The following is a 57,671-nucleotide window of genomic DNA, read 5'->3' on the forward strand; positions in this document are numbered from 1 at the left end:
GAAATCAGAAATCAGAAATCAGAAATCAGAAATCAGAAATCAGAAATCAGAAATCAGAAATCAGAAATCAGAAATCAGAAATCAGAAATCAGAAAATGGTATTTGGTATTCAGATTTCGGGGTATTTAGACTTTAGCGCTCTCCGGAACCTTTAAACCCGGAACTTCGGAGAGATTTGAAACATCTGAGTTTAAAAACTGCTCCAACCTGAAACCTGAAACTTCAAACCTGAAACTTTTCCTCATTCCCCAATTCCCACTCCCGATAGCCATCGGGATTCAAATTCCCAAATTTTCACATTCCCAAATTTTCAAATTTTCAACTGTGCTTTCATAGTCTGAAACACTTCTTCTTTCAGTGCCGCAGCATTCCTTCCGTTTACTTCAACTGGTTTTAAAAAATGGATCTCCAGGGTCCGGGGCAAAAAGAAAAAGGGTTTATTGAGCGGAACAGCCTGTTTGGTACCGATGATCACCGCAGGAATAATGGCATGCCCGGTATCTTCCGCCAGCTTAAAGGCGCCGTTGTAAAAGGGTTTCAGTAATTCCCTTGTACGGTTGCGGGTACCCTCGGGATAAATACACATGTGCATTCCCTGCTTCAACACCGATTTCATTTTATCGATACTTCGTTTCCGGCTGATCTCATTTTTCCGGTCTACCAGCACCGATCCCTTTGTGTAATACCAGCCAAAAACCGGGATCTTTGCAAAGCTGGTTTTGGCGATCGTCTTATTAGGACCTGGAATAAAAGCAGAAGAAAGCGGGATATCCAGCAACGAATTATGATTGCAGGTAACAATATATCCTTCTCCTTTTTTAAAATGTTCTGTGCCGCGTATGCGTATCGGACAACCAATAAGGAAAAACCATATATGCATCCATATTTTTGATACCCTGATAAAATATGCCGTAGAAGCCGGTTCCCGAAACAGGTAGGAAATCAATGCAAAAGGCAGCACGAGGATAAAGGTAACGATAAAGGTAACCAATGCCCAGGCTGCACAAATCCTGCCCGCTATCTCTTTTACAATACGCATGATCCGGTAGTTATGAAGGTTCAAAAATAGCGGTTTTATCATTGCCGTCCCGGCATCTTTCGAGCTACCCGATTGGTCCGCCGGCAAAACGACACCAGGCCCGCCAGGATCAACCGGACAAACCTGGAGCCTCTAAACTTTGGGTGTCTTTGAAAGCTTCAACGGCCCGTGCAGGAAACTATTTCCGTTCTTTATCCTGATTACAGATATTTTGAATAATTGAAATAAGGTCCTGCGAAATATTATTGAAACTATTGAATTCATAGGCCTGCCCTCCCGTATTATGGGCAATCAGCTGCAGCTTATAATTGGCCGGGTACGTGGGGTTTCCTTTAAACGTGGTCAGCAGGATGCATTGAATGCCCATGCTGTTGGCAGTAGCCGCAAGCGCATTGAGGTAGGTATCATCCGCTGCAGTGGCGTTATCATCATCACCACTGGCTGGTGCATCGGTAATGATTACGGCCAGTTTGGTAATATTGCCACTGCGCCAGGTACCGGCAAACTGGTTGCTGAGTATTTCATTCAGTAACAGGTCGCCCGGCTCGGGTCCTCCAATTCCCGCGCCCAGCTTCATCGCTGCGGGATTGTTCAGTTTGGCCAGTTGGGTACTGAATGAAGTTTTGTTAGCGGTAGCAAACTTTTCCATCATGGTCAGGTACTGGTTGGTGGTGGGCCCGGTGCTGATCACCAGTTTCTGATTGGCCGGCAATCCTACATAATCCGGTGCATTGCTATACTGAGGTAAGGGAAGCTCGGTACCGGGCTTTGTATACTCATCAAATATGGAAAGTGAAAGCCGGTAATCACCACCAGATTCGGTTACGATGGCGTTGGCTATATTATTCACCTCCTTTTTAACCGAATCGATCGCGGCACCCATGCTCCCTGTATAATCAACCAGGAAAGCCACATCCATTCCCGCGTTACAGCCCTGGGCTACCGTTTCGGGTGATGAATAATTGCAGATTTCTTTTTTGCTGCAGGAAAACGATCCCAGCAGCACCAATGAATAAGTACAAACGGTCCACAGTGCTTTTATTATATGTTTCTTCATTATTGACAATTTTTATTGGATTAAGGATTGATTTGAAGAGCAACGGACCGTTTCCCGATCCGTTGTCCTGCTGTCCGGGATCATCTTCCGGGGCAGATAACCTTCATTTCTGTGCGCCGGTTAAACTGGTGCTCCACTTCGGAACAGGTTACGCCATCGGCACAACGGTTCAGCAACCGGGTTTCTCCATAACCTTTTGCAACGATCCGGCTGGCCGTAATGCCTTTTGACACCAGATAAACCTTGGCGGCATCGGCCCTGTTTTGCGAAAGTCTTTGATTGTAGGCATGAGAGGCTCTGGAATCGGTATGCGAAGAAAGTTCCACACGTACCCCGGGATTATCATTCATAAACTGCACCAGGCGGTTCAACTCCGGTTTGGCATCTTCGCGGATAAAATATTTATCCAGGTCGTAGTGTATATTCTCCAGCCGGATGGCTTTATCGCAATCAGTTTCTTCCATGCACATTTCCAGCTTTACAAACAATGTGGTATTCCGGTTATAGTCAGCCGCAGTTATATTCACCATCTGTGAAAAATACTTTTCCTTCTTACCAAATACGGTCATCTCCGCTTTTTGTTTCAGATGAAAAATAAACGCGCCTTCATTATCTGTCTGCGTATTCTTTTCCACGGCACTGGCACGGTCTCTTAACACTACGGTAGCGCCTGGCAATGCGGTAGCCGTATTACATACCACGGCATTCCCTTTGAGAATAAAGTTCTGATCGGTGTATAAGAGCTCTTTCTGCAGGGTGCCGTTGGCAATAAATTCATTCTTTGCTGCCTGCGCCGGTGCCAGATCCACATTGTACAGTTTTCCATTGATCACATAACTGCCCGGTGTCATATTGGGAAACACGATCACTCCGAAAGCATTGGTAACGCCCGAACGGATCACATTACCGGAGGCATCTTTTACCGCCACATCGGTATGCGGCAATACTTCTTTTGTATACTGATCTCTTGCAGTAACAGCCAGCGCATACACCTGGCAGGTATTGCAGGGTTCTACAGGGGCCGGCGCCACGGAAGCAGGTATTTTTGTTTTTTTACGGGTAGGCAGCCGGAGGCTGATACCGGCATAGGCTCCGATAGACGAAATATCACAGTTGCAGGGCTTATTAATTGTTTTCAGATCCTTCTCTGTAAAAGCGCGCATGCCGTCCCCGTTCGGCTCAAAAGCCCGGTATGCTGCCGAATAACCGGCCGGACCAACAGCATCTTTTGTATCCAGGTGGCGCAGGTAGTAGGCACCAACGTGCATTCCGATAAAATCATTAAAAAAGTATTGTGCCCGCAGCGATCCTTTAAAACTAAGAGCATTGTTGATATTGTATCCTCCATGATAGTTGAGCACCTGTTCTGTTGATCCGTTCTTACCGGTGAGCGCAAGGCTGCCTCCTTTAATGGATGCAAAACCTGCCCTTCCGTTTAGGTCCACAGAAAATCTTCCCTCCCGGTTTGTATAGTGGACACCCGGGCCAATACCATAAAAAACACGGGTAATATCCTGTTGCTGCAGTGTAAAATCTTTGATGAGGAAGTTATTTACCGGGTCAAAAACAGAATCAGTGGGGTACTGGTTTTGCGGCCGGTTCTTAATATAATCCACATCTGCTCCAAAGCTGAACCACTTCCAGTAATACCCCGCGGTAGCGCCCGTGCTCAAACCGCCCTGGTAGCGGATATAGGGAGTATTGTTCTTATAATCGGGAAACAGGTCATATCCGCCGTTTAAACCAAACCGGAAACCCTTTCCGGATATGGGTTCTTTTACTCCCTGCAGGGTTTGCGCAAAAACGCCCATGGAAAGCAGCAACAATACCACTGAAAAAATAAGGCAGCAAATATGCTGAAGACCGGTTAGCCGGTAGCCGCCGGCCAGGGTTAAAGTTTTCGTTTGCATAGTATAAAATTTTAAATGATGGTTGTTATTTTATACTATATCCACAAAGGTGTTTTTTTGTTACCCCTGTAATAAAGAGTAATTGAGGTTCGTTATTAACCGCTAAGATCGCCAGGATTTCTCGCAACGGTCGCAAATCGTTTCGGGCAATGACCCGGCCAGCTGTGTGAGACTTCCAGTCTCACACCTTTATTCTATCGCCTTCGGCGGTTACGTATTTTCCAGGTCTGTTAAAAACTGTTCAAGCAACCTCATATCCTTTACACCCGGTGCCGTTTCAAACCTGCTGTTTACATCGAGCGCATAAACTTTATTGTTCTTCAGGAAAGCGCGCAACACAGCTAAATCATCCGAACTAATGCCCCCACTTAAAAAGTACGGGCGTTCTGGTTGCGTTTTCTGCAAACCCGACCAGTCAAACTTTTTGCCGGTACCTCCATAATCTGTTGCCCTGGTGTCAAACAGGAAGGCATCAGCAACGGACGTATAAGGCGCTGTGGTTTCGAAAAGATCTTCATTACCGGTTACCCGAAACACTTTTACAATTTCAGCTGCACCCTTCAGCCTGCTGCAATATTCCGGCATTTCATCACCATGCAGCTGCACCATGTCCAGTCCGTAAGCTGCTATTATACGCTGTACTTCTTCAACCGGCGCATTCACAAATACTCCCGCTTTTTTAATATTCTTTAATGCTTTCAGCTTCGCCGGATCGATCTTTTCTCCCACATACCTCGGTGAAGGCGGGTAGAAAATAAACCCCGCATAATTTACACCCATTGCCGCCAGTGCTTCTACCTGCGGCAGCTGCGTCATTCCGCATACTTTAACCAGGGGCCGGCTCATGCCTCTTTTTTTAAGCGGTTCACAAAATCTTCAAATGCAGCTGGCGGGTTTTCCTGACGCATAAAATATTCGCCGATCAGAAAACCCCGGAATCCGTGGCGGCGGAACAGCAGGATGTCTTCAATTTTATCGATTCCGCTTTCTGCGATCTTTATCCGATCACCGGGAATCCTTTCCGCCATTCTCAGGCTGCGCTCCAGGTCTACAGAAAACGTTTTCAGATCCCGGTTGTTGATCCCCACGATCTTCGTAGCATCACATACATGCTCCAGCTCCGCTTCGGCATGCAGTTCCAGGATCGTTTCCAGCCCCAGGGAGGCGGCAAATAATGCCAGCCGCTCCACTTCTTCAGGGGTAAGGCAGGCGGCTATCAAAAGAATGATATCAGCCCCCATAGATTTTGCCTCCACGATCTGGTACTCATCAATAATAAAATCCTTGCGCAGAATCGGGATCTCGTTTTTTCGTGCTGTGATCAGATCTGCGGATGCACCACCAAAAAAATGTTCATCCGTCAGTACCGACAAAGCAGCAGCCCCATATTTTGTGTAGGCCTCTGTAATGGCCGTTACATCCGCATCCTTATTTATAAATCCTTTGGAAGGGGACCGGCGTTTGAATTCGGCAATGATGCCCGTTCCGGCCGGTTGCAATAAGGATGCAGCAAGCGAGCGCACCGGTAGCCGGAATGCCGGAGTCGCCTCCAGCTGTTTAACAGAAGTGGTCGCTTTTTTTTCAGCGACCGTCGTTCTCTTGTGCGCAATGATCGTATCAAGAATGTTCATACTATTGTTTGAGGTTTAACGTTGGATTTCGTTTTTATACTCGATGATTCATTGACTATTCACCATTCACTACTCACCATTCTTCACTGCAATGCAATCAACCGCTGCAAACACTGGTATGCCCTGCCCGACCGCAGGCTTTCTTTTGCCGCTTCAAAAGCATCGGCATAATTGGGATAAACACCCGTTACCTGCAGGGCCACTGCCGCATTGGCCAGCACTACCGCCTCCTGCTGCGGCGTACCATTTGCCTGTATGATATCCGAAAAGATCTTTGCTGCAGCCTCTATTGTATCCCCGCCTTTAATGGATTCAGGCATCACCTCCATACCGCCCAGCTCCGTAGCCGACCATACCTGTTCGCCCGCTGCTGTGATCACCTTGGAATCGCCGGTCAATGAGATCTCATCATAGCCATCGAGGCCGTGCACGATCGCAAAATTCTTTGACTGTTGCTGCATCAGGTAGTTATACAGCCGGGCCATTTCCAGGTTATACACTCCAATGATGCTGAAGGCCGGAAATGCCGGGTTTACCAGGGGGCCCAGCATGTTAAAGAAAGTACGTATGCCCAGATTTTTGCGAATGGGCCCCACATTTTTTAACGCAGGGTGAAACAGCGGGGCATGCAGAAAACAGATATTGGCTTCTTCCAGTTCGCGCCGCAGTGCCGCATTATCATTCTTAAACCGGTATCCCATCGACTCTACCACGTTGGATGATCCGCTGATGGTAGACGCCCCATAGTTGCCATGTTTGGTTACCTTATTACCCGTACCGGCCACAATAAAACAAGAGAGTGTAGAAATATTAAAAGTGTTTTTGCCATCGCCCCCGGTGCCAACGATGTCGATGGTATCCACACCCTCAAATTCCATAGGTAAGCAAAGTTCCAGCAGGGCATCCTGAAAGCCTTGCAGCTCCTGCAGGGTGATGCTGCGCATCAGGTATACCGTCATAAAGGAGGTTACCTCATGCTCATTGTATACACCTTTTCCGATGTTTACCAATACCTCTTTTGCCGCGGCGCGGTCCAGGGTCTTGTGTTCAAATAACAGGGATAATATCTTTTTCATTTTTTTTCTTTAACAAAGCGTCCATACATTCCCACATTTTCAAATCTTCAAATTTTCAAATTAATCCTCCAGCCAGTTCCGTATGATCGTTTCGCCCATGGGCGTGAGCACACTTTCCGGGTGAAATTGCACACCCTGCACATCGTAGTTCTTATGCCGGAGGCCCATGATCATGTCCTGATCGTCTACAGCTGTAATCTCCAGCGCATCCGGAAAATTTTCGCGGGACACTACCCAGGAGTGATAACGGCCGATCTCGAACTGATCCGGCAGACCGTCAAAAAGGTTGCCGCTGCGCCGGATGATATTGCAGTTGGTTGCCACTCCATGGTACACCTTGGGAAGATTATACAGCGTACCGCCAAACACTTCTCCAATAGCCTGCTGGCCCAAACAAACGCCCAGTATGGATTTGGTGGCAGCATACTCCTGTATCAGCGGCAGCAATAACCCGGATTCCACCGGGATGCCGGGTCCGGGCGACAGGATGATCTTATCATATTGCTGCACTTCCTCCAGCGGCAACTGGTCGTTCCGGAACACATCCACTTTCTGGTGCAGGATTTTTTCCACCATGTGCACCAGGTTATAGGTGAAGGAATCATAATTATCGAACACGAGTAACTTCATATCAGAATTTCTTATTTTAGTTTGTTTGCCTTTCCACCACCAACTTCTCACCAACAACTTCTCACCAACCGCTTCTCCCTAACAACCTCTCACCACCACGCCGCCAGAACCACAACAGTACAAGAGTGCGATGCAAGACCGCCGGGATCTGTTCTGCAGCCGGGCTCATAATGATCTATAAAATCTTTTCGGCCTCGGTAATGGCCTTTTTCAAAGCGCCCAGTTTATTGATCACTTCCTGCAGCTCCCCCTCAGGGTTACTGGCCGCCACAATACCGCCACCTGCCTGTCGCGTTAAGGTATTGTTCCGGCTTAAAAAACTGCGGATCATGATGGCCTGGTTACAGCTGCCGTCAAAGCCCATAAAACCAATGGCACCACCATAAAAACTGCGCGCCGTGGGCTCCAGCTGACTGATGAGTTCCATTGCTTTTATTTTGGGCGCACCGCTTAAGGTACCTGCCGGAAACGTTTTTCCAAAGAGATCGAACGGGTGGGTGTCCGGAAACACGGTTCCGTTCACCTCGCTTACCAGATGTATGACATGAGAATAGTAGTGTGCTTCTTTAAAATGACTCACATGCACATCGCCGCAGCCCCGGCTGAGATCGTTCCGCGCCAGGTCTACCAGCATTACGTGCTCTGCATTTTCCTTGGGATCGGCCTGCAATATTTTTGTTTGTTCTGCATCCGTTTTGTCATCACCCGTACGCTTTATGGTACCCGCAATAGGATGAATGGTTGCCTTGCCTTTATTGATAATAAGCTGCGACTCGGGCGAAGACCCCATCAGTTTATAATCGCCATAATCAAAAAAGAAGAGGTAGGGCGAAGGATTGATATTCCGCAAACTCCGGTAAACATTAAATTCATCGCCGGAAAACTTTTGGGTAAAGCGGCGGCTGAGTACGATCTGAAATACATCGCCCCGATGACAATGAGCAATGCCGGCACGCACCATATCCCGGTGGTCATCATCCGTCATATTGGACTCCTCGGCTCCCAGGGCGCGGAAGGGATATACCGGTACATCGCGACCTTTGATCAGCGAAAGCAGGGCCGCTTTTTCGCTTTTTATACCCTCCATTTTATTTTCGAGGATAAAGAGCTCATCCTTAAAATGGTTAATGGCAATAATGTATTGATACAAGCGGTAGCGCATCAGCGGAATATCTTCCCTGCTGTTTTTAAACCGGCTGCCCGGGATGGTTTCAAAGTACTGGATGGCATCATAGGTTGTATATCCATACAAGCCCTGTGCATAACGCGCCTCCGGCTGACTGCCTTCCTCCATCTCAAAACGGCTCATAAAGCCGGTGAGCACTTCCGTGATCTGCTGCCCCCTGGAAAGACTAACCTGTTCTGCCGTTTGCGCGGGCAGTTTAAAATCGATCGTATCCCCGGAAAGCATCTCAATTCCGGCAATGGCGTTTACTCCAATAAAGGACCAGCTGTTATTGGTGGCGTTGGTATCCGCGCTTTCGAGGAGGATGGTATCCCGGAAGCGATCGCGCAGCCGCAGATAAATCCCTACCGGCGTAAAAATATCGGCCAGCAATGACTGTACTTCTGTTTGGATCCTTATCTTTTTCATCCTTAAATTTATATGGTTTTAATGGTAGGATGTAACCTTTGATGATTAAAATTTTCATTACCCTGTGTGATGAAAATTTCAATCATGTCGGTTTCATAATCTTTTCCGTTCTTTCAAAGAAAAACCCCGGTACTACCGGGGTTCACTTATAATATTGTTTACAACAAGACAATAGCATCAGAGCGCCCCAAAGGAGTTTCTGTGCCACCACCAATTATTGTTGTTTGAATAATTCATAATGCACAAATATAAATTTGAAAAACAATACCAGCAAATTTTTTTAAAATATTGGGTTATTGCCATTGAAACACAGAAACACAGATTTTTTAATGCTGCGGCGATGGCCCGCCTTTAATTCAGAAAAGCTCAAAGCATTCAGAATCTCCTGTGTTTGCCACTGAAGGACTGAAGCGCCGATAGTCCTTGGGGACGAATTCGCCCGGCAAAAGGCCTTTGCAAAGCGGCATATCAAAAATCTGTGCCTGAGCTCTGTAGCCGTTTAACCGCAAAGCACGCAAGGGTTTTCGCAAAGTGCGCAATAGGCGGGGCTCCAGCTAAATACCATCGTTTGGCTCCTCCGCAAATGCCACTGAAGCAGGGAAGTACAATGATTCAGTGTGCCAGTGGCATATTGTGGTATATTTCACGCGGAGGCGCAAAGGGGCAAAGACGCGGCGTTTTGTCTAATGCTTCGTGCGTTTGTGTCTTTGTGGCCCATCGGAATTATTATAACCATGAAGCATCCTGTCCCATATAGAAAACCAAACAGCAAAGAGGCTGTATCAAAAGTCTCTATTTTGTCATGCCGTCCCGATGGCGATCGGATTGTTTCGGCATCTAAAGATGATTGTTTGTCAATAGATGCTGAAACAAGAATAGATCCCGGGTCAAGCCCGGGATGACATCTTCAGAACGACGTCATGCTGTAATGCGACTTTTGAGGCAGCCCCCTTTTGCCTTTAATATATTACATCTCCCGTTTAGTTACGGACAAGGAACCACGCGTCTTACATCGAGGTGTATGCCATAATACTCAAACTTGGGTACTGTAATGGTTAATGCGTTGCCCTTATAAGTGGTAAACTGGCCCGGTGCAGGATTTTTTGCCGGGGGAACGCCAATATATCCCTGTATTTTTACGGATTCATTATCGCTTGTCAGCGACCAGCCTGCAGCAAGCTTTATAGTAATGGTAACATTACCATCGATATCCGGGGCAGAAAAAGAGGCTGTTCCGGCAGCCATTGTTTGCCCGGCATAAATCGTCACGGGTTCTTTACCGTTATTTGGCGTTGGCGTATAAGTAGCCCAATTACCTTTGGTTACATATCTTTTTCCTGCTGCCCAGGCGCTTTCATTATCGTAGCAGGCTGCGGTTGTTTCGCAGGACTGCAGGCAGTAGTCGACATAATAGGAAGGATTTTTGCCACCATTGGGTGTACCAGCTGCCCAGGCCTTCAGCGCTTTTCCCTTGGTAACGGCCTGCAATTGTGCAAAGGCCATCACTTTTACACATTGTCCTTTAAGGCTTACAAGTGGTAGTATATAAGTATAAGTAGCATTTGTGAAATCGGTTGGTTTATAAAACTGTCCAAAAACAGGGTTCTGAGCATCGTTAGTACCATTATCAATGTCATCAGAAGAAGGCGCGGCGCTGGCATCACCTACAAATATGCGAATCTGTTTTAAATCATACCCCAAAGCCGCATCGTAGCGCACATAAAGGTTTGTTTCATCATTGCTGATTTCCACGGAGCCCAGCGTTGCAGGAGTCTCCTCAGAAGTGTTTACCAGCGGCAGCTGCAGGGGGGTACCACAGGCCTTGCCCTGTAAAACTGTGGGTACGGACAGCAGCGAAACCGGCTGATCTGTTGTTTCTGCAATTGTTTGGGCCCTGGCAGGAGTTTCGGCTGTTTTCTGACAGGCGTACAAAAGGGTCATCAGCGCAAATAAGACGATGGCTCCGCCCTTTACAAAGTTTTTCTTGTTCATTTTAATGAATTTAAAATTTAAAAAACAGTCTAAAGGGGATCTTACACCAGGAAAACAGTAAGGATATACAGCATGTTTTGGTGTAGCTTATGAGCAAATCATAAAAGCCTACTTACAGTCAATCCTTTTAAACGCGTCTTGGTAATACAGATATAGGTAGTCTCTACATATACTGTGCATCAAAATTGCAGTAATTTTTAATAACAAACAATACCTATCAATAGGTAATTTGGTATAAATACGCTTTTTTACTACGGGTCTTTAGGGGGCGTTTTTATTTTACGGGAAACAGTAAAAACAGGAGCGGTCAACTTTTTATATTTGCGTCTTTCAAGACAAACAATTATGAGAAAAACGACAATCATCGCATCAGCAGTTAAGACGTTAAATACTGTTTTGACTGATTATTTAGTATCTGGGCCAAGAAGTATTCATGAATTTAAAATAGATTGTACAAAATTAGATGAGCGATTTCTTAGTGAGGATATCCGACACTCATTAGAGTTTAAGGAGATTTTTCAACAGCTTGAAAAAATTCAAGACAACCCCTGCTTGTATGTCTTTGAAATAGAATCTGAAATTTCTACAAAAAAAATTATTGAGAGTTTAAAGAACTTTGGAAATCAAACGGAAAAAGTAATTCCAAAACTAAAAACCAAAATCCCAGAACATAGCAAAACTCTTTATGTTGGTAAGGTAAATAGTTTAGTTTGGGGAAGACTAATCACTCATTTAGGCTTTCATACTCACAAAAACAAAGGGAATCCCAAAGCGTCAATAAATCACGGTCTACAATTACATTTTTGGGCTAAAGATCTATTATTACAAATAAAATATACAGTCATTGAGTTTGAACATAACATGAAGGATGTTTTACCTGTTTTGGAGAAACAATTAGCCTTTAAACTTAATCCAATAATTGGAAAACATAAATAAATGCTATTTGTTGTTGATTTTTTGCAACCATTGGGGAAGAAAAAAGCACCTACATTTATGTAAGCGCTTGATTATAAACGTGACCCGGATTGGATTCGAACCAATGACCTACTGCTTAGAAGGCAGTTGCTCTATCCAGCTGAGCTACCGGGCCAATTATTTCTTTTAAATAGTCATTAATTATTGGCCGAACCAATGACCCCGGCGCTATAGACGCCATGCGTTATTCTTCAGAACCGCCCCCTCTTTCTACTAAGAAATTGGGAGAATGGGCGCAAATATAGATTAAAATTAGCTGTTTTTGAAAAAACAAGTAATTTTTCCCCGAACCAGGGGAAATGATATCAACCCGCCACGGCCGGCAGCCACTCCTCCAGCAGGTACCGGCAATTCAGTATTTTTTCATACAGATCCGCGGGCGTATAAAAATATTGGTTGGACGCTTCAAAACCCAGTCGCGAATCGCCAATCTGCAGGGTAGCCATCCGGTTGGCAAGCGCTGCTTCCTGTGTTAGCAAGTGTGCAAGGCGGTCCTTAATCTTCCTGCGGTCTGCGGCTGCCTCCGCCAGCCTGTCACGCAATACAATAAACTCAGCCTGGTTGGCAATGCTCCGGTAGTGTATGGAAATGGCTTCAATGATATGTTGCTCCGACAATACCGCCTGCCGCTCCTTTTGCGGCAATGCGATCTTTCGCGCATCAGTCTGTAACTGTTGAACGATGTGAGCAAAAGTCTCGCCCAATTCGCGTAGTAATCGCGTAAAAACATCTATCGGATAAATTGAACGCCAGCCATTGACATCATCATAAGGCAACCCCACCATCGTTGCTTTGTAGCGGGTTGCAGCATCCCACAATAAATTGGCGGGCCCCACTTGTAACGGCGCCATATAAAGCACCCCCAGATGGTAAGGAAACCTGCTGAACTCCCTGCTGAATGTCTTCCATGCCACTGTTATCGCCGGAGCAGCTGCCCCAAACCGGCGCCGCGCCACCTGCTGCACTGCATCGGCTGCAGACAGGCTTTTATCATTGCCCATCAGCGCCACCACCTCCAGATTGGGAGAAGGGCAGCCTCCAAGCGTCCAGCCCAGCATAAGACCGGATACGCCTTCATTCCGGAGCCGGTCGATATGCGCCGCCACATTGTACAGGGCCGGTATATAGGGCACTGCACCTATTTCCCAGGAATTATTGGCCTGTATTTTGGCCATCGTTTTTAATCCATGTTCCCCCGCAATCTTCCAATGCCGTTTTGCCCGGGGACCCGGACCAATAGCAGAAATTGAATACTCTCCTATTTTACTTGTAACGCCACCCCGCTCAATATCCAGTTCCCACTCGCTAACACTCATCAGCAGACTGCCCGTTGTTATAAGCCGGGGGATGATCGCCGCCACCCAATCATTGTGCCAACCCCAGTCCCAGATGATCAGTTGCGGCGGCACCGCGGCAGCTGCTATTTTCCTGGCGGCAAGGGCCGTTTCATAACCCTTGCGAATGCCCCGGCTGTAGACATTGTTCAAAGCCGCAATTACAGCTCCTGGGCCCGCAGGGCCACATCGCGGACAAGCGCCGCCCTGCCCGTGCGACCAGCAATTGGTGGGATTTTCAGAAGCGGTGATGGAAAAAAAACCGGCGATCAACGGCGCGCGCTCTACAATTTGTGCTATGGCATTTTCGAGGTATCGCTGTACTCCCGGATGGCTGGTACAAAGGGAGGTACCCTGCCCGCGGAGCGCAGGGTGTTTTTTATAAAATGCCTCCGGCTGATGCCTTGGCTCATTCAGGTACAGGTAAATACCAATGCCATGCGCCCGGGCGCGGCCCGAAAGTTTTTGCAGGTTCTCAAGCCGCTGTTCCCAATGTTCGCTAACAGACGGATCCCATGGAAACGGCGTAAGCTTGCTCAGGACGATATGCATCCAGATGCTGTCTACACCCGATGCCGCAAGCCGCTCCAGGTAAGCATCGGGGTATGAATCGATTGATGGATCCAGCAACGGATCGCCAAAAAGTGCAAAATACGGATAGGTCAACCTGGGACTAAAACCCGCTGCGGACAGAGCCGGTACCGGCCACTGCTCCTTTTTAAACGGCGCAGACAATTCGTTCACAAAATGGAAATACGGCATCTGCTCTTTAGGCAACCCTTTTGGAAAGGCACTTCGTAAAAGCCGTAAAAACCGGTGCTTTCTTTCTACCGGAATTTCCGCTAACTGCTGATAGAGAACAGGAGCACATTCGGGTTTCAAACTGCCCAGCTTGATGTAAAAAAAATCATCTTCCTTCAATGTAAACTCCATGCGTGCCTTATCCCAACCCATCAGGGTTTGCAACTGGGCATCGGGCAACAGGTGCCAGTTCCTTCGGATAACCGTCAAATAACTCCGCTGCCATTGTTCATCTGTAACCTTTGGCGCCGAAGGTAGTCCCATAAACCGGGCGATCTGTCCCAATTGCTTTGGCGTTGCGTTTACCGTTGCTGCCATCCGTCCCAGCGGCACCAATCCCCAGTTGCGCCACACAAAAGCATAGAGGGCATTAGGAAAATGCTTAAAACCAAGTGCCTTTTTGCCTGCCTCTGTGCCGGCAAATGACAACGGTGATGCGCCCAAAAAGAAAAAGAGGCCAAGCGCCGAATTGGCGGCGATAAATTGGCGGCGATTGACCAGAGAGCCCCTGCCGGTTTGCTTCATTTTTATCCGTTTTTTATTTTGTACCCGGCTGTGGCTACTTATAATCCACCCTCCATTGGGCCGCACCCGACTGCACATTTTTTATAACCCAGAAAGAGCCATCTGCTGTCGCCGCTATTTTTCTCCCATCTTTAAAAATCCGGTCGGCATCCGACTGCCGGGGCAAACAGATTGTACCACTGGTATTGGCTGGCAGGCCGGTTTCCATCTGAAATGATCCTGCGGTTTTGCTAAATACCACCTGCACATTCCCTTTTAGAGTGGCCAGCTTTAGCCGGGCATGGCGAAGCGGGCCAGGGCGGGGTTTTATTTCTACGGTTTCAAAAGCCGGCGACAGCGGCGCTACGCCCATCAATTTGCCTACAATAATATTGGCAGGCGCACTGCCCCAGGCGTGGTTCCAGTCCTGGTTATTTTTATACTCCGTATCCCAAGCCTCGGTGGTCATGGTGGATCCGGTGCGTAACATATTATACCAGCTGCGCTTCCCTTTTGCCGTTAACAGTTCCAAACCATAACCGGCCTCGCCTGCATCATACAAGGCGCTTAGCAGGAACTGGGAGCCGTATACACTGCAGGCCATTCCTCTTGTGCGGATATAAGCAATGACTGCTGCCCGGTTTTGCTGCGGAACAAGGTCAAAAGCCAGCGCCATCATATTGGCATGCAGCGATGCATGCTCCGTAGTTTCCCCATCTTTTACAATCCCCCGCCGGGGATCCATAAAACTGCGCTGGAAAGCCGCTTTTACTTTTGCAGCCTGTGACGCGTAAAAAATGGCATCTGCTTTTTCACCCAGGGCCATTGCCAGCTTTTGCATACAGACCAGCGCTTCATAATGAAAAGCATTTACTACAGAATTATAATCCGTAAACACAAAGCTATCCGACTCCCCGGGAGCCGAGGAAGGCAAACCAAAACCGCCTTTTTGCGGCCAGTCCACAATATCCTTCAGCACTATGTTCCCATTAAAACTGGTCAGGTGTATTGATGCAGTGAATGCACTGTCCTGCTTGCCCGTACGGGTGCTGATCAGTCCATCCGGCCGGGCCAATGCCAACAATATCTTCGGCTTTAATTCCCTGTAAAGCATTTTAACGGTACGGATATCCCCGGAGTGCCAATAATCATTCCATGCGATCAGCAGGTTCTGTAACGACCATTCCGTTGGCCAGGTAGCATTGTAAATAAGATAGGCTAAAGAGCGCGGGGCCATATTGAACTCGGCATCTACCGCATAATGGGAGAGCTGGTTGATCAAAGCATCGGCCTCATACGGGATGCGTTCCCGGTCTCCATCCACGTACACTCCTGCAAAGCTGGTGGCTTTGATCGTATATTTACACAGGTCCCATACCTGGTTCAACAGCGTATCTGAACTTTCAAATTCAACAGCGGCATCATCAAACGGATAATGAACCGCATAGCGCTCCAGAGATTTAACGGCTACCGGGGCATTTGTTTTCTCAATTTCCACATACCGGAAGGGAAATACCTCACCTATATAACCCGGCATCCGTATTGCCTTGCTTCCTGTATTCCGCTTATCAGGAGGAAATATGGGAGCGTAGGAATGCAAACCTTTTTTTAAAGGGATCGCCAGCCGCTGATAGCGGATGGTTCCTGCCGGTTTTTTTTCAACTGCTCCTGTTGCATCTATGGCCTCTCCTACTTGAATCCAAAGCGTATCCCGCTCCCCTGCTGCCCCGGCAAGCAGGCGGAGCTGTCCGAATGCAGCTTTACCAAAATCATAAAACAGGTTTTGATTATGGAGCACCGCATGTAATATAGGCCTCTGAACGGTTTTTACCAGGGGCACTGCTGGTACCTGGTAGGGCTCCAGGACACTATCCGTAAGAAAAGACACCGGCTTCGAAAACGCCGTTGGCGCCCCCCGGTGATCCCATAGCTTCACCTTCCAGTAGTAGACGGTATTAGGCTTTAATTGGGGGCCGCTATAAACCACGCCCGATTGCTGCGAAGTAGCTACTTTTCCCGAGTTCCATACATCGCCGGTACCGGACTTCAGCTGTTGAGGCGAAGAAGCCAACAAGATCTGGCAGGCCGTTTGAGCAGCACCCCGTTCGTCACTGTTCATGATCCAGGAAAACCGGGGACGGGCACTGGCAATACGTGTAGCCTGAAAAACATGAGGCGCTTTCCTTGCCTGCTCCAGGCTAACGTTCACCGCAAGGCCGTTCTTCCATACACGGCCCGTATTGCGGGCCAGATCTGTCCGCAAGCCGGATGGCATCCCGTTTTTTTGTGCGTTTGTATTCATTGCCAGCAGCAGCCCGGCAAACAGCAATAAACGATACCCTGTCATATTTCGATTTATTAGATCATTGATATTCCGGCATGGTAAGTGGGAACGCACGTCATGGCCGGGGCAATCGTAATCAAGGTTGAAAGATAGCGATTGTTATTTATACTTCGTCTTTGCTCTGTATACTTCATCTTCACTTCTTATACTTCGTCCCGGATAAACTTGCGGGTGCATAACATTTTTTGCACTCTTTCTTTACCGCAAAAGACGCAGCGAACACGCGTGCCCGCAACGGCGGGTTACTATTAAATATCCTTGCGAACCTCGCGAATCCCTGGTGCACCTTGCGGTAAACAACCCTGACAAACTGCGCCAGTTCCGGATTGCTGCCGTGCCAACCTACAGTTCACCTTATATAAAACACCCGCTCAACGGGCAGGGCAGACTGCCATTTTCCGGCAATGCCGTACTGCCAGGCCACTACGGTTATCTTTACCGGGTATTTTGCCCCGGGCGGAATTTTAGTAAGGATCAGTTCGGCCCCTTTTATGCAGGCAGGCCCCTGCTTTACATAATAATGCACCGGCAGGAGGGCCGATGATTTTGCCAGGAGTTGTACAGATCTTGTAAAACGAGACACATCTTCCAGCTCCGGAAAATAAATCGTCTGCGCATCTCCGGATTCATTCGTTAATGGAAAATGCAGATCGAGCTGCTGCACGGCACTTTTATAAATACTATCGCCATCATTATGGGCCAGCAGCCATATATCATTGCTGCGTTTTTTATTATCAAACCCCAGTTTATCAAAATGAACCCGGAATACACTGTCATTTACTTTTGCTACAGGTCCGCATATTTTTGAAAGTCTCAACGGCGTTGCAGCATGCTCCCTGCCGGTTCTCGCTTTTGAACTGTCTGCAAAAAATGTGTTGATCTTAAAACTCAACCCATCTTCAAGCGGTGTAAACTGACCTACAAACACGGCATGGCTTTTCTGCGGCAATAATACTGCACCGTTTTGCATAAATCCTATGTACTGTTCTTTTTTTCCCCGCGCCTTAGCATAAATCCGCTCGGTTTCGATGGCCATCTCTTTATCAAAAACCCAGGAGGCTCTGTAACGGTTTCCTGTATAGTTTTTATAGAGAGCGGGGGTAAACAGAGGGAGGCTGTCTTTTCGCCAGCGATCCATCAGCCAGCCCTGCCGCGGGTTAACCGGCCTCAGCCTTCCGGCGGCTCCCATTCTTGCCGCCGCTGCTTTCTCTATAAACATACACAGATACGCCACGAGCGCATCGCTATAGTCAAAATGCCCGTGGCCGGCATCTGCAAAAAAGGAGATGGCCGCCCGGGGATGACTTCTAACATAATCAAACCCGGGTGTGATGCGATCCTCCCACCACTCATATTCGCCCATAACAAATAGGGCCGGAATGCCATCGATATCGCGGCCGCTCCAAGCTACATTTTTGCCCCCATATCCCGTAAGTGGTGTTTGTGGCGCATCTCCATGCACCGATACCAGTGCCAGCGTGCGCTGCGGAGCCCAGGCAGCAAAATTCCAGGGGAAGGTTGCGTAGGCAGAGTGACCAACAGCCACCACCGGGGCAGACCGCAACTCGGTATAACCCGATTCCTCTGCAAGCAGGTCCATCATCCGCTGAAAATTTTTACCGGCATCTTTATTAAAGTCGAAGGGCATATCAATGCCGGGTGTAACCCACACTTCGGCAAAACCAAGCTTTGTCATGGCAGCCCTGAAAACCGGGTGCTCCAGTATCCCTTCCTCGATCATATTATGCTGCGCAAATACCACGCCCCTTACCTGCCTGCAGTTTTCGGGGATCCATAAATACGCCTGCGGATGCCCGCCGGTTTCGGAAGACACCATACTGTCTACACTTATGCACCATTGCCAAACCTGTGCCCATACTGTGTTTGCGGCAGCCAATAACCAGATGACCAATACGATCCTTTTTATCATTATTGTGCGCTTTACCTTTATTTTCCGATCCGGAACCAATCCACATCCATCCAGGAGCGCGGACTGTCCGGCTTTTGATTTAGTATGAACATACCCGTTTTAGCGCCGATCCATTTTCCCTGTTTCGCCTGAAAAACGCCGCCCAGCTTTTCAAATTTTTTACCGTCCAGGCTGTAATAAAAATCGCAACGTCCGCCGTCCCCAACAGTCACGCGCAGGTAAATCTCCACCATTTCTAATTTCGTTTCGTAATTATACCGGATGACCGGTTGAAAATTTTTGAGGACCCTGTTATCCGTTACTGTTTCCGGGGTCTTTTGTTCCGCATCGTTGCATACAGCCCGCGCCAGGGCATAGCCGGCTGTTGTTTTCTTCAATGCGATATAGGAATAATCCCACCCCATCATGATCAACCCCGCGATGTCCCCTTCGTTTTGCAATACAGCGGTCATCTTCATGGTAGCGGTAAGGGCCGGAGCCGGCAATTTCTGCAGAAGCAGGTTGGGTATATCCCAAAAATTGGTATAAGCCCCGGGGTAATACTGCCCGTACAACCTTATATAGCCGCTGGCAGAGGGAAACCCCCATGATTGCTGCGGATTCGCATGCCAGCTCCATTGCAAACCCAGGTTTGGTTTATTAAACTCATCACTGGTTGCGGGTACTTCAACGGGGTAGGTTTGCCCCACATCGGGTTTTTTATAAGTAAAGACCGGCTCACCGCAATAGTCATGATCATTGATCCCCATCACCGGCCAGCCGTCTTTCCAATGTACAGGCTGCAGGTGTACGATCCTGCCATAAGGGCCTTTGTCCTGAAAATGCAGGAACCACCACTCCCCGGTTTTTGTATCTACCAGCCCGCCCTGGTGCGGGCCATTGACAGCGGTCGCCCCCTGCGCCAAAACCCGCTTCACTTCATAGGGACCATAAATACTTTTGGAACGGAGGGCTATCTGCCAGCCGGTTGCTACACCGCCTGCGGGCGCCAGTAAATAATAGTAGCCATCTTTTTTATAAAATTTTCCGCCTTCTACGGTGTGATTAATACCATCATTGCCATCAAAGATCAACGATTGGTTGCCGACTATTTTTGTTCCGTCTTCGTTTAGTTCACAAACCGTCATGATGCTGTTGAGGTGGGCGCGGCTCCCGGCCCAGGCATGTACCAGGTATACCTTACCATCCTCATCAAAGAACGGACTGGGATCTATACGACCTTTGCCGGGCAGCACCAAAACCGGCGGGCCCCATCTGCCCCGTATATTCTTTGTTGCTACCCGGTAAATACCAAAATCGGGGTCGCCCCAGTAGATCATATATTCGCCATTATGATAACGGATGCAGGGCGCCCACACCCCTTTGCCATGCTGCGGCTGATCAAAAAAAGCCGGTGGTATTCCGGGAAGGTGCAGATCGCGCAGCGCATAGTTGATGATCTGCCAGTTGACCAGGTCCTTTGAATGCAGGATGGGCAAACCGGGCACACAGTTAAAACTGGAAGCCGTCATATAATAATCATCACCCACCCGGATCACATCCGGATCGGAGTAATCGGCAAATAGCACCGGGTTTGTATAGGTACCATTAGCTTTATCCGCCACCCATGCACCTTTATCCATTTTTACCTGGGCGGTTAATAAAAGCGGCAGAAAGATGGTAAAAATAAAAATGGCTGCAACAGCTGGATCTATTTTTATCGGGTGCATAATATTTTTTAAAAATTTATTTTTTTTGTCACGCAAAGACGCCATGTTTGGCCGCAATGGGCGCGGCGTTGAAGAAAAAATATTATGCCCTTTTTTATCAAAATGATCGCTTTATTATTGGACGCTTGGAGTCCGTCCGTTTACCCGGACCTGGTCGATCCTTACAACGGTTGAACGGATCATTCCCGAAGCAACAGCGATGCCCAGGAAGCGGCTTTCTTCCGGAGCTGTCCGGAAGCTTCCTGCCTCCTGCCAGAGGCGTCCATCACCGGAAACCGATGCGGTAACCAGGTTCCCGCGCTTTTGTAGCCGCAGCCAGTAATAGCCCGTCAGCCGGCCAAAGGTTACAGCCGGTTCTGTTAACCCATTGCCATTGGCGATTGACATTTTAGCATCGTTCTTTGCCATCCGTACTTCCAGCTCGGTATGCCAGGCAGGCTCTTCTACATTTTCTGTTTTACCCGGGTATAACAACAACGAAACAAAGGGCGACTGTTCCGTAAGATCTTTTCGCAGCATCAACCCCATTATTGAGAACTGCGATCCGGGCTGCGGATCAATCCTGCATTCGAGCGTTGCATTTTCCTGAACCGGGAAAAAGGTATAATGAAAGCTATCAGCCGTTTTTCCCGGGCCCCTGCCAAACGCTTCGATCTTGAAGCGGCTACCATCAAAGAAAGTGAGTCCGGGAGTGATATTGCCTATTTCTTTTTGCATCCACCTGCCGGGCAGCCCCGCAACGGCCGGCTGTACAAAAGCATCCCGGCTGCTTCCGTTTTTGTAAACAGCAGCAACGGTATAATAATATTGCCGGCCCTGCTTCACCGTTTTATCGGTAAAGCTGGCAGTACCGCTATTTTCTGCAATAACTTTAAAAGGCCCTGAAGGTTGCTCCGCACGTTTTACGTTATAGGTGATACGATCGTTACCGGCATTGGGGGCGATCCACGAAAGCCTTACTTCCGTATTAAAACCTTGTGCCACCAGCCCGGCCGGCGGAGTTTCTTTTGCGGCAACCGGATTCTGTACTCCCACCGCTCCATAATACAAAGTACCATAACCCGGATGATCGGCCCCGGGCCTTCCCGGGCCTTCCGGGCGTATTTTTTCCACAACCCTTGCCACATCCGGTGCCGATAATTTTTTCAACCCGATGTAATGGGCATATACCTGCTCATACAAGGGACGCAGCTGCCCCCGGCCCTTATCCGATATACGGTAGTGATGGTATTTACCGGTCCGGTCGAGCCACTCGCTAAAAGGCAGGTCATCGTTGCCCAGGTTGTAGCGTGCCGTGTACTCAAACCCCTTCAGCAGCCGGTTATCGTTGTAACCATATAGATCCAAACCCTGGTTCCATGCGATAGCGCAGCATTCTGCCAGCATGCCAATGCCCAGTTGTGAGTGGGGCTGATCGCGCCCGCTTTCCTGGATCTGTCCACTGGCATTAATGATATAGTTACTGATACTTCCGTTGCCCCAGCCCTGGGTGTAATAACGCAGTGCTGCCTCAAAGACCGGACGGTCGTTACAAAATACGCCGATGGCCATACAGGTTTTGAGCGCCGCCGCATCCCAGTTACCATTGGCAAAGGGCGCATAGTCCTTCAGCACCGGGTAGATCACTTCTTTAAAATGTTTTTCTGCTTTACGGATATCTGCTGCCTTCCAACCCGCTCCTGTATAGCGGATAATCTCCGCCGCGTTAATCATCTTAAAAGGGCCCAAACCTGCCATCAGCACGGCATCCCGGCCGGTAACAGCGGTTAACGCTGCAGCCCACGCATTGATGATCTCAATAGATTTTTGCGCATACCGTTTATCACCGGTAATGGCCCACATAACCGCATTCTGATGTGCCGCATTGGCATCATTATCATATACAGCACTGCCTACGCCCGGGTTTCGCCCTACTGTTTTAAGGGGGCCCTGCATCTTATAGGTATATTGGGAGGCCGGATCTTTTATAAAAACCTGGTAGCCCTGGTAAACCGGCTGTTGCTGTAAGGCAACGGCGGTTTTCATCCTTAGCAGGTCTTCGCTGCTGTGTAAAATACCGGGGTGCATAAACGGCTGGGCGGCCAGCTGAACCACATTGGCGACTATGGCTATTAACAGCACACCGATCTTCCCGTGTAGATATTGAATCTCTTTTTTCATTTAAAGTCTTATCAATCTATTTTCCCGGCTGCTCTTCCACCAGCCTCTTTTCAAGATCCTCCAGCGAAACGCCTTTTGTTTCCGGCACTTTAGCCAGCACCCACACCAGCTGCAGGAGCATCATAAAAGCAAAGAATGCAAAAATGGGCCAGGGATTATCTTTGAATATCCCGTTTTTTGCATCAAGAAAAACCGGGACGATCAACGTAATAATGGCCGCAAATACCCAGTGCGTACTGGCTCCAAAGGACTGCCCCAGCGCCCGGATACGATTGGGAAAGATCTCCGAAATAAACACCCAGATGACGGCACCCTGACCGATGGCATGCGCTGCAATAAATAATAAAAGCGAGGATAAAAGAAATGCGGGGGTAGCATGTATATAAAAGGCATAGGCTACCATTGAAAGACTTACTATATATCCTACAGAACCCAGTATTAGCAGGGTTTTGCGACCGATACGATCGATAAGATACAATCCTACAAAAGTAAATACCAGGTTGGTGCCGCCGATGGCAATGGAATTGAGCAGCGATTCTTTTGAAGCCAGGCCAGCCCGTTCAAGGATCTCGGGGGCATAGTACAAAATAAAATTAATACCCGACCACTGATTAAAAAAAGCAACAAAGAAGGCCAACCAGATGATGCGGCTATATTTTTTGCTAAAGAAGCCGGTGCGCCCGGCAGCCATTTCCTGCGCTGCATTTTCTTTTATCTCTTTAACTGCCGCTGCCGCATCGGATACTCCCAGCCGCTCCAGTATGTCGCCTGCCTGCGCATCATCTTTCTTACGCGCCACCAGCCAGCGCGGGCTTTCAGGAATACTAAAAACCAATACGGTGTACAGGATAGCAGGAACCGCCATCACGCCCAGCATCCAGCGCCAGTCATTAACCCCTCCAACGCCCTGTAAAAAATAGTTGGATAAATAGGCGATCAGGATCCCAAATACAATATTGAACTGGTACATGGCGCCGAGGCGACCCCTTGTTTGCGGTGTGGAAATTTCGGAGATATAAGTGGGCGCCGCTACGGAGGACACTCCTATTCCCACACCACCAATAAACCGGAAAAAAGAAAAGGTATAAGGATCCTGTGCCAGCGCAGAACCAATAGCCGAAATACTAAAAAAAATACCGATCCACAACAATACTTTTTTCCGGCCATAGCGTTCGGTTGGCCGGCCGCCGAATACGGCTCCTAAAACCGTACCCCATAAGGCCATCGACATAATAAAAACACCGTGAAACCAGGGCGAGATATCCGTGGTATGCCAAAGATCCTTGATGGGCTGATTGGCTCCGGAGATCACTACCGTATCAAAACCAAAAATAAATCCGGCCAATGCCGCTATTACAGAAATTCCAAAAAGATTGATCTTCCTTTTTGCAACCAGGCCGGGAGTGTCGTTGATCTGCATCGTATTATTTTTTTATGACTATTATTGCTGCGTTAACCAGATGGCTTGTCCGCCTGAAGGCTTAAGACGGGCATCCAAAACGGTCTTTGAAGTTATTACAGTTTTCCGGATTCCCACTTTTGTTTTTGTAGGCGCGGTATCATCATCGCTATAAATGACCGCCTGGTATCTTTTATTTTTGGGCAAAAATGAAAAATTGATCCGTAGCTGCCGGGCTTCATTATTGGTAATGGCACCTATAAACCAGCTGCTGCCGCTTCTCCTGGCCGTTGTTATAAAGGCGCCGGGCCTGCCTTGTATTACGTAGGTTTCATCCCAGGTTGTGGGTATCGCCTTCCAGAATTCCAGCTCCGGCTCGTTGTTGCTCATCCCGGGTTTATCATACCAGAACAGGGTTTGGATAGGGCTATAATAGATGGCCGCCAGGGCCAGCTGGTGCGCATGCGTGGTCCGGATCCTTTTATCATAGTAACAGATGGTATAATCGGCTGCACCGGCCATGAATCTTGTAAAAGGCAAAATCGTGTTATGTGTGGCATCCGGCATTTCCTCGTTTCCCCGGATCCCTTCTGCGGTCATCAGGTTGGGCCAGGTCCTTTGTTCGCCCGTAGGCCGCCAGTCGTCATGCACATTCAGCATGACCTGGTTTTCGGCCGCCTTGCGAAACATGTCTTCGATCCAGGTGGTCCAGCGATGCGAGCCCACCTGTACAAATCCAAATTTTACGCCTCTAACACCCCAGTTGTGATATACCTTAAACAACGAATCGGATTGCGCCAGCAGGGCCTGCTGGTTCACATACAGCCAAACTCCAATGCCTTTTTCTTTTCCATATCTTATAATCGCCGGCAGATCAAAATCGGGGATGGCCACTTTTGTGGCATCAGAAGAAAAACTGAACGCCGGCCCGTACCATTTCCAGTCGAACAATATGTATTGCAAACCCTGTCTGGCGGCAAAATCAATATTCTCCAGTGCATCCTTCGTGGTTTGTGTCATTACCCGCATGATCTTGCCGGGTTTTATCCAATCCGGGTTGTTGATCTTCGACGGTTCATTCAGGTTTAAAAGCAACGCATTGTTTTGTATAAGCTGGCCTGCTTCCGCTGCTATCATAATGACCCGCCAGGGTGTGGCAAACGGAGAGATCAGGTCTGCCGGGGTATACATAGAGGTCACAATTGTATTGGGCTTACTGAGGCTTAGTTTAAATTTGGTACGGGCATAGTCCACCATTTGTGCTTCGGCCAGGCAGGCATACCAGCCATTGGGCAACTCTAATGTTAAAGGCCGCTCGCTTTCACCCGGCCAACCGGAGAGAGACATCAGTTTATACGGTGCCTGTGCCCAGGAGTGGTGCCAGGCCCTTGTGCCCGCAGGTAAGGCAAACTCCGTATTTTCGGCTATTACCCGGTAATAGGTTCCTTTTTCATTTTCAGGAAAAAAGAAACGGAAAGCCGCCCCTTCATTGTAAACCCGCACCTGCAGATCCATTTTATAGATTGGGTTATCCTCTTTTACCAGGTGCACCGTTAGGGCCCGGTAATGATCCCTGATCCTGCTTTGTTCTCCATACACCGGCGTCCAGCCGCTGTTAACGCGGACCGAATCAACCCCGGTGATCTGCAGTTTATCGAACCATCGTGTCCGCCGGTCTACCTTAAGCGCCATAGCCTGTTCGGACAGATGGTTATCTAACCGGAGCTCCATCAGCGACTCATCAATAATCTTAACGTTCTTGTAGCTTAAAGTATAGTATAAAGCGGAAGTTGTATCCGTAGCAGGTTTCTGGTAACATTGAAATACATAGTAACCATCCGGCGATGTTGCCGTATAAACCCTACCGGCCGCTTGTGCAGCCATTGCCTGTATCATGGCCATCACTATAAATACCAGGGATCTGAAAAAATGCATCATAACTATTTAAACTGAATGTTGGCGACATGCTCCCCCACAAAAAAACGGGCCATGTCGGATGTTTTATACCAGCCGGGCTTCCCCTTCATCGTATCGGTGATTTTAACGCCGTTTATCACCAGGTTCTCAAAGATAATATTCCGGATCTGCCTCGTACTATCGTAACCGGCAATCACCGACAATTCGGAACCGCTGCCGTTATAGGTAATATTTCTAAAGGTGATCCCTTCAATGTTACGCCCCGGGGCTGTGCAATACTTTTTATTATAAAATACCCGCAGGTTGACCAGTTGTCCCCTCCGGAAGTTCTCCACCCTTATATCCTGGAACAAAACATTTCTTACCAGGTTATTATCGCCGGTATTGATGCTCATACATCCCTGATAATCCACCTGCAATTCGTTATGATCCAGTATATCGATATCGCTGTATTTTAAATCCTCTATCACTTCGGGTGCCGGGCTGTTGCCGTGTGTGCCGATGAGGATGGGATGCGCCACATCGGCCCACAATATTGAATGCTGCATCCTGATATTTTTACAGCCGCCGGTGTAGTCCTTGCGGGTTGCATACACCGTGGTACAATCATCCGAATTGCGGCAAAATACCCCATCAAACAACACATTGTTGCTTGCAAACACGTTCAGCCCATCGCCCCAGCCATAATAGCTGATACTTTTTACGTTGCGGATGATAACACTGTCGGAGCCGCCCGTAGGACATTGTGTAAAGCATAGTCCTTCCACCAAAACATTTTTTGAAAAGGCGATCTTAACACCTTCTTTTATGGAAAAATCGACAATGCCGCGCCCCATGATCTTTACATCACGCGCGTGGCTTACCAATAACTGTCCCATAAGCACGGCGCCCCCGGCCACATACACGGTTTTACCGGAGGGGATTTTTAGCCTTCCTCCCGGAAGCTGGTGAATGCCGGGACCAAAATAAATCAGGTCCGGATCGTTTTTATCCACTTTAAAATCTTCAGGGGGGTTGGCAAACAGGTGCAGGTTATGAAAAAGATCGCCATTGATCTCAACCGACAGGTTACGGGGCTTGTCCAGTTTAAAATAAAGCGTATGGCCGCTTACGGCGTAAGGTATGTTAAAGGAAAGCGGCCGGATACGTGCAGTTTCGATCCGGCCCCTGTTATGGGTTACCGCCACCTCCACTGTTCCTGAAAAATCGAAACTGCACAGCGATGCGTTTTGTACATTATGGATGGTGCCGCGCATTTCGTCCACCTTTACATTATAAACATACAGATCCTGCCAGGCCCCACCCGGCTTTCTTACCTTTACGATAAAGTCCTTATTGCCCAGGGATTCAGACGCGTTGGGTGGCGCCGGATATACCACCAACTCCTGTGCCTGCAGTGTGTAGGTGCACACCCATAAAACTACCGCCAACAGTTTCTTTATTTGATTCATAACCGCCTATTTTGACTGATCCAATAAATGCTTTAACCGCAACAAAGCTTCAATGTAATAATAATCTGCATAAATGATTGATGCATCGATTTCTCCTCCATTGGGCTTATGGCCCGTACTGTGCAGCAAAAAGGCGCTGTTGGCCGGGCCGCTCTGATAAGTTACCGCAGATAACTCCTTTAGCATATCGATGGATTTTTCTCTATATACTTCGCCTTTTGCTTTATCAGACACCAGTGTGGAAAGCTCCAGCAGGGCGGAAGCCACTATGGCCGCAGCCGATGCATCGCGCGGCGCGCGGGGGATAGCGGGGTCATTAAAGTCCCAGTACGGAATCAAATCGGGCGGCAGCTTTTGCAGGTAAACATCTGTTACCTTTTGTGCAAAATCAAGAAAGCGCGGATCCTTTGTTTCCCGGTACACCATGGTATAACCATAAATAGCCCATGCCTGCCCGCGGGCCCACATACTGCTGTTGCTATATCCCTGGTGGGTTATCGCTTTTACTTTTTGACCGGTTGCCGTATCATATACTACTACATGACACGATGTATAATCCGGCCGGAACTGGTTCTTCATGGTTATAAGGGCATGGCTCACCGCAATATCATATAAATAGTTTGCCCCGCCATTTTTTGAAGCCCAGAATAACAGCTCCAGGTTGATCATATTGTCCATAATGGTATTGTGTCGCAACGGCCAGTCTACGCCCGGCACCACCCGAGGCCATGACAAAAGCGTGCCTACTTTCGGATTAAAAAGGGTTGCCAGTGAATCCGCGCCCCGCAGCAGTACCTGCTTATAGATATTGTCCCTTGTAAGCCGGTAAGCGTTGCCGGCACTGCAATACAGCTGAAACCCGATATCGTGATCAATGGCCGTTGAATCAACCAGCGGAAATAAAGCAGCAGAAAACCGTTCCGCGTCCGCCTTCCATTTTGCAGCCTTTGAGTAATCATAGGCATACCACAATATGCCCGGCCAAAATCCGCTGGTCCAATCCCGGTAGCCCACCCACCGCCAGCTTTGCCGACCGCTGTCGATACTGCGGGGCATCTGCGCACTGTCCGTTGCCTGGCTCAGGGTTTTTGAGGCCTGCTCCAAACAGTAACGGAGCTGCCGGTCCACATCGAAACCCGGTGCACTGGTTTTACAGGTATTAAAAAAAAGACAACCCAAACTCCACAGGAATATACGCTTCATTCATTCAATTTTATTACTTATTATCCGATACTGTTTTCACCGGGTGCATTCCCGTTACAGTCCCAGGAAGGCTGCCAGTTTTTCCTTACTCTCAAATGTCCGGATCCACTCTACTTTGTAACCCAATGCCGGGTCCGCCTGTGGGATATCGGCTATCTTAAACTGGAAGGTGGTAAAGCTGAGCTGTTCATTGGGTTTTGGAGCGCCGGCACCAACGCTTAATGCGGACATATCCCAATAGTATACGTTTTGCGTAGCATAGTCCGTAGCATATTTATTATAACCATTACCAAACGAACCCAGGTTGGTATCAAAAGTGATGCGTGCCCCGTCCGGTTTGCCCATCATTTTTATGGCGATAACCGGGAAGGTTCCGGTATGTACCACTACCGGCAGTACCCCTTTCTGCGCCAGGTCGGCTCTTTTATTTCCCGAGGTTTGGGGAAAGGTTACATTCAAAGCACCTCCGGAAACCGTCCAGGATGCGGACTGCTGGGGCGTCCAGCCGTCATTATCACCGGCGGTATTAAACTCCCATATATATTTGCCCACGGGGTTTACCTTATCTACTGCGGTACCATAAAACTCAATCTCCGCAATATTGCAGTTGCCTGATGGGGCATAATAATAAATATACCGGTAGGTTTCTGTTGTGGTGATGGCGGCTTCCGTATAAACACCGCTGGCCGGCGCTGTGGTGATCTTATAAAGGGTAACGGCATCGAAAAGTGTTGGATCATTGGCGCCTCTTATTTCTCCACCTGCCATTCTTGATCCAAACGTATTCCGCGGAGCAAAACGCACCGAAGACAGCAGGGCCGCTTTTCCTGCCCCCATATCATAACCCACATACCCACTTGCGGTGGCGGCATCTACATAAGTGCCCAGATCCCCGTCTACCGCAGCGGCAATGGTATTGGCGGGGTTATTGGACCAGGAGCCGGAATGCCCGATCAATGTGGCTGCCAGCTTTTCTATGCCTACCAGCAAGTAGGAACCGGCAAGACGCTGACCATCCACCACTAAGTATACCGTGCCTGAAGCGACATCCGGTACCGTAAATTTGATCCGGGTTGGTTCAACCGAATTCACCTGGGCTTCATTGGCACCGATAAATACCTGTACTTTAGAAATTGCTGCTCCGAAATTTTCCCCGGTAATCGTCAGCTCATCGCCTTTCATGGCTTTATCTGCACTCAGCCCAATAAACCTTGCCGAAGGCAGGAAGGTAAATGCAGTGGCAGATGTATCTTTTTTTCCAAAATATTCAACCGTAATAACCCCGGAAACCCCATTGGCAGGCGCTTTCACCACAATCTTATGATCCTCCACACTACGCACCGTATCGGCCGGCACCCCGCCAAAATATACTTTAATGGCTTTGGTAAGGGTACCAAAATCGGCCCCGTTAATCGTAATATCGCTGCCTGCATATCCCTGTTTGGGAAAGAAGTCTTCTACCTCCGGGGCAGGATAATAAAACTCCCTGAAATTGGGGCCCTTTTCACAGGAAGCAAAGCCGATCAGCATGGTGGCCAGCAGGCTCCACATTGCGGTCTGTATTGTATTATATCTTTTCATCTGTTTATATTTTATTGGATCATCCATTTTAATCGAGCGTGAACATCAGCGTGCCAAAGCCCAGCTGATCAAAGCCGCCGCTGTTGGGGCCATAGTCGCCACCACCACCTTCGGGCAGGGTTGATTGTACTCCCATTGCTGTATACTTTGCCGTTAGCTTCTTTACTTTGTTGTAGTGGAAGTAGGGTATCGACCACATGGGCCTGACGGTACCCCGGCCGCTGCTGCTGATAACAGAATGCACTTCTGTGGAAGCGCAGTTGGCGCCATAAATGCGGGTATAGGAATGATACGGAACATCCAGAGATGCAACATTGTACTTAGCCGTATACTCGCATGCTTTCAAAAGCCGGTTATCATCCAGGCTATAAAAATCATCGCCCTGGTTCCAGGCAAGCTGGGCTATAACCCCCATCAATGCGATACACAATGTGGCATGTCCCTGGTCCCGGCCGCTCTCCTGCAGCTGGGCCAGCCCGGCATCCGCGCCGTCAAAAACATAATTGATGGCCGTATACCAGTTGCCGTTTCCCTTACCTTTCTGCAGGTAGTTGATGCAATAGTTATACATCGACCGGTTGTCTGTCAATATTCCAATCGCCATCATGGAAGCAAGATTTGCCAGATCCCAGTTGGCATACCCATTGGTGGGGCAGCTGCCGAAATGACCGCTCAGGAAGCTATAGTTTACCGGGTAAAAAACATTCACCATCCAATCCTTAAATTTCTTAAAATCTGCTGCCACCCATCCATTAAAGTCTCTTAGCAACTCCGCCGCCAGCGCAAACTGGTAGCCATAGAAACCCGCGCCCAGCGCCACATTGGAGTCGCCGCTCAATTGCTGGCAGGTTGCCGCCCAGGCATTCAAAATAGCGATAGCGGCGGTTGCAAACGTATCATCGCCGCTGATCTTCCAACGCAGGGCCAGCTGGTAAGCTGCTGCCGCATCATTCATAGCCCTGGAGTAGTTATCGGCTTCCGGCTCCTCTCTTGATCCGCCACCACGGATCAGCTTTACGGTAGGATTGGCCGTATAGCCTGCCTGGGCATGAGAGTTGGCAATAAGCTTATTCCAGCCCGAGATCCAGGGCTCGGCATTGGCTGCTATTTTTGCTTTTACCCTTCCAAAATCTGCCATGGTATGAAGCCCTCCATGTTTGAGCGCAACGGAAGGTGCCAATGTATCAATACCTGCGGAATCTTTTGACATAAGACCGGCATCCCATGTTCCCAAATGACGCAGGCCTGTTTTACCACATCCCGCAATAGTCGCAAACAGGCCGCCGGCAACCAGGATCATCATTATGGATATATAAAATTTATACTGTTTCATCTGCATGTTTTTATGGGGTTATCAATAGCCGGGGTTTTGAAGTAATTTGTTATTCAGGAGGATTTGACTTACAGGCACCGGGTATAGATAATGCTTTAAAGCCACCGAGTGGTTCTGATAGCTGTCGACCACCACGCATTTTAATGTTCCGGCGGGGGTAGTCACTTCTTCTTCCCCATACACATAGGAGCCGGGCGTATAGATGGCCGTGGCTTTACCAGAGGCATCTTTAAAAGGCGTAGCATAAGCAGCATCGCCTACCACCCTTCCCAGGCGCGAGGGATTTAAGGAAGCTTCCAGTATGCCCCAGCGTTTCAGATCGTCAAATCGCTTTCCTTCCCTGTACAGCTCCACGGCCCTTTCTCTCCTTATTTCTGTAAGTAGATCCAGCCCGTTGGCTGTTGCAGGCCCATTGGTAAGCGGCGCCACGTTAGAGCGTGCCCTCAATTTATTAATGGAAGCATTCAACTGATCGTCTGTGATGCTGCCGTTCAGTTCATACAACGCTTCTGCATACATTAAATAAACCTCGGCCAGACGGATGATGGGCCAGTTGGCCGACTCTTCATTATCCTTCCTGCGGGAACCATAGCCATACACTGCATATTTACTATTGCTATAACCACTGTAACCCAGGCTGCCGTAAGTTAGCGTAACCGAAGTGGGCGCCGTTTTTGTACCATAGAGATAGTTCAGCATCCGCAGGTCCCGGTTTTGAAATTCGGAGCTAACGGTATGATAGCCCTGGAATAAGGGTGACTTCTCGGGCGGCAGGCCATCCCTGCAAACCACCATGTCCATAAATTTACGGCTGGGGTACAGCTGCCAGGCAGTCCATGTTATATTGAGGCGTGCCTGTTTGTAGGTATAGTCAAACACCTTATAAAGGATAAATTCCTTGTTGGTGGTTTTATCATAACCACCTGGGTTGCTGCCGGCATCTTCCAGGTTAAAGAGGTAGTAAGAACTGAGGCTGTCCATTTTGCTATCGCCATTTTTGTTCCACAATTCATAGCCGCCTTTGTCCATAACCTCTTTACACAGCGTCACTACATCTGCCAGGTATTTATTTATATTCGCCGCATCATAGCCAGCCGTGCCCGCGCCAGCACCCGCACCGTCTCCGTCTGTTTTTTGTCCCACGTATTTTTCCCAGGTGGCTTCATACAATTCCACTTGTGCTTTCAACGCCGCTGCGGCCCATTTGCTGGTGCGCCCTTTATCCGCACCCGCTATATTTTGCTCAATGGGCAGTTGGGCAATGGCCTGGTCCAGGTCTGCCAGAATCTGCGCCACCACCTGGTAGCGGCTGGATCGTGCGCCAAACAATTCCGGTGCGTTCACATCCAACACGGTGGTTACAATGGGTACACCCCCAAAGGTTTTTAGCAGGTTAAAATAGGCAAATGCCCTGAAAAAATAGGCTTCGCCAACATACTGACCAATATTATCGGCGCCGGTATAAGAAGCCGCTTTTCCCAGTAGTATATTGCAATTGCGGATGCCGGAATAATCCCAATTGGTACTGCCGGCAGCAATGGTTCCATGCCCGATATCATAGCCATTGCTGTTGCTGTTTGCCGACAGGTCGGAATTATTATCCATAGAACCAAAGCTCCAGCCTGGCAACTGGTTATAAAAGTTGGTAGCAAATGCTTTAAAATCGCTGGCTTTGGCAAAGTAAACCGCATCGGTAAACTGCGCTGTGGGCTCCAGGTCGATAAAGTTTTTCTGGCAGGCCGCAATACTTAATGAGAGGCCGCCTATGAACAGGTATTTATATATCTTTTTCATCTGTTTATTTTTATTGACTTTTGTTGGTCAGATGGAATTCGACATAAAAATTATCATCGTTTTGGTATCAATTACTCAATAATTTTTATGGCTCATTTTATGTTTCTAAATTTTCAGGTACTATCAGAATCCGACATTTATGCCAAAAGACCAGGTACGGGCAAAGGGATAGCCGCTGTTGATGGAGGCCTCACCCATTTCCGGATCAAAGCCATCCTTGACGGATGTGGCTTCCCACAAGTCATTACCGGAGAAATAAACCCGCAGTTTTTGCAATTTGATCCGCTGTGTTAAAGACGGTGGAAGGGTGTAACCCACTATCAGCGTTTTCAGGCGGATATACCGGTTGTTCTGCAACATAAAATCATTGTTGGCATAGTTCCAGGAGGCACGGGCCGGGCTTACGGTTAAGCGCGGGTAAAGCGCCGTTGTATTTTCCTCCGTCCAGGTGTTACCCAAAAAGGAAGGGTTCTGGTTGGTGTAAAGGGCCGCAAAGGGATAGGCCATATAGCCATTACGCATGATATGCTGCTTTAGCTGTCCCTGAAAAAAAGCATCCAGGTCAACCCCCTTCCAGGAGCCGCCCAGGTTCATGCCATAGGTATAGTGAGGGGTACCATCGCCTACATAGATCAGCGCGCTTTTTTTGTTTCCGATAGCGGTGATATTGCCGGTGCCGGCTACATCTGTTCTGATTACATCCCCGGGGCGCAGTGCAACGGCTTTATTGGTTTGCGGCAGGTTGGCCAGGTCGGTACTGCCGCCAAATTGTTTATAATAGGCATCCACTTCTGCCTGGTTTTTAAAATACCCGGCGGTGGCATACACAAACCAGGGTTTCCAGGGGTAACCATTTACGATCCCGTTTAACCCGGCGCCATAATTATCGGCGCCTTCCACACCACTGATCCTGGTTTGGGTATTACCCATGTTTACAGATACGTAGTAGGAGAACTCCTTTATATGATCTTTCCAGTTCAGTACTGCTTCCCAGCCTTTGGTATTGAAGCGGCCGCTATTGGTTTTGGGAGCTTTTCCGCCCAATACCGAGGGGTAGGTTACATCTACCAGCATCCCGATATTATCCTTGATAAAATAATCGAAGTTTGCAGTCAACCGGTTGCGCAGAAAGTTTAAATCCACTCCGATGTTCTTTGTCTTTACCCGCTCCCAGCTTCGGGTATAGCTGATGAGGCCATTATTATTTAAACTGGTAGATTGCTGCTGAGCGGCCGGCGATCCGAGGATCGTTGTTCCGATATTGACCGTAGACAGGTAGTCGAATGCACTAAGGCCAGATGCTTCATTACCCAAAACACCATAGCTTGCACGGATCTTACCAAAGTTCAATATCCCAGATGTGCCTTCCATAAATTTTTCTTTGGTAAATACCCAGCCCAGGAGCGCTGATCCGAAATTCTTGAATTTATACCCCGCGGCAAACCGGGAGTTTCCATCCCTTCTTCCGATGAGCTCCGCCAGGTATTTTTCGTCATAGTTATAATTCAGCCTTGAAATATAGGAGTAGCGGCCATTTAATGATTTGGACCCGGCATTGGTTTGCGTAGTTGTTGACGCCACACTGATATCGTACACGCCCATATCATCGAAGCCTACCCGGTTGCCGGAGATCCACTGCGAGGTGTTTTTTTCGGCATTGATGCCGGCAACTGCCGATACATTGTGCCGGCCTTTAAATATTTTGTTGTAGCGCAGCAGCGTTGAATAATACTGGTAATACCCCTGCCACGCATACGCATAATAGGTATTGCTGGTCCCGCCGGTATTTAAGCCAATGCCTGTTGGCACGCCATACCAGTTATACAACTGAACCGGGAGCACATATTTTTCTTCATTAAACCGTTCGTTCTGCAAGGAGGCCATTCCTTCCAGCGCCAGGTCTTTATAGATTTCATAAGTGGCTTTCAGATCAATTCTTCCGGTGAGGGAATTTTTATTGTCCCGGCCGCCGGCACTGGTCATGGCCGCCGCATTCCGGATGGCGCCTCCATCGATGCCGTTAAAAGTGGCAAACCACTGGCCCAACGGGTTTTTTGCCGGGTAAAAAGGCATATCAAATGCATACAACGTATTATCGAGCCCAACCGAAGGCGTACGGGTAGCCGCATTGATCAGGCTCACCCCGGTTTCCAGCTTTAATTTGTCAGACAACTTATAATCATGGTTAAAACGCAGGTTGTATTGTTTTTGTCCGTCATAAGCCGTTGCCAGGTTTCCCTGGTTGTCCGAATAGCCCAGGGACAGGCGGTACCCGCTCTTTTCCCCGCTGTTAGATACGCTTATATTATGCTGGTAAGAATACCGGCGGGCAAACATTTCGGCAATCCGGTCTGCATTATAAATATAGAAATCCGTTCCAAACAGGTCATATTTTCCCTCCACTCCCTGCTGCATGTTTTTGAGATTGGCCTCATTACTCCAAACCCACCAGTTGGGCACGGCCTCTTCTTTATTGGCCTCGAGCCACATGGTAGCATACTCCTGCATGGAGGGGGAATAGCCGGTGATTCCATTGGTGGTAAAGCGGAAATTACCGCTGTAGTCGACTCTTACTTTTCCCTTCCCTCTTTTGGTGGTTACCAGGATCACGCCATTTGAAGCGCGGGACCCGTATATGGCCGAAGCGCCATCCTTTAAAACCGATATACTTTCGATATCGTCCGGGTTCATGTTTTGGAAGGAATAGGCATTCAGGATGGGCACCCCATCCACCACAATCAGCGGATCGCTGCCGTTAACAGAGGTAGCGCCCCTGATCGTAAAGGCAATGCCTTCATTTCCGGGGCGGGGAGAAGATCTTGTAACCAGCAGCCCCGGTACCTGGCCCTGCAGCGCCAGTCCCACATTGGTAACTGCCCGGCTCTCAAAGGTCTTGCTGCTGATGGTTTCCACGGCTCCCGTCAGCGTAGCTTTCTTTTGCCTGCCATAGCCCACCACCACTACCTGGTCCAGTTCCTTATTAACCGGAGATAATAATAACCGGTTTAAGCTGGCATCCGCCCCTACCTCCAGTTCCTGGTAGCCAACGGCCGAAATAAGCAGCAGCCCGTTTTCGGGCACGACAACCGAAAACCGGCCTTCCGCGTTGGTAAGCGTGCCGGCCGTTGAGCCTTTGACCAATACAGAGGCACCGGCAACGGGTTTTTCCGAAGATGCATCCAAAACAAGGCCGGTTACTGTTTTGGTTTGCGCCACGCCCTTAAGCGGGCCAATAACAAGAAAGGCAAGGACCATAAACAGGCCGATCCTGCTGGGCAATCGTTTGATTCTTTTCATATTGAATAATTGATTAAATTATTTACCCTGCAATACTAATGCTGCGCAGGGGGGTAAATGGTGGGATGATTGTCAAAAAAAGGGGGGTAAATTAGCATTTTTCGCCTCCGTTCCGTGTGGGTAAGTGCCGGAACCAACTATCAAATCAACAACAAATAATTGATTATCATTATTTTAAATAATAAATTCTTCATAAACAGGGTAGATTGGGCGTTTTTAAAGAATTTTGGGTTCAACATGCGTAATAAGCGATTACAAGACGTAAATAGGGTCTGCTGTTTAAGTAAGAATGGTACCCTATTTTTTCCACTTTTGCCCGATCAATCCTATCGTGTGGACACATTTTTTGGGGTTGTACCGGGCGATCATTCTATAACTGTGCCCGCAGGGTGCTATATGCGTAGCCGATGCGGCCCCGGAGGGGTCGAATGTGATGAACACCGATTGGATTTTCGAAAATCAAACGTGAATCAGAGCGGACAGAACAATATTTTATAACCTATGAAATCATCATCATGAGCTACCGCCAAATTTTCTACCAGATTATTTTTGCTATTAAAAATCGCCGTAAAACAATTACAGAAGCGCACTGTGAAGAACTTTACAAGTACATCTGGGGGATTGTAAAGAATAAAAAATGTAACCTCTATCGCATCAACGGCATAGAAGATCATATACATATTTTTTCAGATCTTCATCCGTCAACATCACTTGCGGATTATATCAGGGATATAAAAGCATCCAGCAGTATATGGATGAAAAGCAGCAACCTGTTTCCTGAATTTCGTGGATGGCAGGAAAGCTATGGCGCCTTCACCTATTCAATAAAAGAAAGGGATATCATCATCAATTATGTCAAGAATCAAAAAGAGCATCATAAGAATGAAATGTTTTACGATGAATATAAGCGGTTGCTAATTGAGAATGGTATCCGTCTTTCAACATTGATACGCATTATTCAAAACGGGCTCGGCGGGCACCTGAAATTATCAGTTACCGTCCAATAGCTTACTCCTCACTTTTACCCAATACATCCTTGTTGACGGTATATTTATTAGCAAAGGGTTTCCGGTATTTCTTAATAAACTCCGAGGGATTCATCCCAAATTGTTTGCTAAACTGCTCCCGGAAATAGCGTGCATCAAAAACACCTACGGTAGTGGCCACCTCGTTTACATTATAGCTGGTATCGATAAAAAGCCGGGCCGCCTTCCGCAACCGGAGAAAGCGTATAAAACTGTTGAGCGACTGGCCGGAGACTGCTTTTACTTTTTTTGTAATGGCCGAATAGCTCATGCCCAATTTCACGGCCAGCTTTTTGCTGTTAAACTCCTCGTCATCGAGGTGCTCCTCTACCACTTCAATGCACTGCTCCAGAAACCGGCGGTACTTTTCCGGAATCTTTACATCCTGGTTGTCCAGGGTAATGGCATTATAAAAATAGCGTTGGAGGCTGGTCCTGTTTTTAAGCAGGTTCCCCACCCGGGCTAAAAGAAGCGCTTTATCAAAGGGTTTCATTATATAATCATCGGCCCCCTGTTGTATACCCTGTAGCTTTAATGCGTCGCTGGACGTTCCCGTAAGCAGTATTACCGGTATATGGCTCAATGCAGGATTTTCCTTAATGGTTTTGCACAGGTCGATCCCGCTTAGTTCCCCCATCATGATATCGCTGATGATCAGGTCCGGCAAAAGCTTTTCGGCTTTAACAATACCTTCTTCGGCGCTGCCCGCTTCATACACCTGGTAGCCGGCATGTAACTGCAGGCTTAAATATTCCCTGATGGCAGCGTCATCATCGATGACCAGGATCGATTGTTTTTCGCTTGCCAGAAGCGCCCCGGTATTTTCCGTCACCATCGAAACCAGGGGCGCGGCTCCATCGCCATGATCGACCATTTCCTGTAAAACCGACTGACCCGGCATTACGTTACAGGCTAATTGCTCCGCAGTAAAATGACGATTGCCTTTTAATAAATGTACCCGAAACAAGGCGCCACCGCCCTCCCTGTTGGTGCAGGCAATGGATCCCTGGTGTGCCCCGGCAAACTGACGTGCCAGGTACAGGCCAATACCAAAGCCGGGTTTTATTTCCTGGCCCCGTTCTTTTGCCTGGTAAAACTTTTCAAATATTTTTTCCGCTGCCCCGGCGGCAATTCCCGGTCCGCTATCTGCTATACCGATATTGACCGCATCTGCTTCATTAATGATTTGCAGCGTTACCTCACCATCCGTTGGGGTATATTTCAGCGCATTGGATAATAAATTGTAAAAAATGATTTCCAGCTTGTCTTTATCGGCATAGAGCTCCACCACATCTTCATCACAACGGAAATGATACCGGATATTTTTTGCCTGGGCCTGTTGCACAAAGCATAAGTACACATCCCGGCAAACAGCCACCAGGTTTAGCTTTGTGGGGTACACCCGGTCAAGCCCGCTTTCTTCACGCCGGAATAACAGCAGCTGATTGGTAAGGCTTAGCATACGGCGGGCGTTCCGGTAAACGATCTCCAGCTCCCGGTCTTCTTTTTCCGATAACTGGCTGCGCTGCTCCAAAATATCTTTAACCGGATTGATGATCAGCGTAAGCGGTGTGCGAAACTCATGCGAGATGCTGGTAAAGAAAGAAGCGCGTCGCTCATTCACTTCCCGCTCTGTATCAGCAATAGCCTTTTCGGTCTCCCTTTCGGATCGTTCTAATGCTCTTTGAGTACGTTCCGTTTCCAGCTCAGCGGCATATTTTTCATGCTCGGCTTTTTCCCGGGCCAGCTCGGCCAGCCCTTTTTCCCGTTCGGCTTTTTCTTTCTGAACATTCAGTTTCTGAAGGTCCACTTCATATTGCAGCTGGGCCTGCCGGGAGCGATAGCGCAGGTACCGGTAAACAATCAAAACGATTGCAGCCAGGTACAGCAGGTAGGCCCACCAGCTCCGGTACCAGGGGGGAAATACATGTATGGGGATGGCAATTTCATTATTCCATATTCCATTGCTATCCGTACATTTCACCCTAAACGTATAGCGTCCTTCCCGTAAATGGGTATAAGTAGCCGTACGCACATTACCAGAATAGTTCCACCCCTTATCCCATCCCTCCATCATATAGGCATAAGAAATTTTATCCGGAACAGCATATTCAAGCGCCGCAAAATGGATAGAAAAAACGGCATTATTATAAGGCACAGCAAGGGCCGCAATATTGCTTCCATCTATTTTGCTGATATATGCGGGCACCCTTTCCGCGGGCTTCCCATCTATCACCATTCCCGTAAAACGGAGGGGAACCTGTCCCGCAGCGATTCCAATACTATCCGGAAAAAAAGTATTATAGCCCTGTATACCACCAAAGATAAAGGCCCCTGAACGCAGCTTTGTTGCTGCGTTAAAATGAAACTGGTCGCTTTCAAGCCCATCGCTGCGATAATAGTTTTTGAATGCCCGGCCCTTTATGCTGAATTTGGAAAGGCCGTTAAACGTACCAAGCCAGAGGTTGCCTCTATCATCCTGGAGGGTAGAAAATATACTGTTGTTGCTCAGTCCCTCTGAAGTGGTATAGCGGGCGATGATCTTTTGCTGCTTCCTGTCGAACAGTACCAGGCCGCCCCCTTCCGTACCCAGCCACAAATGTCCCATTCCGTCATCGGTGATGGTACGGATAAACTGGCCGATATAAAAATACTGATGACGATGACTGACCCGGTCGATTTTTACCAGGTCCGTAAGACCACCGCCCCAGAAATTGCCCTGGCCGTCTTCCTTTAACGAAAACAGGTCGGAGAGCTTATCATCAAAAATTTCAAAAATATCTTTTGCCCGGTTATACCGGTACAGAGCGCCAAAATAATTACCCCGCCGCAGGGCAGCCGCCCAAAGGGTATGATCCTTGTCTTCGTAAAAAATATTGAACACTTTATTTTCAACACCGGTCTTTTCATTAACCGTCCGATACCGTTTAAAGTTCCTGCTGGCAGGTATAAACCGGCAGATACCATCCGTATAGGTCGCCAGCCATATATGGCCCAAATGATCAATCGTGATATTATTGACATTATTTCCTGACAGGGATGCCGGATCGCGAGGGTTATTTTTATAATAGGTAATCCGGTTGTTTTTTGTGTCTACCACATTGAGGCCATTGTCTTCCGTAGCCACCAGCAAATCGCCATTGGGTGCTTCGCAAACTGAAGTAATAAAATTGCCCGAAAGGCTGTTGGGATTTCCCGGCTCGTGACTGACGGTTACAAATTTTTCCCGGCCTGGGTCAATAATATTAATGCCGCCCCGCCGGGTGCCGATCCAAATCCTTGAAGTTTTATCCACAAGCAGGGAATAAATGCCACTGCTTGAAAGCTGCTCCCGCCCATCACCCGCAACAATATAACGTACCCGGCGGGTTATTTTATCGTACACATTCAGTCCCCCGCCCATCGTGGCTATATATATATTCCGCGTTCCGTCCGACTCCAGGGCCATAGCCAGATTGGCATTGAGCCGGGCATTTTCAACCGCCAGGAATTTGTGCACCTGGTTGCTGCCCGCATTATAGGTATATACGCCATCATTGCCTGCCAGCCATATACTGTCACCATCCGGCAGCATACTGTTTACATATTGAACGCCTGCGTTCAACAGTTCAAGACGGCGGCTTTTGTAGTTCAGCACGCAAATACCCTTACCCTGTACAAAAACCAATGTTCGCCCCCGCTTGTCAAAACAGATGGCCTGCACCCCGTACTGACCAATCATTGCCCCCGTTATATCCATAAGGGGCAGCTGTATGGCCGTTGCTGCCGCGTTTTCACAAATCATGAGCCCCTTTAACTCCGAAGCAATCAGCAGGTTATTACGGGCATCACAGCGGATGGTTTTAATCACATCCCGGTCTAACCGGATAAGCTGATGCGCTCCAGCCTTCCGGTAGTATACCGTAGTAAAATCATCTTTAAGGCGGTTTAGCCGGCATACGCCCAGGCGCGTAGCCAGCCAGAGGTTGCCGCCCTGGTCCTCTGTAATACCATAAATAACATCGCTTAACAAAGAACTGGTATCTCCAAATTTATTGCGATAGATCTTGAACGTGTATCCATCAAAACGATTGAGCCCGTCCAGCGTTCCAAACCACATAAAACCGCTCCGGTCCTGATAAATAGAACGAATGGTTTCATTTGACAGCCCCTGCTCCACACCCAGTTTGGCTACATGGAGCTGGGCCATTGCGGAGGTCGCGGCCAGCAGAAAAAAAAGTACGCTATGGATCTTTTTAAACATAAGCAACAGCAAATATAGCAGACTCATCAACAGCGTGGGTATGCCGGTGGTACAAATTCCGGGAACAGGAGACCCTGATCCCATTAATTAATTGTAAATAAGACATTTATTAGCTTTGAAAAATTTCCCCGCGTGTATGAGACGTTACTAACTTACCGTTTTACCGCCTCCCCGTCCCAATGGAGGCCTTTTTAGTCACACCCGGGAAACAAATACGCTTTTGCTACTTTTATAGCACTGCGTTGAGCAACAACACACCCAGCAAACCAACAACCCCGATGATGGATTCCATCACCGTCCAGGTACGAAAAGTATCGCCAATGGAAAGTCCCAGGTACTCTTTAAACATCCAGAAACCGGTATCATTCACATGCGAGCACATCAGGCTGCCGGCGCCGATGGATAGTACCATCAGCTCCGGCTTTACCTGCATGGACGCGATGAGGGGTTGTACAATTCCTGCGGCCGTAAGTCCGGCCACAGTAGCCGAGCCCACGGCAATGCGGATAAGGGTGGCCACCAGCCAGCCGAGGAACAGGGGCGCCATGGAAGTGTTCAGGAAAAACTGTGTTATGGCATCCGCCGTTTTACTTTGAATGAGCACTTCTTTCAATGCGCCCCCTGCGGCTATAACCAGCACAATGGTGGCGATGGCGCTGATGGACCCGCTGGTGCGATCCATTAATGTTTTGACAGACACACTGCGGAACAGACCTAAAAAAAGGATCGCAAAGAGTACGGCAATAAGCATGGCCATACCCGGATCGCCCACAAAATGCAGTATGCGAACCAGTGGGGATGCATGCGGGCTGCTCCATGCTGCAGCAATGGCCGAAGCCGCCATTAACAGCACCGGTAAAAGGGCCGTAAACAGGCTGATACCAAAACCGGGCAAGGACTGTCCGATAGTTTGTTCACTGCCAAAAATGCCCGGTGGCGGGGCTGTTTTTATTTTCTTTATAAATTCCGGAAAGAGGATGCCCGCCAGACACAACGCCGGTATGGCCACACAAAGACCATACAACAGGGTTTTACCAAGGTCTGCTTTAAATAAAACGGCAATAGCTGTAGGCCCCGGGTGCGGCGGCAGGAACCCATGTGTGATCGAAAGCGGTGCTGCCATGGCAATAGCCAGGTAGGCCAGGGGCAGACCCGTTTGCCGGGCCACCACAAATACCAGGGGTATCAGCACAATGAAGCCGGCGTTATAAAACAGCGCCAGCCCTACGGCAAATCCCGTTATGGCCAGTGCTATTTTTGCGCGGGCCGGGCCAAAAAGCCGGAGCAAGCCATTGCATATTTGCCGGGTAGCACCGGTTTCCGTAAGCAATGCCCCCAGAAGCACCCCCAACCCTAACACAAGAATCAACGATCCCAGCGTATCTCCAATGCCCTTGTTTACGGCGGCAATCAGATGCATGGGCTCCATCCCATTGCCCAGGCCAACCAGGAGCGCCACCACAACCAGGGATATAAATGCATTGAGCTTTGCAACTGTTATCAGCAACAATAGTAACAGAACTCCGGATATCAGAATCAACAGGGCCATGGCAAGTATTAACAGATACCGAAAATACGGTTATTATCATAAATGGATCCGATCCCGGAAAGGTGCATAACATTTTTTGTACTCCTTTTTGCCACAAAGCACGCAATGAATCCGCTAAGACCGCAGCGAATACACAATGCCCCCAACGGCGGACTGCTTTGTGAACCTTGCAAAATCCGTGCGTTAAAACCCAGGCTCCTACCCGGATCCTTAAAATCCATGTTGTACTAACAGGAGCCGGATCTGCTCCAGTTCTCCAGGAAGATCCGTTATGGGAATAGTTACACAGTCGGTCTCTGCTCCTGTTGGCTCTTCCAGCGCTTCAAACTGGCTTTGTAATAGCTGCACCGGCATAAAGTGGCCCTGTCTTGCTTTCAGTAATGCACCTACCTGCAGAGAGCTGCCTTTGAGGTAGAAAAACAACATATCCAGTCCGTCCCTCAGCACCTCCCGGTATTTTCTTTTGAGCGCGGAGCAGGCCACTACCACAGAAATACCCGCGGCATTCAGCTCCTTCATCTCCTGATGAATGCGCAGGAGCCAGTCCCGGCGATCTTCATCGGTTAAGGGAGCGCCGGAGCGCATTTTTTCAATATTGGCAACCGGATGCAGATCATCTCCATCTATAAACCGGTACCCGCGCATCTGGGCTACGGCTTTGCCGACTGTAGTCTTTCCGCTACCGGATACTCCCATGATGATAATCGACCGGCCATTCATAATTTTGAAAATAGCATCATCCCCTATACCGTTTGAGCAACAATATAAAAAAAAATCAGATCCGGTTCTTTTCTTCCTCCGCGCTCTGCTCCACTTTTTTATCTTTGATCTTCTTCCCGGCATTCAGTAGATAACTTACAGACACACCTACGGTACGGGTAGGACGTTTCTGATAAAAATCAATTTTAACGCCATCATAGGTGGTTAATGATTTTTCGCGGAAGGTATTAAACAGATCCGTAATATTCAGCCGCAGATGCAATCTATTATCGAAGAGCTTTTTGCCAAAGGAAAGGTCTGTAACAAACAGCGTGGCATGTTGGGTATTGCCCTCGACATAGGGAGAGCTGTAGTTAGTAAAAAGGGTACAATCAAAGTTTTTGCTGAATGTGAAAGTTTGATACGTGTTCAGATAGAACGCTGTTTGTGCCAGCTGAAAATCATCAATAGCATAAGCTGTATGAAAAAGCCCCGAATAAATATTAGCCGTCCACCAGCGAAGGATTTTAACCGGGGCGTATATGGCGGCTCCATAGGAGGTACGGTATTTGAAATTCCGCGTCTGGTATTCGATCACCCCATCATCCTGGGGATTGGCAAACTCTGCGATGATATTATGCGTACGCTGGTACTGCAGGTTCAGCATATACCCTTTCCAGAAATTATACCCCAGCCGAAAGTTATTGGAATACTCAGGCAACAGGTCCGGGTTGCCAACCAGAACGGAGTAGTCGCCGATGCGAAGACGGAAAGGGTTGAGATCGCTGAACTGAGGCCGGCGGATCCTCCGGCTGTAACTGAAAGACAGGGAAGCGGGAACCGGTTTATCATTGAGCTGCTGCAATAAAAACACAGAAGGAAAAAGATCCAGGTACTTCCGGGTAAACTGTTGCCCGATGGTACTATTGTTGCCCCGCATATAGGTTTCCTCTGCCCGGAGCCCCGCCTTGACGCTGGTCTTTTTTACGGCGGTTTCCACGGCAGTATAGCCCATTACCAGGTTTTCATCATATATAAACCGGTTGCTGGCATCCGGGTTTAACATCCAGTTGCCGGCAGCAAAGTATTCCGTAGTGGTGGTATTGTCTCTCCGGGTGGCTACGTATTTTGCACCGGCCTGCAATTTGGTGCGTGCCGTCAGGTACTGCAGGTAGTCGGCCTGACTACTGTAAATTTGTGTATGGCTGGGATAACTGTTCCGGTACAGTGTATCCTTTAGCGGGTTTGTGTAAACCGAAGCCACCTGCATTGCTTCCGCTTTTTCTCCTTTTACATAATCTGCCAGGATCTTGAATACCGAACCCAGGGTGTCCAGCTTATAGCTGTAGTTCAGCGTACCCGTGGTCAGCCCGGGCCTGCGGTTCCAATCGGTAACGGAGCTGCCGGTAACATCGGCACCGGTCGCATTCTTTAAGGTAATACCTGTTTTAAAATTCCGCAGGAGGTTAATATTCGTTGTACCCGCCTGAAAGCTCAGGGCTTGCCGGTCGGAAATATCGTATACCACCCCGCCCTGGTAGCTGTTTTGCCGGTTATTGTTTACCCGGTCCGTAATTCCATCATAGGAACTATGATCCTTATAGGTATTGAATGTACGCGCATAATACACCTGCTCTTCTTTTGACAGGGAGCCATTTCCGAAAAAATAAAATTTCTTTATTTTATACTGGGCCGAAATGCCGGCAGACAGATAGGGTTTTCCTTTCTGTTGTTTATACACCGCCGAGCCCTGGCCAGTAAAGCCTTCGTCCCTGGCTTTTTTGAGAACAATATGTACCATACCGCCGGTTCCCGAAGCCTCATATTCTGCCGGCGGATTGGCGATCACTTCAATCTTTTTAATGTTCTCGGATCGAACCGTCCTCAGGTATGCGGCCAGGTCGGCAGCAGACATGCGCTGTACCACATCATTAATCATAACGGTTACCGCTCCACTTCCCTGGATCCTGATCACCCCGTTGGGATCTACCCATACACCGGGGGCCTTTTGTAATACCTCCAGTGCATTATTACCATCGGCAAGCGGCGTGCCTTCCACATTTACAATATAACGATCTGTTCCCCTTTCTACCAAGGGCCGGGAGGCCGCAACCGTTACCGTATTCAGCGTGTTTTTATCCTTTTCCAATACAAACGGCTTCAATTGCAGGGTATCCGAAAATTCGATGGCAACCACTGCCGGCCGGTAGCCGATAGAAGACACCTGCAGCTTATATTTTTTTGCCGTTTTAAAAGGATAACTTAACCGAAAGCGACCGTCCTGATCTCCTGCAGTTCCTGAAACAACTGTTACTCCTTCGGCCAGGGTAACGGAAGCATAGGGAACCGGCTTTTGTTCACCGTCAATAACGAGACCTTCCAGCGTCTTTACCGCAGGAGGTATTGCCCCGTCCTGGTCGCGGAGCGCTGTGCTCCCGATAACGATCAGCCCTCCCGGCCGGCTGGTGTAAAATAATCCATTGGGAGCAAGAACCTGTTCTAAGATTTCCGACACTGCCTGCCGGCGCGCATGAACAGAGGCCTTCATAGCATCCAATACCACCTCATCGCTATAAATTATTTTGTACCCGCTTAATTGCTGCAGCTGATCTAAAACCGTTTTTACCGGCTGGTTGGATGCGGTTATCGAAACCTTCCTGCTCTGCGCCGGTACTACCAGAGCGCCCCAGACAATCAATACAAAAACAAAAGCTCCCTTTTTTGCCAATTCCATAACATTTACTAATGCGTTATACGCTGCTCTTTTTAAATGGTTACGACAAAGTCCCCGGGTCATTGTATGGTTACTTTTCCACCCTCGATCTTATAGCTGAACGGGTAGGCCAATCGCAGCGCTTCAAGCCCCTCTTTTAAACTTTCATTGACAAATACACCGCTGAATCTTTTTTCTTTGAGAACAGCTGTTTTAATTTCAATAACAACACCGTATTTTTTCTCCAGTTTCGATGCAATCTGCTGCAATGGCTCTGTCCGGAACACCAGCGAATCGCCCTTCCAATGCAGCTGCTGCTCCAGCTCCCGGCTTACAGAATCCACACTAAACTGCATGGCCCCGCCTTCCGTATTAGGAGCGCTCAACCACTGGTGCGGCTTCAGCAGCACTTTATCGGTACGGTCGCCCCGTCTTGATACTTCTACTGATCCGCGCAGCAATACCACTTTTACATCGGGGTTATTCTTATAAGCGTTAACGCTAAACGCAGTGCCTTTTACTTCAACCATAAGCGGGCCCGCCAGCACCTGTAACGGTACTTTCCGGTTTTCTGCCACGTCAAAAAAGGCTGCCCCCTGTAATACGATCTTACGTTTTTCATGCCCAAAATCCGTATTATATTCCAGGACGGAATGATGATCCAGGCTTACCCGGGTGCCATCGGGCAATATGGTATACAATTTTTCATTTGTGGTACTCAACATCAGCATTGATCCTTCTTTTATTGATTTATTTTTATAGCGTACAAAAACAATTCCTCCTGCAATCAGCAACAACACCATTGCAATTTTCAATACCGGCATCCGCAGCACCCGGCGCCGACCCCGTGCCGTTTTACCCGCATCAACACGCTTCCAGATCATCGAAAGCCGCCCCTCCATATCCGGCAGGGCAACCGGCAACGGGCTGCCGGCAGCCATAACGGCTTTATGAAATTGTTGGTATTCCTTGTTTTCTTCTATACACCGCCCGAACAATTCCCCCTCCTCCGGCGAAAGTTCATTTCTCATCTTCTTTGACAACAAGGCTAAAAATTTTTCCCTGTTCATATTATTCATACTACGCTTATAAGACAATAAAACCGGATGATCTACTCATCCCTTTACAAAAACAATAAAAAGTTTTTTCTTTTTGCCCGTGGCTGCTGCGGTTGATACTCCAGGTATTCACCCGCCGCAATTGCCAGGGTTTTCAACGCTTTGTACAGCTGATTTTCAACAGTCCTTACAGAAATTGACAGGATCGCTGCCACTTCCCGGGCCTTCAGCCCTTCCTCCCTGATAAGCTTAAAGACCATCTTTCGTTGTTCGGGCAGGCGTTCTATGGCAGCATGTAAAATGGCCTCCAGTTCTTTATATTCGGTATGCAGGGTATTGACCGGATTTTCGTTAAGCAGGTGCGGGTAGTGGTGCGCAGGCAGCGCCGGTTTTGCAAACCGCCGCAGGTGATTGAGGCAGCCGTTCCGGGTGGCCACAAAAAGATACACCTGCGGAGACCGGATCTCCGGGAGCTGGCTCCGTTTTTGCCAGATGTTCACAAACAACGTAGCAACAACGTCCTCTGCAGCTTCCAGCTGCTTCACATATTGCATAGCAAACCCCACCAGCCGCTCATAATAGCGATAAAAAAGCCGGTTAAAAGCATCTTGCTGCCCCTCGCCGATTTGACGGAACAGCAATTGAGTGGATGTTTCTTGCATGCGTATATACAGACACTAAAAATAATGCATCTACTTACGCGGCCGTAATTTTAATTTAATCCAGATCCGGGCGCACCGCCTCGTTCGGGTACTCAATCGTTTTTGGGTTTAGCAATGCCAGTTGCAGGATCAGCGCAGCAAAAACAATGACAGCCAGTACGGTAAAATCCCGGTGCAGGTGCCCGGCGTCTACAGATTTACCCAATAAATCGGTGATGAACGCACCAAAAAAAACGCTGGTCATGTTCATAAGTCCATACGCAGTGGCCCGGTACCGGGGTGCTACCAGCTGGCACAGGATGGGCATATTATTGGCATCAAACATACCAAAGCCAAAACCAAAACAAAACGCAGCGCTGACCAGGGCCAGTAAAGTATGTCCGTAGCCGAGGAGCAACAGCGCAGGAATGGTGAGCAGTACCCCAAAAGCACTGGTATACACGCGCCCCTTCAGATGTTTTTGCACCCAGCGGTCCGAGAGTAATCCGCCTGTAAGAACACCCCCCAACGATGACACAGCGATGAAAATGGTAGCAATCGGACCTGCGGTGCCCATATCCATGCCAAGACGATTGGAAAAAAGGGTGGGCAGCCAGTTCTTTACGGCCCAGCCGGGAATGCTGGGAACGGTAAAATACAGGAGCAGGATCCAAAAAGAAAGGTTTGAAAATAGAAGGCGAAAGGTTTTGGATACCCGGGGCGCGGCAGTTTTAGTCAGCGCTGTTTGCCTGACGGCCGGGCGGTGTTCTTTCAAAAACAGGATCAAAACAACGGCGTAAAGAATACCGGCAATACCAAAAACGTGAAAGGTGGCCTGCCAGGAGTAGGCTTGCGCCACCGTAGCTCCAAAGCCGCCGAGTGCCTGCCCCGCATACAACCCGATCATGTGTATACCGATGGCAAGTGAGCGCGTTTTTGAGGAATGATAATCCGCTATCAGCGACAGGGCTGCGGGTATATACAGGGCCTCGCTGATGCCCATTACCGCCCGCAATCCATACAACTGGTTAAAAGAGCTGGCCTGCCCCATCAGCAGCGTAACCGCCGACCATACCAGCAGGCTTCCGGCAATGAGCCATTTCCGGTTCAGCCGGTCGGCAATGATGCCCGACACCGGTGACATGAGGCCGTAGACCCACAGGAAGACCGCCATCAGGTGTCCAAAACGGGCAGCGCTTTCCAGCTCCGTAATATCGATCTGCATGGAGGGCCGCATGGTAGAAAGCATCTGCCGGTCGAGGTAATTGAGCAGGGCCACTACCCATAACAAGGCCACAACAACCCATTTATAATATTTTTTTTCTTTCATGCGACAAACACACTATTTTTTAACGGCGCTCCCTAAAGAAATGGCGTAGACCTTCGGCGTTCTTACACCCGGCCGGATTTCACCGCCTGGCAGGATCCATTGCCCGTTCCACTGTACCAGTGAGGTTGTTACGGGAACGAGAAATTCTTTTCCTGCAACATGTAAGTCACCCTGCCCGTACCAGCAATCTTTTTTTATATCATAGCTGCGCAGCATTTTCGAAAACCCCGGGTGGGCCAGGCGCAGGTCTTTGCCTGCAAGCGCCCCATCGTCCCCTCCCAGTAAAAAGATCTGTCCTTTTTCCGCTATCAGCGGCGTGGCAGCTGCCACAGAAGGGCCGGGCAGGCCGGCTATTTTTTTCCAGCCTTCGGATGCGGAAAATCGATAGGCATCTTTCAGGTAAATCCGCTTGCCGTCCACCAGCCGGGCGCCGCCAAACAGATAAAACGCGTTGCCGGTTGCCGCGGCCGCACTCAGCATTCTTGAAGGGCCCGGCCACGCCGGCAGCTTTGTCCAGCGGGCTTTTTTAAATCCCTTGCTGATATCAAGTGCGTAAAAGGCATTTTCTGTTGTTGCAGCCGTTGGTGTGGTTATACCGCCGGCAACATAAATAACCTTACCCACAAGGGCGCCACAGGTATTGGCCAGCGGCACCGGAAGCGATGGCAGGGATTGTACACGAAGCTGCCCTTTCACCAGCTGCAACAAAAAAACATCCGCATAGTGCCCGCTCTCATTACTGCCGCCGATGCAGATTAAACCGCCGGGCACGGTGATGGATACGCCATAACCCAGCGACCGGGGCATGACACCCAATTTTTTCCAGTTTCCGTTTTCATGATCCAGCAAAAAAACCTTGTTATACCATACCTTCTGCGATCCGTTCCAGGGAGCGCCGCCATCCGGAAAATTACTGCCCCCGGCCACAACAAGTTTTCCATCGACCACACCGGCAAAAGAACCGGCAAAACCCGTGCTATCCGGCAAGGGGGCAAGTTCTTTAACGGTCAATTCCTGTTGCTGCGCAAAGAGCAACTCTGATCTCATCAAAAAAAGACCCAGTGTCAATAGCAATAATTTCATGAATGTGGTATTAACGATGTGCTAATTTTTAAACCGCTGCCCCCGATATGGCCGTCAGCTTTTCAAAAAACTCAATGGAATCGAGAAATATTTTTATTTCCTGCTTCTGCGATGCGGATAACGCCGCCAGCGGCAGCCGGCAGGGGCCCAGCTCATGTCCCGCTAATGAAAGGATGGCTTTCTGCGCAGGAATGGGACCGTATTTGGGTAAACAGGAAATCATATTGTTGGCCAATTGCTGCAGGCTTCTCGCTTTTCCCATATCCTTTTCATCAAACGCTTTAATAATGGCGGTATACAGCGGAGCCGCAAAAGTATAAGTGCTGCCTATGGCGCCCCTGGCCCCCATCGACAGCGCCGGCAGCAACAGTTCATCATACCCGAAAAGCACATCGTATTTACCCTCCTTATAATTCAGGCAGGCCTGGTATTCATGCAGGGTGGATGCCGTGTACTTTACGCCGGCAAGGTTGGGAATCTGTTGCTCCGCCAGCTCCAGAAAGCGGATCATATCCACCTGGATGCCGGTAAGGGCCGGTATATGATAATAATAAAACGGCAGCTCCGGAGCGGCTGCGGCAATCTCCGCCATACAGTTTACCAGATTTTCAGTTCCCGCCGGTTTAAAATAAAAACCGGCTACAGAAGAAAGTGCATCTGCACCAGCGGCGGCGGCATGTATCGCCAGCTTCTTTGATTCTGCAATAGAGGTATGCCCCACATGCACAAAAACCAGGACCCGTTTGCGAATCGCTTTGATATATGCTTCTGCTACCAGCATCCGTTCTTCAATAGTAAGATTGGGACCTTCTCCGTTGGTGCCACAAATAAATACGCCTCTTACCCCATCTGTAATCAGCTTCTCCACCAGTGCCGGTATGGGTTCCAGGTGGAGGGCCCCATCGGGTTTAAGAGTACTAAAAGTGGCTGCAATAATTCCTTCTATTTTCATCCGTCTGTTTTTTTGTTCTGCTTATTTTTTTAATAACCAATTGTTACTTATTTTTTTTAATACCAGTGTGTAGTTAAAATCCCGGTCTTTGCCGGCAGATTCATAAAGGCAATAAACCGAGCCGTTGCTCCCCACGGCCACATCGCTGTAACCGCAGGCACCTGCATCGATTACTTTGCTTGCTGGCCAGGTGGCGCCTTCGTCAAAAGAAATATGTGCGGTCAGGTTTCGCCGGGGGTGTTTTTCAATAGCCCGGCTATCCGGGTTTACAAACAACAGGGCTTTTGTATGATGCCTCCCACCTATGGGTATTGCAATAATGGGTGCCATGCAGGTAGGATCAAACAACTCTTCTGCAAACTGCACAGCCGACCAGCCATCGATGCCGGTTGCACTTCTGCTGAATGCTCTTCTTAAATTTTTAGAGGGGTTCCGGATACTCATCAGCACCGATCCGTCTGCCAGTTCCACCGGCATGCTCTCGTTGGGGTTGGATATGGTTGCCGAACTATCAGCAATAATGGCTCCCCGCCGCCAGCTACGGCCTCCGTCATCGCTGTAGATGGTGGCAACACAGGAGGGTGCATGACTTCTTCGTGGCGTTAGTTTATTGGAATTGGCCAGCCACACAGCGGTTAGCAAACGGCCATTGGAAAGCTGGATACCATGCCCCGGGCCGGGTGCCAGTACCTTCCAGTCGTACTGTGGTTTAAACTGCTCATAGGTGGCTGTGATATTCACTGGTTTGGCCCAGGTTTTTCCATCATCCTTAGAACAGGTATAAAACCCTTCTTTATAGTCCTTCTGGTAAAGCAGGTGGATGGTGCCATTTTTATCAACGATGGGAACGGGATTCCCAACCGGTCCGCCTTTGAAGGAATCAATGACCTGGATCCCGCTCCAAGTCTTTCCTTCATCGGTACTTCTGCGCAGCAGCAGGTTCATATCGGCCCAGTCGCTGGCTGTTCCGATCCTCCCTTCGCAAAAAGCCAGCAGCGATCCCTGCTTTGTGCAAACCAATGCCGGAATGCGCAGCGATTTATAAATACTATCCGGGGCAAATACCACTACGGCAGTCCTGTTGTCCGGAGCAACAGACGAAGGCTTTCCCGCACAGGAAAACAGCAATGCTATCATCCAGAGATGCATGTACATTGTTATACTACGTTGCCATACCTGCTTCATTTTATGATGCTTTTAATGATCCCTATTGATTTAATACGTTCCCAGCTCTGTAATTTCAGCATCGGTAAGTGCTCTTTTATAAACAATGAGCTCATCCAGGTTGCCGATAAAGTAATTACTAAAACTGCTGGCTCCCTCCTGCATACCAATCTTAAAGGCGGCGCTGTTCGACACGTCCTTGATGCCGGTAGTGGAGCTACGTTCCGTCATTTTCTGACCGTTAATATAAATCTTTGTTACCAATCCCGAGCGGACAGCCACCACATGATACCATTTTCCATCTGCAATATTTCCGGGATCTGCCAGCGCCAGGAACGAGCCACCGGCCGCATCTTCCGTATTAAAGGCGGTATACTGGGTGGCAGAGCTGTTGAGGCGCAGCCAGGCCTGGTTGTCTTTTGATCCGTTTTTACCGCTTTCCTGCCATACCATCATCCGCACCGTACTGGTCGATTGTACCCAAACAGAGATCGTAAAGTCGCCGGCGCCCATATTAAAGGCCGGATCATCACCCACGATGATTCCACCGCTTCCGTCAAAACGGCCAATGCCCGTTGTAAGCCCGTTCCTGCCGGCCTGAACGGCGCCAACCTGGCCTCTTTTCGTAACGGGAAGTTTTAATGGTCCTTCATCATTTATTGAACCATTGAAAGGGAAATAACCCACCAATCCGTTTGCCGGGATCACATTAATAAACCGCTCCACCGTTTTTGAATTGGAAGCCACCGTATTTTTGATACTCAGGGTTACGGCATAGACGCCCGCTTTATCAAATTGAAAGGAAGGGTTCTGTCCGGCAGACCGGAGGGTGGTGCCCGCTCCTTTTATTTCCCAGGCCCATTCTGAGGCAATGCCCAGCGACTGATCGGTAAACTGAACCTGCTGCCCCTCATAGATCGCCTGCACATCTGCTCCAAAAGAGGCTGCCAGTGTATGGGGGTCGATGATATGCAATGCCTTTTCCTTCAGCAGCGTATCCCGGTAATCCGGATTGGATGCAATAAGGCGAATATTGTAGAAGCCGGTATCAGTCAGGCTGATCTCCGGATGCTGCTTATCCGAACTGATGACCGTGCCTGTTGCCAGGGAGGTAAATTCCCATTTCCAGGACGTAGGTAATCCGCTGCTCTTATCCGAAAACTGCAGCATTTCGTTTTGCAGCGCTACTGTTTTTGACTGGGTAAAAGCTGCTTTAATAGTACTATACCCCACCACGATCATTTTTTCCTTTGTAAGTATCGCCTCCCCCGCAGCATTTTTCAACTTCAGGGTTACTGAATAGGTCCCGGGTGTTTTATAGGTTACCGTGGGACCAGAAAGATTGGAGGTAGCGGGTTCCCCGCCTTCAAACTCCCAATACCAGTTGGAGACCGTGCCCTGCGCCAGCTCTTTATAGGTAATACTATCGCCGGCCATAAGCGCTGTTTTGCTGGCGGAAAAATCGACCGTTATTGCAGAACTAACCTCATCTTTCTTACATCCTGCCAACAGCAGTGCCATTGCTAAAGTGATCCCCGATAAATAATTCATAATTTTCATGCTGCAGTTATTGAAGGTTGGACAATGGGATACGTTTAAAATAGATCCGGTCATAAGGATTTTTATCCCCGTTCTCGAAGACCAGTCCTACATGCTGGTTATCCAGCAAGGCCATATCCGAATAGGCAGAAGCACCGTAAAACACTGTATACGCTTTAGTCCAGGTTTTTCCGTCATCCCCCGACATTTTCACGGTCATATTTGTACGCGTTTGCGCTGCTGCGTTGGATTGTAATAATACCCAGCTTCCGTTCTGTTTGAAACTGATCATGCCTGCCTGGCATTTGGGATCAACCAGGTCCTGCTGTAACCGGTTATCACTCCAGCTCACCCCCCCATCCGTACTATTGGCCAGTACCCGGGCATTGCTAACCGAAGAACGCATATTCAGCAACAGGCCGCTGTTCGTTTCCGCCACGGTGCACTCTCCTACATCGCCCTGCTTTGTAAGCGCGCCTTTTTTCCAGGTAGCGCCATGATCATCGGAATAAACCGAGAAGGAATAACTTTTATTTCCCGAACCGCTAACGGTGGTGTACGTGGGTGCTATCAGCCGGCCTTTGTGAGCTCCTTCCGTTAATTGTATGCCATGAACCGGTCCGGTGGCATACCAGGTCCAGCCGATATCCTTTACACCTGCCGTAATCTCATCGGGCTTCGACCAGGTAAGTCCCTCATCGGTTGACCGGGTTACAAATGCCCGGGTATTGTTCCAGCTCATTAACAAGTGAATGGTGCCGGTTTCCTCATCTACGATGGGCACCGGGTTGCCGCAGGTATTTTCTCCATCGTCCCAAACCACGCTCATATCGCTCCAGGTTTTGCCACCATCGGTACTTCTTTTCAGCACCATATTAATATCGCCGGCATCGCCGCAGGTTCCGCACATACGTCCTTCCGCAAATGCCAGCAGCGCCCCGGATTTTGCACGTACAATGGCCGGAATACGAAAAAGTGCATAGCCTTTATATCCCCGCTCAAAAAGTTTTACATACTTATTAGAATCTGCAAGTCCGGGTGCATTGGGGTTCATTGGTTCAAACCCAACAAGTCCCTGTTTTTTACATCCGATGGCCATGAGTACCAGGCCACAAAACCATATTGAAAAAACCGTTTTTGTAAGCATCGTTTATTAAATTTAGTATCCTTCTGTTTGAGTCAGATTTGAGTTAATATCTATTTGCGCCTTGGGAATGGGGAAGAAAAGCGGGATGGTGGCGTTCATATTCGGCACTTCCGCGCGCACATCAATCACTCCTTCAAAATGAAAGCGCAGCAGATCCGGCCAGCGCTTGAGCTCCAGGTACAGTTCCCTGAAACGTTCATTTAATATTTCCTGTTCCACAGCCCCTTTGTCCATTGCTCCTTTATAGCTGCCGGTACCGGCGCGTGCCCTTATCTTATTCAGTTCAGTGACCGCATCCTCCGTACGTCCCAAAGCGGCCAGTGCTTCTGCCTTAAAAAGGATCAGCTCGCCCAGGCGGTATACAATGATATCGTTATCGTAGTAGCGGTTATCCGGATAAACGGTTCCGCGCATCTTATTGTCAAAAACACCGATCACCGCATTGTTGGCACCAACAGCAGTGATGAATGAAGCATTGGCCCTTTTATCATTCGCGTTTACTTTAAAGGCCTGTTGTAATTTATCAGACGGTGCATACTGGCTGCGGGCGCCACTTACCGCATAGGGTATATCATTTTTATTCAATGCTGACTGAACAAAAAGATCGCGCGGTTTCAGCTGTTTACTATATTGATCCGACTTTTCATCTTTTAGGAAATGCAGGGCAAACAACACTTCTTTTCCGGTCCGGTTTTCGGTACTGAATACCTTGGAAAAATCATCTTCAAGACTTAGACCAGCCGAAGCTTTATCGGCAGCAGCAATCGCTTCGGTAAGATCGGTTGTTCCACCACCCAATACTTTTGCTTTCCATAATAAAACATCTGCTTTTAAAGCGTAAGCTGCCTGTTTTGAAGCAAGCGCTTTATTCCTGATATTGTCTTCCGGGAACATGTTGATGGCCTCGTCAATATCCTTAAGAACAAATGCCGCTACTTCCGGTGCTTTTACTCTTGCCGGCAGGAGCATATCCGCACTTTCCGTGGGCGCTGTTACAACCGGCACATCACCCCAGGAACGCAGCAGCGTAAAATAAATATGTGCTCTTATAAATTTCACCTGGGCCAGTATCCTGTTTTTATCTGCCTCCTGTGTAAATGTGATGCCGGGAGCATATTTCAGTACCAGGTTGCAATGATGCACCACGTTATAAAAATCGAGCCAGTTGGGGGCATTTTGCGGTGTAAGGTTCTGCTGCCATGCTGAGGACATGCCGGATTCGAGTCCCGGACTAAAAGCATCACCCCGGTCTTCAAGGTAGTACGTGTTATTCATAACACCCCGGTACTCTGAGTAGATCCCGGTGAGGTAACCAATCACATCGCCTTCGGCATTCCAGTAGTTTTCCGCGGTGATGGCGGACTCCGGTTTTACATCGATCAACTTTTCACAGGCCGGCAAAAAAGACAGTCCGGCAAATAAAAAAGCAAGTAAACAATAATTTTTCATCTGTATGTTTTTAATGATTCTAATCAGAAGGTCGCGTTAATTCCAAAAATCACTTGTCTGGGCCGGGGATATAAACCCGGATCAGCGCCTGTGTATACTTCGGGCATCAGCCCGTTATAATGGGTAAGATAGCCGAGGTTATATACCGAGCCAAACACTTCCAGGTTCTGCATAAATATTTTTTTGATCAATTGCTGGGGAAACCGGTAGCTCAGCGTTACTTCCCGGAACGCCAGGAAATCACCTTTGGAATAATACAATGAATTATTGGATCCGGCTGTACTGCCAATGCCATTATCCCAGCGAAGATGGTTCCTGAAATTATAATCATAATCGCTCTGCACCGTATATTTTGGAACGGTCGCTACGTCACCCGGCTGTTTCCAGATATCGGGGCCTATTACATCCGGTAACGCGG

At 48.6% G+C, this 57,671-nt stretch carries 38 protein-coding genes and 1 tRNA gene (1 of these 39 running past the window's edge); 2 read left to right on the forward strand and 37 right to left on the reverse strand.

From position 1 onward, the window contains the following. Window positions 1-310: 310 nt before the first annotated feature. The 9 genes from GGU45_RS03400 to GGU45_RS03440 form a co-directional block, all read right to left on the reverse strand. Entirely contained in the window at window positions 311-1,063 is a 753-nt protein-coding gene (locus GGU45_RS03400) for a lysophospholipid acyltransferase family protein (protein ID WP_435222026.1), read from the reverse strand. Between the two features lie 154 nt (window positions 1,064-1,217). Next, window positions 1,218-2,096, reverse strand: coding sequence for a vWA domain-containing protein (locus GGU45_RS03405; RefSeq protein WP_435222028.1), 879 nt, complete (start codon window positions 2,094-2,096; stop codon window positions 1,218-1,220). 80 nt (window positions 2,097-2,176) lie between these two features. Further along, window positions 2,177-4,006, reverse strand: coding sequence for an OmpA family protein (locus tag GGU45_RS03410; protein WP_435222030.1), 1,830 nt, complete (start codon window positions 4,004-4,006; stop codon window positions 2,177-2,179). 210 nt (window positions 4,007-4,216) lie between these two features. Then, the gene (locus GGU45_RS03415; RefSeq protein WP_435222032.1) at window positions 4,217-4,852 is read right to left on the reverse strand and encodes a phosphoribosylanthranilate isomerase; all 636 of its coding nucleotides are present in this window, start codon (window positions 4,850-4,852) and stop codon (window positions 4,217-4,219) included. Continuing rightward, on the reverse strand, window positions 4,849-5,637 hold the full coding sequence (trpC, locus tag GGU45_RS03420) for an indole-3-glycerol phosphate synthase TrpC (protein WP_435222034.1): 789 nt from the start codon (window positions 5,635-5,637) through the stop codon (window positions 4,849-4,851). The genes GGU45_RS03415 and trpC overlap by 4 nt, the downstream gene beginning before the upstream one ends. A gap of 83 nt (window positions 5,638-5,720) precedes the next feature. Beyond that, window positions 5,721-6,713, reverse strand: coding sequence for an anthranilate phosphoribosyltransferase (gene trpD / locus GGU45_RS03425; RefSeq protein WP_435222036.1), 993 nt, complete (start codon window positions 6,711-6,713; stop codon window positions 5,721-5,723). Window positions 6,714-6,773: 60 nt separating this feature from the next. Then, complete coding sequence (locus tag GGU45_RS03430) at window positions 6,774-7,343, reverse strand: anthranilate synthase component II (protein ID WP_435222038.1); 570 nt, start codon at window positions 7,341-7,343, stop codon at window positions 6,774-6,776. A gap of 175 nt (window positions 7,344-7,518) precedes the next feature. After that, a complete protein-coding gene (locus tag GGU45_RS03435) occupies window positions 7,519-8,937 on the reverse strand; it encodes an anthranilate synthase component I family protein (protein WP_435222040.1) in 1,419 nt (472 codons plus the stop codon). Between the two features lie 984 nt (window positions 8,938-9,921). Beyond that, a complete protein-coding gene (locus GGU45_RS03440; protein ID WP_435222041.1) occupies window positions 9,922-10,929 on the reverse strand; it encodes a hypothetical protein in 1,008 nt (335 codons plus the stop codon). Window positions 10,930-11,274: 345 nt separating this feature from the next. Here GGU45_RS03440 and GGU45_RS03445 point away from each other — a divergent pair, with 345 nt between their 5' ends. Beyond that, window positions 11,275-11,865, forward strand: coding sequence for a hypothetical protein (locus GGU45_RS03445; protein ID WP_435222043.1), 591 nt, complete (start codon window positions 11,275-11,277; stop codon window positions 11,863-11,865). A gap of 80 nt (window positions 11,866-11,945) precedes the next feature. Here GGU45_RS03445 and GGU45_RS03450 read toward each other — a convergent pair. The 14 genes from GGU45_RS03450 to GGU45_RS03515 form a co-directional block, all read right to left on the reverse strand. Beyond that, window positions 11,946-12,019: transfer RNA gene (locus GGU45_RS03450), tRNA-Arg, on the reverse strand. A gap of 190 nt (window positions 12,020-12,209) precedes the next feature. Then, window positions 12,210-14,564, reverse strand: coding sequence for a hypothetical protein (locus GGU45_RS03455; RefSeq protein WP_435222045.1), 2,355 nt, complete (start codon window positions 14,562-14,564; stop codon window positions 12,210-12,212). Between the two features lie 34 nt (window positions 14,565-14,598). Further along, entirely contained in the window at window positions 14,599-16,890 is a 2,292-nt protein-coding gene (locus GGU45_RS03460; RefSeq protein ID WP_435222047.1) for an alpha-L-rhamnosidase-related protein, read from the reverse strand. A 346-nt stretch (window positions 16,891-17,236) separates the two neighbouring features. Next, on the reverse strand, window positions 17,237-18,817 hold the full coding sequence (locus GGU45_RS03465) for an alpha/beta fold hydrolase (RefSeq protein WP_435222048.1): 1,581 nt from the start codon (window positions 18,815-18,817) through the stop codon (window positions 17,237-17,239). Between the two features lie 17 nt (window positions 18,818-18,834). After that, the gene (locus GGU45_RS03470) at window positions 18,835-20,526 is read right to left on the reverse strand and encodes a glycoside hydrolase family 43 protein (protein WP_435222050.1); all 1,692 of its coding nucleotides are present in this window, start codon (window positions 20,524-20,526) and stop codon (window positions 18,835-18,837) included. A 114-nt stretch (window positions 20,527-20,640) separates the two neighbouring features. Next, window positions 20,641-22,686, reverse strand: coding sequence for an alginate lyase family protein (locus tag GGU45_RS03475; RefSeq protein WP_435222052.1), 2,046 nt, complete (start codon window positions 22,684-22,686; stop codon window positions 20,641-20,643). A gap of 16 nt (window positions 22,687-22,702) precedes the next feature. Further along, a complete protein-coding gene (locus GGU45_RS03480; RefSeq protein ID WP_435222054.1) occupies window positions 22,703-24,106 on the reverse strand; it encodes a sugar porter family MFS transporter in 1,404 nt (467 codons plus the stop codon). Between the two features lie 21 nt (window positions 24,107-24,127). Continuing rightward, complete coding sequence (locus GGU45_RS03485) at window positions 24,128-26,023, reverse strand: glycoside hydrolase family 97 protein (protein ID WP_435222056.1); 1,896 nt, start codon at window positions 26,021-26,023, stop codon at window positions 24,128-24,130. Between the two features lie 2 nt (window positions 26,024-26,025). After that, window positions 26,026-27,453 carry a glycosyl hydrolase family 28 protein gene (locus GGU45_RS03490; protein WP_435222058.1) on the reverse strand — a complete coding sequence of 476 codons (1,428 nt, stop codon included), beginning with the start codon at window positions 27,451-27,453 and terminating at the stop codon, window positions 26,026-26,028. A gap of 6 nt (window positions 27,454-27,459) precedes the next feature. Further along, complete coding sequence (locus tag GGU45_RS03495) at window positions 27,460-28,656, reverse strand: glycoside hydrolase family 88 protein (RefSeq protein WP_435222060.1); 1,197 nt, start codon at window positions 28,654-28,656, stop codon at window positions 27,460-27,462. 54 nt (window positions 28,657-28,710) lie between these two features. After that, on the reverse strand, window positions 28,711-30,237 hold the full coding sequence (locus GGU45_RS03500; RefSeq protein ID WP_435222062.1) for a DUF4979 domain-containing protein: 1,527 nt from the start codon (window positions 30,235-30,237) through the stop codon (window positions 28,711-28,713). A 28-nt stretch (window positions 30,238-30,265) separates the two neighbouring features. Then, the gene (locus tag GGU45_RS03505; RefSeq protein ID WP_435222064.1) at window positions 30,266-31,570 is read right to left on the reverse strand and encodes an alginate lyase family protein; all 1,305 of its coding nucleotides are present in this window, start codon (window positions 31,568-31,570) and stop codon (window positions 30,266-30,268) included. A 21-nt stretch (window positions 31,571-31,591) separates the two neighbouring features. Continuing rightward, on the reverse strand, window positions 31,592-33,364 hold the full coding sequence (locus tag GGU45_RS03510; RefSeq protein ID WP_435222066.1) for a RagB/SusD family nutrient uptake outer membrane protein: 1,773 nt from the start codon (window positions 33,362-33,364) through the stop codon (window positions 31,592-31,594). A gap of 123 nt (window positions 33,365-33,487) precedes the next feature. After that, on the reverse strand, window positions 33,488-36,661 hold the full coding sequence (locus tag GGU45_RS03515; RefSeq protein ID WP_435222068.1) for a SusC/RagA family TonB-linked outer membrane protein: 3,174 nt from the start codon (window positions 36,659-36,661) through the stop codon (window positions 33,488-33,490). Between the two features lie 515 nt (window positions 36,662-37,176). On the opposite strand from GGU45_RS03515, the gene tnpA reads away from it, so the two are divergent. Continuing rightward, window positions 37,177-37,668, forward strand: coding sequence for an IS200/IS605 family transposase (gene tnpA / locus GGU45_RS03520; RefSeq protein WP_435222070.1), 492 nt, complete (start codon window positions 37,177-37,179; stop codon window positions 37,666-37,668). 1 nt (window position 37,669) lies between these two features. Here tnpA and GGU45_RS03525 read toward each other — a convergent pair whose 3' ends face one another. The 14 genes from GGU45_RS03525 to GGU45_RS03590 form a co-directional block, all read right to left on the reverse strand. Continuing rightward, window positions 37,670-41,929, reverse strand: coding sequence for a hybrid sensor histidine kinase/response regulator transcription factor (locus tag GGU45_RS03525; protein ID WP_435222072.1), 4,260 nt, complete (start codon window positions 41,927-41,929; stop codon window positions 37,670-37,672). Window positions 41,930-42,158: 229 nt separating this feature from the next. Further along, the gene (locus GGU45_RS03530; RefSeq protein WP_435222074.1) at window positions 42,159-43,478 is read right to left on the reverse strand and encodes a gluconate:H+ symporter; all 1,320 of its coding nucleotides are present in this window, start codon (window positions 43,476-43,478) and stop codon (window positions 42,159-42,161) included. 210 nt (window positions 43,479-43,688) lie between these two features. Next, window positions 43,689-44,198, reverse strand: coding sequence for a gluconokinase (locus GGU45_RS03535; RefSeq protein WP_435222076.1), 510 nt, complete (start codon window positions 44,196-44,198; stop codon window positions 43,689-43,691). Between the two features lie 55 nt (window positions 44,199-44,253). Then, a complete protein-coding gene (locus GGU45_RS03540) occupies window positions 44,254-46,911 on the reverse strand; it encodes an outer membrane beta-barrel protein (protein WP_435222078.1) in 2,658 nt (885 codons plus the stop codon). Window positions 46,912-46,970: 59 nt separating this feature from the next. Further along, the gene (locus tag GGU45_RS03545) at window positions 46,971-47,969 is read right to left on the reverse strand and encodes a FecR family protein (RefSeq protein ID WP_435222080.1); all 999 of its coding nucleotides are present in this window, start codon (window positions 47,967-47,969) and stop codon (window positions 46,971-46,973) included. Window positions 47,970-48,013: 44 nt separating this feature from the next. Continuing rightward, window positions 48,014-48,610: an RNA polymerase sigma-70 factor gene (locus GGU45_RS03550; RefSeq protein ID WP_435222082.1), complete on the reverse strand. Its 597-nt coding sequence runs from the start codon at window positions 48,608-48,610 to the stop codon at window positions 48,014-48,016. A gap of 55 nt (window positions 48,611-48,665) precedes the next feature. Beyond that, complete coding sequence (locus tag GGU45_RS03555; RefSeq protein ID WP_435222084.1) at window positions 48,666-49,919, reverse strand: MFS transporter; 1,254 nt, start codon at window positions 49,917-49,919, stop codon at window positions 48,666-48,668. Between the two features lie 12 nt (window positions 49,920-49,931). Next, on the reverse strand, window positions 49,932-51,002 hold the full coding sequence (locus tag GGU45_RS03560) for a Kelch repeat-containing protein (RefSeq protein WP_435222086.1): 1,071 nt from the start codon (window positions 51,000-51,002) through the stop codon (window positions 49,932-49,934). A gap of 28 nt (window positions 51,003-51,030) precedes the next feature. Continuing rightward, entirely contained in the window at window positions 51,031-51,954 is a 924-nt protein-coding gene (locus GGU45_RS03565) for a dihydrodipicolinate synthase family protein (protein ID WP_435222088.1), read from the reverse strand. 21 nt (window positions 51,955-51,975) lie between these two features. After that, entirely contained in the window at window positions 51,976-53,139 is a 1,164-nt protein-coding gene (locus tag GGU45_RS03570; protein ID WP_435222090.1) for a sialidase family protein, read from the reverse strand. A 30-nt stretch (window positions 53,140-53,169) separates the two neighbouring features. Next, window positions 53,170-54,678 carry a LamG domain-containing protein gene (locus GGU45_RS03575; protein ID WP_435222092.1) on the reverse strand — a complete coding sequence of 503 codons (1,509 nt, stop codon included), beginning with the start codon at window positions 54,676-54,678 and terminating at the stop codon, window positions 53,170-53,172. Window positions 54,679-54,685: 7 nt separating this feature from the next. Beyond that, on the reverse strand, window positions 54,686-55,804 hold the full coding sequence (locus tag GGU45_RS03580) for a sialidase family protein (RefSeq protein WP_435222094.1): 1,119 nt from the start codon (window positions 55,802-55,804) through the stop codon (window positions 54,686-54,688). A 12-nt stretch (window positions 55,805-55,816) separates the two neighbouring features. Further along, complete coding sequence (locus GGU45_RS03585) at window positions 55,817-57,253, reverse strand: RagB/SusD family nutrient uptake outer membrane protein (RefSeq protein ID WP_435222096.1); 1,437 nt, start codon at window positions 57,251-57,253, stop codon at window positions 55,817-55,819. Window positions 57,254-57,276: 23 nt separating this feature from the next. After that, window positions 57,277-57,671, reverse strand: the final stretch of a protein-coding gene (locus GGU45_RS03590; protein WP_435222098.1) for a SusC/RagA family TonB-linked outer membrane protein. The gene runs 2,830 nt beyond the window's last position; the window shows 395 of its 3,225 coding nt (coding positions 2,831-3,225); the start codon falls outside the window, past its right edge; it ends in the stop codon at window positions 57,277-57,279.

This window comes from Niabella hirudinis (assembly GCF_051201075.1).
GTDB lineage: Bacteria > Bacteroidota > Bacteroidia > Chitinophagales > Chitinophagaceae > Niabella > Niabella hirudinis.

Coding starts and splice junctions, on each gene's coding strand:
- GGU45_RS03405 (WP_435222028.1), bottom strand. CDS start 2,096: ATGAAGAAACATATAATAAAAGCACTGTGGACCGTTTGTACTTATTCA.
- GGU45_RS03410 (WP_435222030.1), bottom strand. CDS start 4,006: ATGCAAACGAAAACTTTAACCCTGGCCGGCGGCTACCGGCTAACCGGT.
- GGU45_RS03415 (WP_435222032.1), bottom strand. CDS start 4,852: ATGAGCCGGCCCCTGGTTAAAGTATGCGGAATGACGCAGCTGCCGCAG.
- trpC (WP_435222034.1), bottom strand. CDS start 5,637: ATGAACATTCTTGATACGATCATTGCGCACAAGAGAACGACGGTCGCT.
- trpD (WP_435222036.1), bottom strand. CDS start 6,713: ATGAAAAAGATATTATCCCTGTTATTTGAACACAAGACCCTGGACCGC.
- GGU45_RS03430 (WP_435222038.1), bottom strand. CDS start 7,343: ATGAAGTTACTCGTGTTCGATAATTATGATTCCTTCACCTATAACCTG.
- GGU45_RS03435 (WP_435222040.1), bottom strand. CDS start 8,937: ATGAAAAAGATAAGGATCCAAACAGAAGTACAGTCATTGCTGGCCGAT.
- GGU45_RS03440 (WP_435222041.1), bottom strand. CDS start 10,929: ATGAACAAGAAAAACTTTGTAAAGGGCGGAGCCATCGTCTTATTTGCG.
- GGU45_RS03445 (WP_435222043.1), top strand. CDS start 11,275: ATGAGAAAAACGACAATCATCGCATCAGCAGTTAAGACGTTAAATACT.
- GGU45_RS03455 (WP_435222045.1), bottom strand. CDS start 14,564: ATGAAGCAAACCGGCAGGGGCTCTCTGGTCAATCGCCGCCAATTTATC.
- GGU45_RS03460 (WP_435222047.1), bottom strand. CDS start 16,890: ATGACAGGGTATCGTTTATTGCTGTTTGCCGGGCTGCTGCTGGCAATG.
- GGU45_RS03465 (WP_435222048.1), bottom strand. CDS start 18,817: ATGATAAAAAGGATCGTATTGGTCATCTGGTTATTGGCTGCCGCAAAC.
- GGU45_RS03470 (WP_435222050.1), bottom strand. CDS start 20,526: ATGCACCCGATAAAAATAGATCCAGCTGTTGCAGCCATTTTTATTTTT.
- GGU45_RS03475 (WP_435222052.1), bottom strand. CDS start 22,686: ATGAAAAAAGAGATTCAATATCTACACGGGAAGATCGGTGTGCTGTTA.
- GGU45_RS03480 (WP_435222054.1), bottom strand. CDS start 24,106: ATGCAGATCAACGACACTCCCGGCCTGGTTGCAAAAAGGAAGATCAAT.
- GGU45_RS03485 (WP_435222056.1), bottom strand. CDS start 26,023: ATGATGCATTTTTTCAGATCCCTGGTATTTATAGTGATGGCCATGATA.
- GGU45_RS03490 (WP_435222058.1), bottom strand. CDS start 27,453: ATGAATCAAATAAAGAAACTGTTGGCGGTAGTTTTATGGGTGTGCACC.
- GGU45_RS03495 (WP_435222060.1), bottom strand. CDS start 28,656: ATGAAGCGTATATTCCTGTGGAGTTTGGGTTGTCTTTTTTTTAATACC.
- GGU45_RS03500 (WP_435222062.1), bottom strand. CDS start 30,237: ATGAAAAGATATAATACAATACAGACCGCAATGTGGAGCCTGCTGGCC.
- GGU45_RS03505 (WP_435222064.1), bottom strand. CDS start 31,570: ATGAAACAGTATAAATTTTATATATCCATAATGATGATCCTGGTTGCC.
- GGU45_RS03510 (WP_435222066.1), bottom strand. CDS start 33,364: ATGAAAAAGATATATAAATACCTGTTCATAGGCGGCCTCTCATTAAGT.
- GGU45_RS03515 (WP_435222068.1), bottom strand. CDS start 36,661: ATGAAAAGAATCAAACGATTGCCCAGCAGGATCGGCCTGTTTATGGTC.
- tnpA (WP_435222070.1), top strand. CDS start 37,177: ATGAGCTACCGCCAAATTTTCTACCAGATTATTTTTGCTATTAAAAAT.
- GGU45_RS03525 (WP_435222072.1), bottom strand. CDS start 41,929: ATGTTTAAAAAGATCCATAGCGTACTTTTTTTTCTGCTGGCCGCGACC.
- GGU45_RS03530 (WP_435222074.1), bottom strand. CDS start 43,478: ATGGCCCTGTTGATTCTGATATCCGGAGTTCTGTTACTATTGTTGCTG.
- GGU45_RS03535 (WP_435222076.1), bottom strand. CDS start 44,198: ATGAATGGCCGGTCGATTATCATCATGGGAGTATCCGGTAGCGGAAAG.
- GGU45_RS03540 (WP_435222078.1), bottom strand. CDS start 46,911: ATGGAATTGGCAAAAAAGGGAGCTTTTGTTTTTGTATTGATTGTCTGG.
- GGU45_RS03545 (WP_435222080.1), bottom strand. CDS start 47,969: ATGAATAATATGAACAGGGAAAAATTTTTAGCCTTGTTGTCAAAGAAG.
- GGU45_RS03550 (WP_435222082.1), bottom strand. CDS start 48,610: ATGCAAGAAACATCCACTCAATTGCTGTTCCGTCAAATCGGCGAGGGG.
- GGU45_RS03555 (WP_435222084.1), bottom strand. CDS start 49,919: ATGAAAGAAAAAAAATATTATAAATGGGTTGTTGTGGCCTTGTTATGG.
- GGU45_RS03560 (WP_435222086.1), bottom strand. CDS start 51,002: ATGAAATTATTGCTATTGACACTGGGTCTTTTTTTGATGAGATCAGAG.
- GGU45_RS03565 (WP_435222088.1), bottom strand. CDS start 51,954: ATGAAAATAGAAGGAATTATTGCAGCCACTTTTAGTACTCTTAAACCC.
- GGU45_RS03570 (WP_435222090.1), bottom strand. CDS start 53,139: ATGAAGCAGGTATGGCAACGTAGTATAACAATGTACATGCATCTCTGG.
- GGU45_RS03575 (WP_435222092.1), bottom strand. CDS start 54,678: ATGAAAATTATGAATTATTTATCGGGGATCACTTTAGCAATGGCACTG.
- GGU45_RS03580 (WP_435222094.1), bottom strand. CDS start 55,804: ATGCTTACAAAAACGGTTTTTTCAATATGGTTTTGTGGCCTGGTACTC.
- GGU45_RS03585 (WP_435222096.1), bottom strand. CDS start 57,253: ATGAAAAATTATTGTTTACTTGCTTTTTTATTTGCCGGACTGTCTTTT.